At 66.4% G+C, this 57,671-nt stretch carries 44 protein-coding genes, 1 tRNA gene and 1 pseudogene; 19 read left to right on the top strand and 27 right to left on the bottom strand.

Annotated features, from left to right (window positions below):
* Positions 1–99 precede the first annotated feature (99 nt).
* The 5 genes from D107_RS0110795 (at position 100) to D107_RS0110775 (ending at position 4,788) form a co-directional block, all read left to right on the top strand.
* Positions 100–681, top strand: coding sequence for an HNH endonuclease (locus D107_RS0110795; protein WP_018876543.1), 582 nt, complete (start codon positions 100–102; stop codon positions 679–681).
* Between the two features lie 113 nt (positions 682–794).
* The gene (hemH, locus tag D107_RS0110790; RefSeq protein WP_018881447.1) at positions 795–1,889 is read left to right on the top strand and encodes a ferrochelatase; all 1,095 of its coding nucleotides are present in this window, start codon (positions 795–797) and stop codon (positions 1,887–1,889) included.
* A gap of 34 nt (positions 1,890–1,923) precedes the next feature.
* A complete protein-coding gene (locus D107_RS0110785) occupies positions 1,924–2,682 on the top strand; it encodes a molybdopterin-binding protein (protein ID WP_018881446.1) in 759 nt (252 codons plus the stop codon).
* 118 nt (positions 2,683–2,800) lie between these two features.
* The gene (locus D107_RS0110780) at positions 2,801–3,520 is read left to right on the top strand and encodes a 2OG-Fe(II) oxygenase (protein WP_026280802.1); all 720 of its coding nucleotides are present in this window, start codon (positions 2,801–2,803) and stop codon (positions 3,518–3,520) included.
* Between the two features lie 278 nt (positions 3,521–3,798).
* Positions 3,799–4,788, top strand: a complete 990-nt coding sequence (locus D107_RS0110775) for a DUF4382 domain-containing protein (protein ID WP_018881444.1) — start codon at positions 3,799–3,801, stop codon at positions 4,786–4,788.
* A 205-nt stretch (positions 4,789–4,993) separates the two neighbouring features.
* On the opposite strand, the gene D107_RS0110770 is transcribed toward D107_RS0110775, so the two are convergent.
* From D107_RS0110770 to D107_RS14190, 4 genes and pseudogenes are all read right to left on the bottom strand, one after another.
* Positions 4,994–7,309, bottom strand: coding sequence for a S8 family serine peptidase (locus D107_RS0110770; RefSeq protein WP_018881443.1), 2,316 nt, complete (start codon positions 7,307–7,309; stop codon positions 4,994–4,996).
* Between the two features lie 358 nt (positions 7,310–7,667).
* On the bottom strand, positions 7,668–8,126 hold the full coding sequence (gene mrtJ / locus D107_RS0110765; RefSeq protein ID WP_018881442.1) for a JDVT-CTERM system glutamic-type intramembrane protease: 459 nt from the start codon (positions 8,124–8,126) through the stop codon (positions 7,668–7,670).
* A 223-nt stretch (positions 8,127–8,349) separates the two neighbouring features.
* Complete coding sequence (locus D107_RS0110760) at positions 8,350–10,833, bottom strand: choice-of-anchor F family protein (RefSeq protein WP_196799937.1); 2,484 nt, start codon at positions 10,831–10,833, stop codon at positions 8,350–8,352.
* Positions 10,834–11,265: 432 nt separating this feature from the next.
* Positions 11,266–11,511 (bottom strand): annotated as a pseudogene (locus tag D107_RS14190) (hypothetical protein); the annotation flags it as partial.
* Between the two features lie 241 nt (positions 11,512–11,752).
* Between D107_RS14190 and D107_RS13345 the strand changes: the two are divergent.
* The gene (locus tag D107_RS13345; protein WP_155988109.1) at positions 11,753–12,721 is read left to right on the top strand and encodes a hypothetical protein; all 969 of its coding nucleotides are present in this window, start codon (positions 11,753–11,755) and stop codon (positions 12,719–12,721) included.
* A 179-nt stretch (positions 12,722–12,900) separates the two neighbouring features.
* Here the strand turns inward: D107_RS13345 and D107_RS0110750 are convergent, their stop codons facing one another.
* The 13 genes from D107_RS0110750 to gspC form a co-directional block, all read right to left on the bottom strand.
* Positions 12,901–13,608, bottom strand: coding sequence for an outer membrane protein assembly factor BamD (locus tag D107_RS0110750; RefSeq protein ID WP_026280801.1), 708 nt, complete (start codon positions 13,606–13,608; stop codon positions 12,901–12,903).
* Positions 13,584–14,402 carry a type II secretion system protein N gene (gene gspN / locus D107_RS0110745; RefSeq protein ID WP_018881438.1) on the bottom strand — a complete coding sequence of 273 codons (819 nt, stop codon included), beginning with the start codon at positions 14,400–14,402 and terminating at the stop codon, positions 13,584–13,586. Before gspN ends, D107_RS0110750 begins: the two co-directional genes overlap by 25 nt.
* 1 nt (position 14,403) lies before the next feature.
* The gene (gene gspM / locus D107_RS0110740) at positions 14,404–14,904 is read right to left on the bottom strand and encodes a type II secretion system protein GspM (RefSeq protein ID WP_018881437.1); all 501 of its coding nucleotides are present in this window, start codon (positions 14,902–14,904) and stop codon (positions 14,404–14,406) included.
* Positions 14,901–16,196 carry a type II secretion system protein GspL gene (gene gspL, locus D107_RS0110735; RefSeq protein WP_018881436.1) on the bottom strand — a complete coding sequence of 432 codons (1,296 nt, stop codon included), beginning with the start codon at positions 16,194–16,196 and terminating at the stop codon, positions 14,901–14,903. Before gspL ends, gspM begins: the two co-directional genes overlap by 4 nt.
* Positions 16,197–16,244: 48 nt before the next feature.
* Positions 16,245–17,045, bottom strand: coding sequence for a general secretion pathway protein GspK (locus D107_RS0110730; RefSeq protein WP_026280800.1), 801 nt, complete (start codon positions 17,043–17,045; stop codon positions 16,245–16,247).
* Complete coding sequence (gspJ, locus tag D107_RS0110725; protein WP_018881435.1) at positions 17,042–17,728, bottom strand: type II secretion system minor pseudopilin GspJ; 687 nt, start codon at positions 17,726–17,728, stop codon at positions 17,042–17,044. Before gspJ ends, D107_RS0110730 begins: the two co-directional genes overlap by 4 nt.
* A complete protein-coding gene (gspI, locus tag D107_RS0110720; protein WP_018881434.1) occupies positions 17,715–18,107 on the bottom strand; it encodes a type II secretion system minor pseudopilin GspI in 393 nt (130 codons plus the stop codon). Before gspI ends, gspJ begins: the two co-directional genes overlap by 14 nt.
* Entirely contained in the window at positions 18,104–18,682 is a 579-nt protein-coding gene (locus D107_RS0110715; RefSeq protein WP_018881433.1) for a GspH/FimT family pseudopilin, read from the bottom strand. The genes gspI and D107_RS0110715 overlap by 4 nt, the downstream gene beginning before the upstream one ends.
* Positions 18,683–18,690: 8 nt before the next feature.
* A complete protein-coding gene (gene gspG / locus D107_RS0110710; RefSeq protein WP_018881432.1) occupies positions 18,691–19,161 on the bottom strand; it encodes a type II secretion system major pseudopilin GspG in 471 nt (156 codons plus the stop codon).
* 2 nt (positions 19,162–19,163) lie between these two features.
* Positions 19,164–20,390, bottom strand: a complete 1,227-nt coding sequence (gspF, locus tag D107_RS0110705; RefSeq protein ID WP_018881431.1) for a type II secretion system inner membrane protein GspF — start codon at positions 20,388–20,390, stop codon at positions 19,164–19,166.
* A gap of 266 nt (positions 20,391–20,656) precedes the next feature.
* Positions 20,657–22,213 (bottom strand): type II secretion system ATPase GspE, encoded by a 1,557-nt coding sequence (gene gspE / locus D107_RS0110695; protein ID WP_026280799.1) that lies wholly within the window; start codon positions 22,211–22,213, stop codon positions 20,657–20,659.
* On the bottom strand, positions 22,214–24,133 hold the full coding sequence (gspD, locus tag D107_RS0110690; RefSeq protein WP_018881428.1) for a type II secretion system secretin GspD: 1,920 nt from the start codon (positions 24,131–24,133) through the stop codon (positions 22,214–22,216). It abuts the gene before it with no gap.
* Positions 24,130–25,014: a type II secretion system protein GspC gene (gene gspC, locus D107_RS0110685; protein ID WP_018881427.1), complete on the bottom strand. Its 885-nt coding sequence runs from the start codon at positions 25,012–25,014 to the stop codon at positions 24,130–24,132. The genes gspD and gspC overlap by 4 nt, the downstream gene beginning before the upstream one ends.
* Positions 25,015–25,323: 309 nt before the next feature.
* On the opposite strand from gspC, the gene D107_RS0110680 reads away from it, so the two are divergent.
* Positions 25,324–28,584: an LAGLIDADG family homing endonuclease gene (locus D107_RS0110680; protein ID WP_026280798.1), complete on the top strand. Its 3,261-nt coding sequence runs from the start codon at positions 25,324–25,326 to the stop codon at positions 28,582–28,584.
* A 19-nt stretch (positions 28,585–28,603) separates the two neighbouring features.
* The gene (locus D107_RS0110675; protein ID WP_018881425.1) at positions 28,604–29,302 is read left to right on the top strand and encodes a hypothetical protein; all 699 of its coding nucleotides are present in this window, start codon (positions 28,604–28,606) and stop codon (positions 29,300–29,302) included.
* 186 nt (positions 29,303–29,488) lie between these two features.
* Here D107_RS0110675 and D107_RS0110670 read toward each other — a convergent pair whose 3' ends face one another.
* The gene (locus tag D107_RS0110670) at positions 29,489–30,874 is read right to left on the bottom strand and encodes a VWA domain-containing protein (RefSeq protein ID WP_018881424.1); all 1,386 of its coding nucleotides are present in this window, start codon (positions 30,872–30,874) and stop codon (positions 29,489–29,491) included.
* Between the two features lie 541 nt (positions 30,875–31,415).
* Between D107_RS0110670 and D107_RS0110665 the strand changes: the two genes are divergently transcribed.
* Entirely contained in the window at positions 31,416–31,844 is a 429-nt protein-coding gene (locus D107_RS0110665) for a hypothetical protein (protein WP_026280796.1), read from the top strand.
* 272 nt (positions 31,845–32,116) lie between these two features.
* Here the strand turns inward: D107_RS0110665 and D107_RS0110660 are convergent.
* The 7 genes from D107_RS0110660 to aroB form a co-directional block, all read right to left on the bottom strand.
* Positions 32,117–32,193, bottom strand: a tRNA-Ile gene (locus D107_RS0110660).
* 104 nt (positions 32,194–32,297) lie between these two features.
* A complete protein-coding gene (gene rpoD / locus D107_RS0110655) occupies positions 32,298–34,208 on the bottom strand; it encodes an RNA polymerase sigma factor RpoD (RefSeq protein WP_018865574.1) in 1,911 nt (636 codons plus the stop codon).
* A 215-nt stretch (positions 34,209–34,423) separates the two neighbouring features.
* Positions 34,424–36,205 (bottom strand): DNA primase, encoded by a 1,782-nt coding sequence (gene dnaG / locus D107_RS0110650; RefSeq protein WP_018881422.1) that lies wholly within the window; start codon positions 36,203–36,205, stop codon positions 34,424–34,426.
* A gap of 236 nt (positions 36,206–36,441) precedes the next feature.
* A complete protein-coding gene (gene gltB, locus D107_RS0110645) occupies positions 36,442–40,905 on the bottom strand; it encodes a glutamate synthase large subunit (protein ID WP_018881421.1) in 4,464 nt (1,487 codons plus the stop codon).
* A gap of 348 nt (positions 40,906–41,253) precedes the next feature.
* Positions 41,254–43,116: an SPOR domain-containing protein gene (locus D107_RS0110640; RefSeq protein ID WP_026280795.1), complete on the bottom strand. Its 1,863-nt coding sequence runs from the start codon at positions 43,114–43,116 to the stop codon at positions 41,254–41,256.
* A gap of 11 nt (positions 43,117–43,127) precedes the next feature.
* Positions 43,128–44,297 carry a deoxyguanosinetriphosphate triphosphohydrolase gene (locus D107_RS0110635; RefSeq protein ID WP_018876529.1) on the bottom strand — a complete coding sequence of 390 codons (1,170 nt, stop codon included), beginning with the start codon at positions 44,295–44,297 and terminating at the stop codon, positions 43,128–43,130.
* A gap of 4 nt (positions 44,298–44,301) precedes the next feature.
* Positions 44,302–45,411: a 3-dehydroquinate synthase gene (gene aroB / locus D107_RS0110630; RefSeq protein WP_018881420.1), complete on the bottom strand. Its 1,110-nt coding sequence runs from the start codon at positions 45,409–45,411 to the stop codon at positions 44,302–44,304.
* 179 nt (positions 45,412–45,590) lie between these two features.
* Here aroB and rpsU point away from each other — a divergent pair, with 179 nt between their 5' ends.
* From rpsU to hemE, 4 genes are all read left to right on the top strand, one after another.
* The gene (gene rpsU / locus D107_RS0110625) at positions 45,591–45,806 is read left to right on the top strand and encodes a 30S ribosomal protein S21 (protein WP_012981683.1); all 216 of its coding nucleotides are present in this window, start codon (positions 45,591–45,593) and stop codon (positions 45,804–45,806) included.
* Positions 45,807–45,846: 40 nt separating this feature from the next.
* Positions 45,847–46,296 carry a GatB/YqeY domain-containing protein gene (locus tag D107_RS0110620; RefSeq protein ID WP_018881419.1) on the top strand — a complete coding sequence of 150 codons (450 nt, stop codon included), beginning with the start codon at positions 45,847–45,849 and terminating at the stop codon, positions 46,294–46,296.
* A 98-nt stretch (positions 46,297–46,394) separates the two neighbouring features.
* Positions 46,395–47,801 carry an FAD-dependent oxidoreductase gene (locus D107_RS0110615; RefSeq protein WP_018865582.1) on the top strand — a complete coding sequence of 469 codons (1,407 nt, stop codon included), beginning with the start codon at positions 46,395–46,397 and terminating at the stop codon, positions 47,799–47,801.
* A gap of 8 nt (positions 47,802–47,809) precedes the next feature.
* Positions 47,810–48,865, top strand: a complete 1,056-nt coding sequence (gene hemE, locus D107_RS0110610) for a uroporphyrinogen decarboxylase (RefSeq protein WP_018876526.1) — start codon at positions 47,810–47,812, stop codon at positions 48,863–48,865.
* A 90-nt stretch (positions 48,866–48,955) separates the two neighbouring features.
* Here hemE and D107_RS0110605 read toward each other — a convergent pair whose 3' ends face one another.
* Entirely contained in the window at positions 48,956–49,585 is a 630-nt protein-coding gene (locus D107_RS0110605) for a hypothetical protein (RefSeq protein WP_018881418.1), read from the bottom strand.
* Positions 49,585–51,957, bottom strand: a complete 2,373-nt coding sequence (locus tag D107_RS0110600; RefSeq protein WP_026280794.1) for a penicillin-binding protein 1A — start codon at positions 51,955–51,957, stop codon at positions 49,585–49,587. Before D107_RS0110600 ends, D107_RS0110605 begins: the two co-directional genes overlap by 1 nt.
* 143 nt (positions 51,958–52,100) lie before the next feature.
* Here D107_RS0110600 and D107_RS0110595 point away from each other — a divergent pair, with 143 nt between their 5' ends.
* From D107_RS0110595 to D107_RS0110570, 6 genes are all read left to right on the top strand, one after another.
* Positions 52,101–53,168, top strand: coding sequence for a pilus assembly protein PilM (locus tag D107_RS0110595; RefSeq protein ID WP_018876524.1), 1,068 nt, complete (start codon positions 52,101–52,103; stop codon positions 53,166–53,168).
* On the top strand, positions 53,165–53,728 hold the full coding sequence (locus D107_RS0110590) for a PilN domain-containing protein (RefSeq protein WP_018865587.1): 564 nt from the start codon (positions 53,165–53,167) through the stop codon (positions 53,726–53,728). Before D107_RS0110595 ends, D107_RS0110590 begins: the two co-directional genes overlap by 4 nt.
* The gene (locus D107_RS0110585; protein WP_018865588.1) at positions 53,728–54,309 is read left to right on the top strand and encodes a type 4a pilus biogenesis protein PilO; all 582 of its coding nucleotides are present in this window, start codon (positions 53,728–53,730) and stop codon (positions 54,307–54,309) included. The genes D107_RS0110590 and D107_RS0110585 overlap by 1 nt, the downstream gene beginning before the upstream one ends.
* The gene (locus D107_RS0110580) at positions 54,309–54,851 is read left to right on the top strand and encodes a pilus assembly protein PilP (RefSeq protein WP_018865589.1); all 543 of its coding nucleotides are present in this window, start codon (positions 54,309–54,311) and stop codon (positions 54,849–54,851) included. Before D107_RS0110585 ends, D107_RS0110580 begins: the two co-directional genes overlap by 1 nt.
* Positions 54,852–54,869: 18 nt before the next feature.
* The gene (gene pilQ / locus D107_RS0110575; protein ID WP_196799935.1) at positions 54,870–57,002 is read left to right on the top strand and encodes a type IV pilus secretin PilQ; all 2,133 of its coding nucleotides are present in this window, start codon (positions 54,870–54,872) and stop codon (positions 57,000–57,002) included.
* Positions 57,003–57,106: 104 nt separating this feature from the next.
* Entirely contained in the window at positions 57,107–57,658 is a 552-nt protein-coding gene (locus D107_RS0110570; protein WP_026280452.1) for a shikimate kinase, read from the top strand.
* Positions 57,659–57,671: the final 13 nt, after the last annotated feature.

Below are 57,671 nucleotides of genomic sequence, written 5' to 3'. Positions count from 1 at the left end.
GCGGGCGTGCGATTCAATCAGCGTCTCCCAAAGGGGGCATGGATTTGTTCACTCGACCCCGCGTGAGCAAATCCGTGTTTCCTTGAGACGGGACGGGTCATGTTGCCGAACGAGCATCAGGTCCTGCGCACGGACGCCGCGGGCATGCCGCTGGAGTGGATCGGCCTGGAGCAGGCCGTGCGCCTCTACTACACCGAGCAGGTGGCCTACACCTGTGGCAGCCCGCTTTATCGCATGCGCGGCGGCATCAACGCCCGCACCGGGCTCCAGTCGCGGGTCGAGGTCAACTCGATCATCGCGACCCATGGCACCCGCCAGTCCCGTTTCAACAACTACATCCCTCCGCTCAACAACACCACCCTGTTCCGCCGCGATGCCCATCTTTGTCTGTACTGCGGCCAGCATTTCTACGAACGCGACCTGTCGCGCGACCATGTGACCCCCATCAGCCAGAACGGCGAGGACACGTGGACCAACGTGGTCACCGCCTGCAAGCGCTGCAACAACCACAAGGCCGGGTTCACGCCGGAAGAGGCCGGGATGCAGCTGCTGGCCATCCCGTTCACGCCGACCCATGCGGAATACATCTTCCTCAAGGGCAAGCGCGTGCTGGCCGACCAGATGGAATTCCTGCAGGCGCACTTCCCGCGCACCAGCCCCCTGCGCGGCCGTCTGGGCTGAACCGGCGCTGGCTGCCCCCGGGTCGCCGGCGCGCTATCCTTGACCGCTGAACCAAATGGCGCTGCGCCACTCCGACAGGGAGTCAGCGTCCCCTCATGTCGGCAAGGAGCACCATGAAGTACTTCGGAGAAGCGGATTATCGTCACGGCCAGGCGCGCGACGTCGGCGTATTGCTGACCAACCTCGGCACGCCGGACGAACCCACCGCGCCCGCCCTGCGCCGCTACCTGAAGGAGTTTCTCTGGGATCCGCGCGTGGTCGAGGTCCCGCGCCCGATCTGGTGGCTGATCCTTAACGGCGTCATCCTCAACATCCGTCCGAAGCGCTCGGCCGCCAAGTACGCCACCGTCTGGACCGACGAAGGTTCGCCACTGTTGGCGATCTCGAAGCGCCAGGCCGAGGGCGTGCGCCGCCGGCTCGCCGAACAGACAGGGGAGGCGATCCCGGTTGCGCTGGGTATGCGCTATGGCAACCCGTCGATCGCCGCGGGGCTGGACGAGCTGCGCCGCCAAGGTGTGCGCCGCGTGGTCGTGCTGCCGCTGTACCCGCAGTACTCGGCCAGCACCAACGGCTCCACCTTCGATGCCGTCGCCGATGTGCTCAAGGGCTGGCGCTGGGTGCCGGACCTGCAGTTCATCGCCGCCTACGACGCCCATCCCGGCTACATCGAGGCCCTGGCCAGCAGTGTGCGCGAGCACTGGCAGGAACACGGCCAGGCCGACCGCCTGGTGATGTCCTTCCACGGCATCCCCAAGCGCTACCTGCTGCAGGGCGACCCCTACCACTGCCTGTGCCATGCCACCGGGCACAAGCTGGCGCAGGCGCTGGGGCTGAATGACGACCAGTGGCAGGTCACCTTCCAGTCGCGCTTCGGGCGCGAGGAGTGGCTGCAGCCCTACACCGACAAGACCATGGAGGCCTTGCCAGGGCAGGGCGTGCGCTCGGTGGACGTGATCTGCCCCGGCTTCTCCGCCGACTGCCTGGAGACGATCGAGGAGATCGGCGACGAGAATCGCGAGATCTTCCAGGAGGCCGGTGGCGAACGCTTCCACTACATTCCGGCCCTGAACGACCGCGCGGATCACCTCGACTTCCTGGCCGGGCTGCTGCACCAGCATCTGGCGCCGTGGCTCAACGATCCGGACAACGCCCCCGAGGCGCGTGCCGCGGCCCGCGAGCGCGCGCTCGCGCTGGGCGCCAAACAGTAACGTGGCGAAGGCCGGGGCGATGGACGGACCCGTGATGGCTGAACGGGAGCCGGGCGAGATCGAGATCGGCGCCGTGATCATTGGCGACGAACTCCTCAGCGGCAAGCGCCGGGACCGGCACCAGGCGCACCTGACCGAGGCGCTCGCCGAGAAGGGCCTGGAGCTATCGTGGATTCGGATCGTGGGTGACAACGCCCGCCTGTTGGCGCAGACGTTCCGCGAAACCCTGGCAAGCGGAGCCGAGGTGTTCAGCTTCGGCGGTATCGGAGCAACCCCGGATGATCGCACCCGCGCCTGCCTGGCCGAGGCGCTGGGGCGACCGCAGGTGCCGCATCCGGACTTCATGGCCATCCTTGAGGAGCGCTTCGGGGCCGAGGCCTGGCCGCACCGCGTGCGCATGGCCGAGCTCCCGGAGGGCGCGAGCCTGATCCCGAACCCGGTCAACGGCATCCCCGGGTTCAGCTGCGAACGCCACCACTGTGTGCCCGGCTTCCCGGTGATGGCCGAGCCGATGGCGCGTTGGGTCCTGGAGCAGCGCTTCCCCGACCGCGACGCCGCCGCCGGCGCCGTCGAAGAAACCCTGCGCCTGGAGAACGTCACCGAAAGCCGCCTGGTCCCCATCCTCGAGGCGATGGAGGCGGCCTTCCCCGATCTGCGCATCTCCTGCCTGCCGCGCATGGACCGCAACGCCCCGCAGGTCGAACTGGGCCTGCGCGGCCCGCGCGCCCGTGTCACCGAGGGTCAGGCCGCACTGCGCCAGTACCTGATTGCCGGCGGTTTCCTGAGCCACTGACGCGGTTCGAGCAGATCCCGTCGAAAGTGCTTGCGCGCCGAGCCGGGCGCGGTATATTGCTGCCTTGCAGGCACCCGCCTGTGTGCCGCTTCGGCGGCCCGAATGGAAGACCCCGCCCGTGAATCTGTCCGTTCCCGGCCCCGAGTGGTCGGACCTTGCCGACACGCTCCCGTCCCGCGCGCCAGCGGTCATCGGATCCCCAGTTCCCGAGGGCCGTGAGCCGGCAGGCTGGCTGGATGCGCTGATGCGCGATCAGCGGTGTGTCTGGCCCGATTTCCTGCCAGCGGACACGGTCGATGCGCTGCATGACGAGATCTACGCCCTGCGTGATGCCGCGCAGCTGGCGCAGGCGCGGATCGGTCGGGGGGGCGAGCGCCATCGCGACCGGGCCACCCGCGGTGACTGGATCCACTGGCTGGATGGTGCCAGCCCGGCCCAGCAGGCATTTATGGAGCGCCTGGATGCGATACGGCTGGAGGTGGGCCGGTCGCTGATCCCGGGCCTGTTCGAGACCGAATCGCACTTTGCCCTGTACCCGCCCGGCACCCATTACGCCCGGCATGTGGATGCCTTCCAGGCCGGCAACTGTCGCCGGCTGTCGCTGGTGTTCTACCTGAACCGCGAGTGGCACGAGCAGGACGGCGGCCAGCTCGCGATCTATGACGATGCCGGCCGCGAATGCCAGCGTATCCAGCCGACGGCCGGCACCCTGGTGATGTTCCTCAGCCAGAGCGTGCCGCACGCGGTCCTGCCCACCCGCCGCTGGCGCGCCAGCATCGCCTCCTGGATGCGCGTGCGCGAGCTTGCCAACCCGCTGTCCAGTCTCGACCGCTTCTGAAGGCCCCGGGCCTGGGCCGCGCCTCCAGGGGCGCGCTGGCGAACTGACCAGCCTTGCCCAGGCGGGTTGCTGCACCGGGGCAGTCGGCTTGCGGTGATGCACTGCGCCTGGCCTCTTGGTTGGTTGTGCGAGTGGAAAAGGCCCAACCGGTCACGGGAGCGAACCCAGTCCTGTGACCGATTTCAGGTTTTCCCTGTCCGCCATCCGTCTATTCCTCCATCGACTCCGACCAACTGGCTAGACTTGTACCGGACGTTACTGGCTGAAGGGAGGCTGCGATGAACAAGATTGGCAATCTGACGCGTTTGGTGGGTTTGGGGATCGCGACTGCGGGGCTCGTTGCCTGCGGTGGCGGCAGTAGTGACGGGAGCAGCAGCGGTGGCGGCACCGGGCAGATGAGTCTGGCCGTCACGGATGCACCGGTCGATTCGGCCAGCCGGGTGGTGGTCCGTTTTACCCATATCGAACTGCAGCCCTCCGACGGCGAGCGTATTCGCATTGATCTGGGTGAGGACGAATCCGTGCGCGAGATCGATTTGCTCGCGCTGCAAGGCGAAGACTCCGAGTTCCTGTTCGAGGATGAAGAAGTCCCCGCCGGTGATTACGCATGGATCCGCTTTTATCTCGAACCCGAAGAGGGCGCCAGTACGCCCCCGCTTTCCAATTACGCGACCAGCTCGTTCATCGAGTTCGTGGATGGCTACAGCGAGAATCTGATCATCCCCGGCGGGCTGCAAGCAGGATTGCAGCTGTCCAGTGGTTTCAGCGTCGCGGACGGCGAGGAGGTTTCGTTCACCGTCGACTTTGACCTGCGCAAGGCGATCCGCGAAGACAACCGGTTTGAGGGCTACCACCGGATGCGGCGCTCGCTGCGCCTGGTGGACAACCGCGAAGCGGGTGCCATCACGGGAACCGTGGATCCAGACCGCCTCCCCGCGGACTTCACCTGCGAGGAGCGTGAAGAGGGACTGCACGCCTGTCCGGGCGCGGCGGTTTATGTTTTCGAGGGTCCCGATCGCGAGCCGCGCGATCTCCGTGATGACGACGACGATGCGGTCACCACGGCCAACGTCTACTACCGCCATGTCGAGGCGACCGGTGACTGGGAGTACCGCTACACCGCAGGCTTCCTGGAGGCGGGCGACTATACGGTGGCGCTGACCTTTCAGGCGGACGAGGACGATCCGGAGGAAGCCACTCCCATCGACTTTGTCGATCAGGCCAACGCCGAAGTCGAGGCAGGCGAGACCACGGAAGTGAACTTCTAGGCCCGGTTCTCCGTCGTGTGGGACAGGAAAGGGGCCCCTGGCGATCGCCAGGGGCCCCTTTTTTGGGGCGCGAGGCCCGGTCACGGGCGCGATCCAAGATGCGGCTGGTCACGCGGCGCTTCATGTGACTCCGGGTAGATCAGAGACCCACTGGCGAGAGTAAAGCGTGCCGTCAACAGGAAGCAGGACTAAATGATAGGCAGGTCTACAGGGGGAAGCCCCCGTCGGTGAAGGGTCGCCAGGCGATTTCGAAGTCGAGGCCGGTGCGGTCGCGGTCCAGCTGGAATGTCTCGCCGGCTCCATGCCGGGGCCATTCGCCACAGGCGTCTGCGCCGGAACAGATCTGTCCCTCACCCGCGATATTGGTGCCGGCAACGACGCGATAGTCGCCCGCGGGTACCCCCTCGAAACGGTAGTGGTAGGCCCCGTGTGCCGGTTCCAGTGTGGTCTGCGCGACGACGCGGTCGTCCCGGTCAAGCAGCAGTACGTACACCTGTCCCACCGTGTCGCGTTCCGGGTCGCGCTCGGCGACCTGGATGCCGATCGGGATGTCCCGCTGGTCGCCTCCTTCCGCAGTAACGCGAACGCGGGATTCGTAGTTCCCGGGGGGCAGGGTGTCGCGCTGCCCGTGGGCGCGGTACAGGCCCAGGCCGTCTTCGGTGACGTCGTGTAGCTGGAGGGTCGCCCAGGGAGCCTGCGAGCTGATGTCCTCGATCCGCAGCGCGCCATCGCCCCCGTTGCGTAGCCGAAGGTCCAGGCGGGTTCCGGTGAACCCGAAGTCCAGGACGTTCGGGGTCGCCGAGATCCGGGGCGCCAGTTCTCCCGCGCCGGCACGAGCCGCGATCGCCTGGACGGCTCGATATGCGTCGATCTCGCCCCAGCCGGTCTCCGGGTCCCATCCCTCGGGTCTCAGGTCTCGGGTCAGTTCGCCTGCTTCCAGCAACTCCAGGAGTAACCCCGGCGAGAGTTCCGGGTTGATCCCACGGCCCAGTGCCAGGACGCCGGACACGACCGCCGTGGACATTGAGGTGCCCAGGAGGAATTCGTAGTCCGATTCAAGCGTTCCAGACGGGCTCTCCTGCACCCAGGTGCTCAGGATGCCGTCTTCACGTGGACCGGAACCACCCCCGGGGGCCACCAGGTCCAGACGGGGACCGTAGTTGCTGTACCAGGCGCGTTCGGAATTGCGGTTAGTCGCGCCCACCGCAAGCACCGATTCGTAGGCCGCGGGGTAGCCGACCTCTGCGCGGCCATCGTTGCCCGAGGCCGCGACCACCAGGATGCCGAGCTCGCGCACCTCCTGAAAGAGTTCGTCGGCCACCTGGCTGTACCCGCCGCCGCCAAGGCTCAGGTTGATGATGTCTGCCGTCTGTTCGGGCACGGCTCCGGAATCGGTCTCGAGCCCGGCCGCGTAACGAACCCCCTGGAGCGTATCGTTCAGGGTCCCGGTGTTGTTCAGTGTCCATACGGGCAGGATGTCCGCGCCCCAGGAGATACCGGCGACGCCGAGACTGTTGTGGCTGGTCGCCCCGATGATTCCGGTCACGTGCGTACCATGCCAGGAACGCTCTTCGTCGCAGGTGCTGTCGGCCGGGTCGCAGGCAAACCGCTGCGTGGGGAATAGTCGGTCTGCGTCCAGGTCCTCGTGCTCGCGATAGACACCGGTATCGATGACGGCCACGACCACCTCTGCGTCCGGTGCCTGGCCGGTGGTGATGTCCCAGGCCTGCGGCAGGTTGATGGCCTCGTGGAACCATTGCTGGTGCCAGCGGGGATCGTTCGGTGTGAGCAGGGGCTTGAGCCGGTAGTTGGGCGAGGCCGAGGCGATGTCCGGTTGCGCCCGCAGCGCCTTGATGACGCGCAGGGTGTCATGGCGGGCGGCGTGGTCCGGGGTCTTCCAGCCCAAAGCGGGCGAGATGGACGGTGCGGAAAGGCCCAGGGTGCTGATCACCGCTTCCGCGTGGCCCTCCGGGATCCGCCAGAGCTGCTCCCGCCCCGGTGCCCCGGAGACTTGCTGCAGGCCCATGTCGGCGGGAGTTTTTACCAGCGCGGAGGGGCGAATCTCACGGGTTCGGCGCACCAGGACTTCCCCAGGCACGAAGTCATCCGCGACACGCAGGCTTGCCGCATGCAGCGGATCCAGCATGGACGAGGTGTCCAGGCGCAAACGGTACGCCGACTGCCCGGAGAAGGCCTGCACTTGCACAAAGTATCGTCCATCCTCCGGGGCGACCACGCGTTCGAACCCGTCGAGACCGATGGAGGCATCCACCAGCCTCCCGTCTTCATCGATCAAGTACAGGTCCAGATCGGCCCGTGCGGGATCCGGGAACTCCAGCAAGGCCTGGTCACCCGCTTCGAACTCGGCCACGAACACATCAGTCGGGTCGTCCCGTTGGTCCACGAAGCCGCCAATGATGGCGGGCATGCGCACCGGCTGTGCTGTGGTGAGACGGTCATTGCCGGAGCTCGGGCTTTCGGGATCGTTTGTATCCGAATCCACATGATGCAGGGCCTGCACCTCGATGCTGCCGGCGACGACAAATCCCTCGCCCCCTGCGCTGGACGACCCGCCGCCTCCGCAACCGGTCGTCAGCAGCGCTATCCCGAGTACCCAGACAAGCCCGATCTGGCGTATCCGGCTGTTCGCCTTGTGTGGAGGGAGAGAGATGCGGCCGCAAGGCGCCTGGTGTCGAGGATTCACTTGGATGTTTCCTGAACGTATCTTCCGGATACCCGGTGGTTAGGCGGCATGGTTCCGTTGCTGCGAGGCAAGGAGTGTACTTGGGTTACGCGTTGCTCGAACAGGCAAGGTTGGGCTCGCCGACTCCCTGTGCGCCGCATAGGGCTGACCGGACAAGGGGGCGTGTCCTCGCCGATCACCCGGTGGGCGCCAGTCCCGCCAGTATGTATACCCCGTTGAACAGGATATGCAGAGCAATGGGCCAGCGCAGGTTCCCGTAGCGCTCGCGAAAGTGCCCCAGTGCCAGCGACGGCACCAGTATGCTTAATGCCCACAGCGGCGGCTGATGAACGAGATGCAGGGACGCAAAAACCGCGCTGGTCAGCAGGTTCGCCCGTGTCACTCCCAGATGCCTTTCCCGGAAGCGCGGGCGGCGTAGCAGTTCCCCCTGAAGTAGCCCTCGAAACAGCCATTCCTCGACCACCGGATACAGCAGCAGGACCGCCAGTAAATGCCAGTGATCCGCGACGATGGGGCGGGCGTATCCGGGGGGCAGCAGCACCCACAACCCCAGCCCGACCACCGCGGTGGCTGCCAGCAGCAGATGAAGGTGCGGATCGCGCCATCGGGAATCGGGTGCGGCCTGGCGGCTCATCAGCGTCCCCTGGTTCGAGGATACGGGTTTCGCAACAGGCGGCCCCTATGGAAACACCGGGCACTGCAGCACATGGGATCGATGCTGTTCCGCGCCCGCAAGGCGCAACGCGAACACAGAACCCGCCGGCGTCTTCAAGGGGGACAGTAACCTGCCTCCGCGCGTTACTCCAACAAAAAAGCCCGCACCGGCGTACCGGTGCGGGCTTGTGGACGCAGACGCCCTAGCGGTGGGTCTTCAGACCCAGCCGGCGACGCAGGACGAGATAGCCCAGGGCCAGCAACACCAGCCCCGGCAGCAACGGATCAAAGGCGTTGCCGCTACCCACAGTACAGCCGCCACCACCACCGGAACTGGTGACACGCCGGTCGACTGTGACCGTCACCGTCGCCGGTGCCGACACCTGGCCATCCACAATGGCCGAGTAGGTGAAGGTGTCATCGCCGGAAAAGAGCGCGTTGGCGGTATACGTGACGGTCTGATCGTCGTTTACAACGACGCTGCCGTTTCCGGGCGCATTCACGATCTCCACCTTGGTGCGGCCCGGCACTGCGATACCGTCATAGGTATCGTTCGCCAGCACGTCGATGGTGACCGGGTCCGTTCCGACAGTACGGGCCGTATCGTTGGCCGCAACCGGCACGATCGTGTCCAGCACTTCGTCGGGATCCACCCGGACAATCACCAGCGCGGAGTTGGACTCCTTGCCCTCGACCGACACCGTGTAGGTGAAGTAGTCCACGTTGGGCAGCAGCGCCCCGGCATCCGCGGTGTAGGTCACCGTGTTGTCGGGATTGAGGTTCACCGAACCGAAGGACGGTTGCCCACCCAGGGTGACCGTGGCCTCGTTCGGATCAACCGGCTCGCCATCCACGGTGTCGTTGGCCAGGATGTTGATTGTTACCGGGTTGGTGGTGACCGTGGTACCGGAATCATTCCGGGCCACCGGCACACTGGGGTCCGGCGGGGCCACGACCACTACCTTCACGGTTGCCGCGTTGGATGCCGCACCGTCCACCGTGGTGGTGTAAGTGAAGGTGTCCTCCCCGGTAAAGCCCGTACCAGGGGTATAGGTCACCGTCTGATCTGCGTTCACGGTCACACTGCCGCTGGCCGGGTCACTGGCGATCTCCACCGTTGCCACATCAGGATCGACCAGGGCCCCGTCCAGCAGATCGTTGGCCAGTACATTGATCTCGACGGCCTCATTGCGCCCGGTCACCGCCGAGTCATTGATCGCGACCGGAACACCCGTAGCCGCCATGTAGCTGCTGAGGGCCGGCGCTTCCTTGCCTTCCTTGGTCCACTCCGGCTCTTCGGTGCCCGCGGAGCCGTCGAAACCATTCATGGAAATCGCGGTGTAGCGCAGGGTGATCGTGTCAAACCTGGGATCACCGGTATTGAAGGAGGCGGTCTCGCGGTCACCCTCTTCCAGAAGAGCCTCGCCCAGATACAGGTAGGTGTCCATGTTGATGCCGCTGAGGTCGTCGCTTTCCGCCGTCCCGTAGCGGGTCGGATCATCATCATCGATGTTGCGGCCCAGAAGCCTTGCGGCCCACTGCACGAGCTGGTTGTCAGGCACGATCGCGAAGTTGTCGGCCACGCCGTAGCGCCAGTGGTCACCATCCCACCAGGCCATGATGGCATCGCCCTCGGTTTCCGGGTCGCCGTCGTCGTGGCGCTCGATCACGATCGGCACGATGCTGTCGGACATCATGTACCCGAACACGTTACCGGGGATGACGACCTCGGCACCCGCGCCCTGGTTTTCGCTCAGATTAAAGTAGTTCGGCCGGATGGCACCGCGATGCCCAAACTCATTCAGGGCGCTCCCGCTGTCAATGTACCGTGTCTTGGTGCCCGTCTGAACGTCCTGAGGCGGGAAGAGCCCCGAGGCCTGATCGTCCAGGAAACCCGGGTCGAAGCGCGTGCGTTCACCCGTGTCAAACATCTTGGGCGAGAAGTGGGCATAGCGCTCCGGGTTCCAGACGGAACGCGGCCCGGCGCCGGTGTTGCCGACGAAGAACCCTCGCTCGACTGACTCGCTGAGCTCGAAGGCGACCCCGTCGGAGAAGGACAGTTGTGTGAAGTTGCCATCCTCGTCGGTGGTGCCTACCTCGACCCGGATGCCCAGCAACCGCTCGTCGGTATCGTTGATGAACTTCTGGATGACGCGATAGATACGTCCAATGCCGAACTCGTCCCGGAAGGCGTCCAAGGCTTCACCGCCATCGTCTTGCGGGTCTTTCACGCCCTTGTAGCGCTTGTCACCGACCCCCAGATTGAAGACGAGATCAATGGGGACATCTACCTCCTGGACCTCCAGGAACACGCGCTTCGAGCTGCCCGGGGCGTCACTGCAGGTCTTCGGTACGATCACGCCTTCGAACTGATCCGATTCGCGTTCCCCGGATGCCATGATGCAGTTCTGCACGGGAAAGGCAAAATCGTCCGTAACCGCCTGGATGCCGGGCGCGCGGCCGCTGCCGTCGTCCAGATCCCAGCCGATGAAGGCCACGCTCCCGGTGCCATCCCCCTCGCTGTCCGCGTCCCGCGCATCGCGGTCCGGATAGATGAAGGTTCGGCCATCCGGACGCTCCCCGTCGACGATCAACGCATTGACGTCGTTCCAGTCCAGCAGACGAGGCACCGGTACGTCCACGAAGGTCGAGGGGGTCGGCTCCTGCGCCACTACCGGTCCGGACATCAGGCCGGCCGCAAGCGCGCCGACCGACGCCGCCCTGATCAGGGTCGACAAAGGCTGTTTTCGCATAGTCCACATCTCCAATGAAATACGAGCATGATCGGCAACCGATCGCGCGCAGGTCGTGATCCTTCATGGGAGCGAATGAATCGAAGGCCGCCAAACCTTCTCCCCCGTCGCGCGCCGACCCGGTCCAACAGGGCCCGGGTACTCTTAAAGCTAGATGCGATTCTCGTGGTTGTAAATGGCTATTTGACAGGGAGGATCGCTGACCTTTAACGGCCGATAAACCTTATGCGCACCGAAAACTGCAGCACCATCACGATCCACCTCACCCCCTGGTTCCGACCGGCGATACCTTCATCCGCCCCCTCTCCTCCCCCTGAAATGCGAACCGGGGCACACAACCCCGCACCCACGACACGATGATCGGCGGGTGTCGTCGGCCAGGTCGCAGGCAAACCGCTGCGTAGGGAAAAGTCGGTCCGTATCCAGGTCCTCGTGCTCGCGATCGACACCGGTATCGATGACGGCCACGACCACCTTTGCGTCCGGTGCCTGGCCGGTGGTGATGGCCCAGGCGTGCGGCAGGTGGATGACCTCGTGGAACCATTGCTGGTGCCAGCGGGGATCGTTTCGCGTGAGCAGTGGCTTGAGCCGGTAGCTGGACGAGGTGGAAAGTGGGTTCAGGGGGGGGGCAGTCAGCAGTCTTCACGCTAATCCACTCGCACAAGCGTTGCGGGTGAGGTCCGGGCCGCCAACCGTGTGCCCGAGTTCTCTTTTTCGATATCCATCAAGTCGCTTTCCCTTGACTCTTCCGGGGCCGCATGTTCGGCCCAGAGTGGCGATCGGGCTTCGGGATCTTTAGACTTTGCTATGGCCACAAGGCCTTTAAGGGAAAATTCTCAGGGAGAAAGACACGATGTGGAATCCGAAAACGGTCCAGGGACCGGCATGGAAGTTTGGACTGGCAGCGGTGACGGTTGGGCTGATGGCAGGTTGTGGGGGATCCTCCTCCGGCGATGGCGGTAACGGCGGCGGCGAGACTGCAACGCTGTCCGATGAAGAGGCGGCGGCGGTTGCCATCGCCTCGATCGGGGGTGCCGAGAACTACACGAACCTGAGCCTGGCCTTCGCACCTGACGATGTCGACTTTGATGGTGACCAACTGCAGGGGGCCTCGGTTCTCGCGACCCAGGCCGGGCTGAAGGCGAAAGAACTGGAGGCGCAGCAGACGGAACAGTGCGACAGCGGTAGCGTTACCATTAACGAGACCACTGCGGGCTTTGTCGTTGACTGGAATCAGTGCCAGTTTTCCACTGGTGATGGTGGTGCGTTCTACATGGACGGTATTGTGACGTACGCGGAAGGGTCGAGCCCGCTGGCGGATTTCACGGAGCTGCTCGAGGCGAACTTCGATGCGTTCGACATGGACGTGACGTTCTCCAACGACGATCGCTTTGCGATGTCGCTCGATGGTTCTCTGGCGATCCACTGGAACGCAAGTCCTCAGCGCACCCTCGCCGTATTCGACTTCGGGGCCATGTCCTCGATTGAATGTGGCGGTATCAGCGATCAGTTTGATGCCCTGATGGACGTGAGCATCCGCGCCGATGACACCGGTGATGGCACCGATATGGAGGTCAATGGGCGGGTGGAGAACGATGGTGCACGCGTAGACGTTGAAACGACCCGGACCATCTATACTCCGGATGGCACGATCTATCCTGAGGACGGGGTGTTTGTGGCAACCCATGGGGGCAGCACGACTACGGTCGAGTTTGTCCAGGGCGGGCTCAACGTTGATGGCACGTTCTATACCTGGGACGAGTTTGAAGAAGAGTATCTGGCCGAGGAAGAAAACCCGGCTTTCTCGCAGTGCGGCGTGTAGCGCGGCGCTGAGCGGTCTTTGAACAGTGCCCGACAAGGGCCCGGATCCTGTCAGGATTCGGGCCCTTTTTTTGGTTCTCGAGGTAGGGGATGGGACTGGGGCGATGCGCGATGCGCGATGCGGGATGTCTGGTACGCGCGGCTGCGCCTCCCGTACCGGCGGATGTTTCTCCGATCGAGTCAGCCCCCGGCATCCTCCTCCTGGCTTTGGAGCCGGTCCGCGGCGGTTTGCGCGGCGGCGGTGCCGGGGTAGTAGTCACGCACGTATTCGGTGCGTGCATGGGCCTCATCCTGGGTTCCGGCCGCGGCGGACTGGTCGGCGATCTGGAGTTCGATGTCGGCCAGGTTCTCGCGCAGGCGTGCGAGACGCGGGGCGACGGACTCGGTGTATTCCGACATGGGGTAGTCGTTCAGGAAGGCGGCGAGCCGCAGGAAGACCTGGCGGCCCGGCTCGATGCGCTGTTTTGGCGGCACGGAGGAGGCCCGGTTCCAGGTTCCCAGTTGCGCCAGGGCGCCCAGGTAGGCGGCGTAGTCGATGTCCGGATGGTTCGGGTGCTCCTCGAGAATGGCATCGGCGAGGTTGCGGGTGCGCGTAAACTCCCCGCGCTGCAGGCATACGCGGGCAACGGACAGGCGGACGTCGACCGCGCCCGGCGCCTCAGCGGTATCGAGTGCATCGTAGGCGGCGCGGCAGTCCCCGCGGTCCAGCGCATGCCGGACGTCCGCTGGCGGGGAGTCGGCTCCCTGTGGCGGCGTCGTGGCGCAACCGGTCAGGGCCAGGCCGATCAGCACGCAGGCCGCGAGCGAAACGGGCGCAAGGGAGCGACGGTGGCTGTTGGGCGCGAACGTGGATTGTTCAGGTGTCACGGGGCTGATCCTGCGGTCCATAAATACCGTCCCTGCTCATCACGACGGAGGTTGTTTTGGAGTAGGCGCTTGATGCTGTCATCGGCGTGGTCGCGCGGGTCCAGCCGCACTTGCGCGTGCAGGCCCGGCGGGTTCGTTCGCAGGTCCAGGCGGAGGGTGCCGGTGATCCCCAGTTCGGCCTCCGGCGAGGCATCGAGCTCGATCCCCAGAAGCCCATCCCCGTCGCGCAGAGTGGCGCGTTGCTCGCCCAGAGGCAAGGGACGCGGGAGGCCTGCTGCCGCTTGCTGCCAGTTGACCCGCCCCGAGGCCTGCTCCACCGACCCATCCCGCCGGATTCGAAGTTGCAGGTCGCTCGCCAGCAGGTGGCCGTTCAGCACGAGCGGGATGCCGGTATCCCACTGATGCAGGGCAGTTGCGGGCAGGGTGCCTTCGAGTCCCGATAGTTGCAGGCTGCCAGGCCCGACCCGCAGGGCCCCGAGGAGCTCGCCCCCGCCGGGCGGGAGCCAGTGGAGGTTGGCGGCCAGCCCCCCGCGAAGCAATTCGCCAGGCCGGAGTTCCCACTGCAGATGCCCCATGGGCCCCACAGGGGACTGGAGCCCATCGACGCTGCCCCGCCAGACCGACCCGTGCACCTGCTCCCAGGCGATGCTGTCCGGCAAACCGGCCCACCGTTCGGCCGCCGCCAGCGCGACGGAGGCGGGCAGGCGCGCAACCAGCGCGACCAGCAGCGCGAGCACGAAAAAGGCCCCCAGCGAACACCACGGCGCGCGATACGCCTGCCGTTGGGCGGCCGGGTTGTCCTGGTCCGTATTCATGCTAGGGCTCGCGGGTGAGAAAGAGTTCGGCATTGACCCGCCCCGGGTCGACGACGCGTTCCAGCAGGATGCGTCCCGGGACGACGCCGTCTTCCTGCTCCAGTTCGCCGAGCCAGCGCATCAGGGCGCTGTAGGGCACGGCTTCGAGGTGTACGTTCACGCCGGTCTCGCTCGGCCGCGCCCGGGCAAGGTGCTCGCCCAGGCCGGAGGCCCGGGCGGAGGCATCCACGTGGGCGATCAGCGAGCGGCCTTCGAGACGCGGGCGCGGATCGGCCTGGGCCGAGCCACGGTCACGGGAGGCGGCTGCCGCGGCCGCAGAGGCATTGGCATGCATCCAGGCGAGTTCCGCGCGGGCCTCGGCCAGCCGCTCGCGGGCCTGTTCGCGGCTGTCCAGCAGGGGCTCGATCACACCCAGGAACCCGGCCGCGATCAGGAGGATCAGCCCGCCCGCCAGCAGGAGGCGTTGTTCGCGGCTTTGCAGGTTGTTCCAGAAGGCCTTCATGGTTCTTGCTCGATGGTCATGCGTGCTCGGACGCCCCGTTCCCCGGTCTCTGCCGAGACGATCCGGACACGCGCGGTCAGGGCTTCGCGCAGGTCCTCGCGCAGGCGTTCCAGTTCCGCGATTCCGCTGCCCTCCAGCTCGAGTTCCAGGCGGTCCGGCTCGCCTCGCAGCCGCTGCAGCGCGAGATCACGCGGTGCGAGGCCCTCCATGATGCCGGCCATGGATTCGCCGAGCGGGCTCAGCACGGTGGGTGTCGTCGTTGCTGCCCCGTTCTGGCCCAGCAGGGCCTCGAACTGGGCGACCGGGTCCACCATGCGGGACTGTGGCAGGGTCGCCTCGAACAGGGCCGCGATGTCGCGTTCGGTCGCCCGGTACTCGCGCTCCAGCTGCGTGCTTTCCAGCCACAGGGATCCTGTCCAGAGTACGGCCAGTACGAGTGCCAGGGCGGCAGGTACGCGCCAGGGGGCGGGCAGGGCCGCGAACGAGGCCGGCCCCTCGGCGGGAGACGCGAAATCGAAGGCCAGTGCACCGCGCAGGGCCCGCTGCAGCCCCGACGGCGGGATAGCACCTGATTGCATCCCGGCCAGAAGGAGTTCGAGAACACCCCCTGTCCAGTCGGGCGGGGGGTGGAGGGGGGCACGCGGGTCCGGTTCCGTGCCGGGTTCGACCACAAGGGCCGCACCCGTAGCGGGCTGCGCCTCGCCATGGGCGTCATCGGGGGGCGTTGTGAAGGGGCGCTGCTGCAACCACCAAGCGGCGACCTCGCTCGGCATCGCGAGGGGTTCGGCCTCCGGCGAGAGCACGATACTGCGCTGTGCGCCCGAGAACAGAAAGGTCTCGTCACCGGTTTCCAGACCTCGAAGGAGAGAAAGGTCCGGAATCAGGTGCGAGACATGGATGCCTTGCTCGTGCAGCCAGCCTTCCCAGTGTTCCAGGTCGCGGCGGGCGGCCACGCTGGCCGTGGTCTCGGTGCCGCGACGCGGACCGGCGACGATCCGGAGTTGCTCGAGATCCTCGCTGAGGCGCTCCTCGAGGGCGAACGGCAGCGCCCGGCGCCGGACACGGCTCGATTTGCCGGGGACGAAGACTCGATGGAGGGGGGCGCGTTCGCCCGGCAGCAGTGCGACCACCGTCCGGTCGTCCGCGGAAATCAGCGTACACAGTTCGTCCGGCGTGGCCTCGCCCTGTCCCGCCACGGCCCCGTTCCTGTGCAGACGAAGCCAGCGCAGCCGCAGCGGCGCATCCGCGCCGAGCATTTCGGGTTCCGGTAACTGGAACAGGAGCCAGTTCATGCCGATTCCGGTCGCTGAGAGGCGTCTGCAGACATCCGTTCTTCCTGTTCAGGGTTCACAGGGGGTGTGTTCGCGAATGATGGTACGCCCGTTGGGCCCGTCCAGCATCGCGCAGTGAAAATAATCCCGTCCGGCGATGCGGACAACCAGTTGCAGACGGAAGTAGCGAATTTCAGGGGTTTCCTCGGTGGCCTGGTTCAGGCCTGCTGCATGGACCGGGTCCGGGGCACGGTCCATGTCGATCGCGTTGTCCGTGCCCGGTCGGGCCACTACGTAGGGCGCCAGCGCCGACCAGAGCTCCGGGCTGAAACCGTGGACCTGGAGCAGCTCCGATGCGAGTCGCATGGGCCGGTTACCGCTGAGCCGGTGCGGTTCCATCCCCCGGTACACCGGATCATCCGTTTCCGGATTCAGCCAGTCGTGTACGGCGACGGCCAGGCGCCGGGCGTTGCCCGTTGACCCCTCGGTTTGCCCAAGGGCGTGCTCGACCAGGCCGGCGAAGGCTTCGAGGGGCGGGTCGTCGGCCCGCGCGAGACTGTTGATGTTGAAGCGACAGTGGAGATTCTCCAGGCGGGCACGGACGCCGATGCCCTCTACCTCCAGTGGCATCGTGGGCGAGACGCAGCCCTCCCACGGCAGGTCGTCGTAGTTCTCCATCCTTTCCAGCATGTGGAGCGCGACGGTTTCGGCCCCCTGGGTCAGGCGCCGGGCCCGGTCCTGATCCTGGATCGTCGCCGCGCGGAATACCTGCTGATTGTCGCGCATGGTCATGGTGACCGCCGCCACGCTGGCGATCGCGACCACCAGCAGCGCCGTGATCAGGGCGGCACCCGATGCTTTGCGCTTCACTGGACCCCCGTCAGGGCGATGCGGCGCTCGACAAGGCCCAGCCCCGGAACGACCAGGCTCACAATGACCTGGGTCGGACGTCGCTCGCCGGCGTCCAGTGGTGGCCAGCTATCCGTGATCTCCCGGGTGCGGCCGTCGACAAAATCGAAGCGGATTTCCAGCTCTTGATCCGGATCCCGCGACCCCGCGCGGCGCGCCGTGAAGGGTTCTTCATCGCGCGCCTTGCGCGCCAGAAACAGGCGTACCTGCTCGGATTCTGCAAGCGCGCCGTCCAGCACCGGCCAGGTGACGCGTTCCAGCCCGCGCTCCGTGATCCGCCAGGCGACGCGTGCCAGGCGGTCTTGTTCTCCGTTCCCCGCCCGCACCAGTTCCAGCTGCTGCGGTTCCGTGACCGGGCTGTAACGCAGGGGTGGCAGGCGATCACCGTAGCCGTCCCGGGGGCGCAGCGCGATGCTGTGGCGCAGGTCGCGCTCCAGTACGGCCAGCGTTACCTGGAGTTCCGTCAGCCGCTGGCTCTGTTCCTGGGTAGCGTGGTCTGCCACCAGCACCGCGCGCAGCCCGCCAATGGCCAGTACGCCCACGGTGGCGAACACCGCCACCGCGACCAGCAGCTCCAGCAGGGTAAAACCGCGGGGTGCGCGGAGCGCTGGCGAATAACGGCGCGGGCGGTCAGGGCAGCGCATAGCCGGTCGCCTGGGCCAGGGGTTGATCGGGATCGCCGTCCAGCGGCCACACCCGGACCTCGATACGGCGTACCGCCGGCAGCGGCAGCGGGGCGTCGATGACGGTATCGCTGATCTCGACGCGGGCCTCCCATTCCCGATCGGCGAGGGTCGAGCGGATGCGCTCGGTGCCGGGTTCGACCCGACGTACCCCGGCCTCGTAGTCGGCGATCAGGTTGCTCGCCACCCACCCGGCGAGCGTGCGCTCCTGCAGGTATGCGGTATTGCGGGCGTGTTCGCTGCCCGCCTTGATGAGGGCGCCGAGAGCGACCCCCAGTACGACCAGAGCAATCAGCACCTCGAGCAGGGTGAAGCCACGCGTTGGGGCCCGTGCCGTCATCGCGAGTCGGGGCGTCCCGGGCGTTGCGCCAGCAGGCGTCGCGGTTCGCCGCCGGCCGGTGGCGGGTGCTCGAAGGCCTGGAGGGGCTGACCCCGTTCGAGGCGGAGCACGAAGCCGCTTCGTCCGTCGGGGTGCTCCAGGATGAGCTCGAAGGGCTCGATGTGACCGCTGCCGTTAATGGCGATGCGGTTGTGCTCGGGAGACTCGCGAAGACCGCTCCGGCGGCCGTCCACATAGAGCCGGGGTTGCAGCCCGTGCTGCCGGAAGTCGTGCGGCCCCAGTGGTCCCCTATCGATGGGGATCCAGGTGACCCGGGTGTCGTCGATCCACTGGCGTTCCAGAATGACCAGCCCCTCCGTGCCAACGCCAATGGACAGTGCCTGTCCGGTCAGGAGGGTGTGCTCCCGGGCCAGTTCGATCTGGGACGCGAGCTGGCGTGCGGTCTGTTCGAGGTTTCGGCTGCCCAGCTGGCTCATCGACAGCACGCCGATGCTGGCGACGACGCCGATCACGAACATGACGACCAGCAGTTCTATCAGGGTAAAGCCGGAGGGGCGGTTGGGGCGGGTCGCCATGGGCGTTGTCAGAATTCGTCCATGTTCCAGTTGCCGATCTCGCCCTCGATGCCCTCGCCACCACGCCGGCCGTTGGCGCCGAAGCTGAAGACGTCGATATCGCCATGGCGACCGGGGTTCAGGTACTGATAGGGGTTGCCCCAGGGGTCGCTGGGCAGGCGGTCCATGTAGCCTCCCTGGCGATACTGAGGGGCCTCGGGCCCGCTGCGCGGCCGCTCCACCAGTGCATCCAGCCCCTGGTCGGTGGTCGGGTAGCGGAAATTGTCCAGACGGTAGAGGTTCAGGGCGCTTTCAAGGGTGCGTATGTCCTGCTTGACCTTGGTGATGCGGGCGTCGTCCGGGCGGTCCATGACGCGCGGGACCACGATGGCCGCGAGGATGCCGAGGATGACCACCACCACCATGATCTCGATCAGGGTGAAGCCCCGGACGCCGCCGGAGACAGGGCGTACAGGAAAGGCAGAGCGGGAGTCTTGCATGTTCAGTTCACCAGCTGGTTGAGTTCGAAGATCGGAAGCAGGATGGCGAGCACGATGGTCAGGACGATGCCGCCCATGGTCAGGATCAGCAGCGGTTCAAACAAGCCCATGCTGACACTGATGCGCGACTCGACCTCCTGCTCCTGGGTCTCGGCGGCCCGTTCCAGCATCTCGGTGAGCCGCCCGCTGGATTCGCCGCTGCGGATCAAGTGTACGGTGATCGGAGGGAAGTATCCCGTCTCTTCCAGGGCCTGGCCAATGCTGCGGCCCTCGCGGATTCGTAGCGAGGCCTCCTCCACCGCAGCGCGCATCGGGCGGCTGCCGATGACCTCGGCCCCGGTACGCAGCGCCTCCAGCAGCGATACGCCGCTGGCGGCCAGAATGCTCAGGGTGCGTGCAAACCGGGCAGTGTTGAGCCCGCGGACCAGGCGGCCCAGGAGGGGAAGGCGCAGGATCAGCCGATCGAATTGCATACGCGGGCCGGGCTGGCGCAGCCAGCGGGTGAGCAAGGCCAGCAGCACGCCCAGGGCGATCAGTGCGTACAGGCCGTAGGCGCGCAGGAGATCGCTGGTACTGATCAGCACGCGGGTCAGGGTAGGCAACTGCTGGTCCAGCCCCTCGAAGACCTGGACCACTTCGGGCACGACATAGACGACCAGACCCACGGTGACGCCCAGGGCCACCAGGGTCAGGATGACCGGGTAGATCAGGGCGAGCATGACTTTTTGCCGCAGCGCGTGACGATTTTCGAGGTATTCGGCGAGGCGTTCCAGTACCAGGTGCAGATGCCCGGAGGCCTCGCCGGCCGCGACGGTGCTGCGGTAGATATCGGGGAACACGCGGGGGAATGCGCCCAGCGCTTGTGCAAGCGAGTGCCCCTCCATGACCCTCGTGCGCACGGCGCTCAGGATGTTGCGAACCTTCTGCTTTTCCGACTGGCGGGCGACGGTCGCCAGCCATTCCTCGACGGGCAACCCGGCGCGCGCCAGCGTCGCCATCTGGCGCGTCGCCAGCGCGAGATCGAGAGCGCTTACACCGCCTGACACGCGTCCCGAGGGGGTGCGACTGCCCCGGGTGGCGGTCGCGGACTCGCCGATTTCGTGCAAGGCGAGCGGGGTCAGGCCCTCACTGCGCAACTGCGACCGGACACTCCGGGCGGTATCCCCCTCGGTGACGCCCTTGCGGGTCCGGCCGGTGGCGTCCAGCGCCTGGTATTCGAAGGCGGGCACCTAGTGGACCTCCAAGGTGATCACTACGGGTTCAGTTGGTCTGTCAAGGTTCAGGGCAAGGCGCGGCTCGCAGTGAATGGCGTCGCCCTTTACAAGAGCCGGAACGCGGCCATGGACGTTGACAGACCAACCCTTCGGGCGCTCCTGTCGCGCTCCGCTGCGGCGTTGCGGCGCTTGCCAAGGGCTACGGCCATTGCCTGCGCACCGCGCCTTGCAGCGGAGCGCCACAGGAGCGCTGAATCCGTAGTGATCACCTTGGAGGTCCACTAGCCCGCCTCGGTGACGCGCAGCATTTCCTCGAGGCTGGTGGTGCCGTCGAGCACGCGGCGGCAGGCATCGGCCCGCAGGCTGACGCTGTGTTCGCGGGCGGCCCGGACCATGGCCTGCTCACTGGCGTTGTCGTGAATGAGCGTGCGCATCTGTTCGTTCACCTCTACCAGTTCATAGATGCCGGTCCGCCCCCGGTAGCCCAGCTCGTTGCAGGCCGGGCAGCCCTTCGAGCGGTAAAGAGTGGGAGGGTGGCTGGAGGCGACACCCAGGAGTTCGCATTCCCGTTCCGAGGCTGCATGGGGTTCCCGGCAATCCTTGCAGAGGACTCGCACCAGGCGTTGGGCAAGAATGCCGTTCAGGGTAGATGAGAGGAGAAACGGCTCCACGCCCATGTCCCGCAGACGCGTGATGGCGCCAATCGCGGAGTTGGTATGCAGGGTCGAGAAGACCAGGTGCCCCGTCAGGCTCGCCTGTACCGCAATCTGGACGGTATCGACATCGCGGATCTCGCCGACCATTACGACATCCGGGTCCTGGCGCAGGATGGCGCGCAGCCCCCGGGCAAAGGTCATGTCGATCCGGCTGTTGATCTGGGTCTGCCCGATCCCGTCGAGGTAATACTCGATCGGGTCTTCAACCGTGAGGATGTTGCGGCTGCGGTCATTAAGCCGGGTCAGCGCCGCGTACAGCGTGGTGGTCTTGCCCGACCCGGTCGGGCCGGTCACTAGCACGATGCCGTGCGGCCGGGTCACCACGCGTTCCAGTGCGGCATGGGTCTCCGCATCCATGCCGAGATGGGTCAGGTCGAGGCGGCCGGCCTGTTTGTCCAGTAGTCGCATCACCACCCGTTCCCCGTGACCCGAGGGCAGGGTGGAGACGCGCACGTCCACGGCTCGGCCCGCCACCTTGAGGGAGATGCGACCATCCTGCGGCAGCCGCTTTTCCGCGATGTCCAGGCGTGCCATCACCTTGATGCGCGAGACGATGAGGGGAGCCAGGCCTGCCGGCGGGGTGAGGATCTCGCGCAGGACGCCGTCCACGCGCAGGCGCACGGCCAGTCGGCTTTCGAACGGCTCGATGTGGATGTCCGACGCGTTTTCCCGCACCGCCTCGGTCAGCAGCGCGTTGATGAGCCGGATGATCGGGGCGTCGTCCTCGGCTTCCAGAAGGTCCTGCGGCTCGGCGAGCGACTCCGCCACGCTGGACAGGTCGAGGTTGTCATCAATCCCCTCGATCGATTCCATCGCACGCGAGCTGGACGATTCGTAGCGTTCGCGCAGTCGCTGTTCGAAGGTCGTTTCATCGACGGTTTCGAGCGCGAGAGGGTCGGGGCTGCGGCGGCGAAGCTCCAGCAGGCCTTGCGGGTCGGCGTCCCGGCGCAGGAAGATCTGGCGCCTGCCGTCGACAAGGTCGCCCGGTACCGCCCCGACCCGGCGGGCGAACGAGTAACTGACCGCAAACGCCCCGTTCGGCGGAACCCGGGGCACGCCGGGGTCGTCGGGCATGGGTTCCCTGGGGGCTTCCGAATGCATGGCCGGGGTTCCGCGAGTCATTCAGTCACGGTTGCCATAGACATCGTCGAAGCTGGGCGGGAGCTGGGTCAGGCGCTCCCATTCGGGCAGCGTCGGGCTGCTCCGGCGTTGGGTCCGTGCCTGCTCGCGCAATTGTTCGCCACGGATGAAGCTGTACTTCTCGCTGGTCAGCTCGGCCCCGCGCGCGTTGTCCCGGACGATGCGCGGATGCAGGAATACCATCAGGTTGCGTTTTTCGGTCTGGTTGCGATCCGCGCGGAAGAGTCGGCCGATCCCCGGGATGCTCCCCAGCCCGGGGACGCGCGCCTGGCTGTCCGTTTGCTGTTCTTCGATCAGCCCGCCGAGCACCAGCATGTCGCCGTCATCAATCAGTACGTGGGTCTTCAGTGTCCGGGTGTTGGTGATCAGATCGGCGGCGCCAAGCGTGCCCGGGGCCAGCTGCGACACCTCTTGCTCGATTTCCAGGCGAACCGCGTTGCCCTGGTTGATCTGGGGGCGCACGCGGAGCTTGACCCCGACATCTTCGCGACGAATGGTGTCGAAGGCCTGGCCGGAGTCCTCGATCGAACGACCGACGACAAACGGGACGTTCTGGCCCACCACGATCTCGGCTTCCTCGTTGTCCAGGGTCAGGAGGCTGGGGGTCGACAGGATGTTGCTGGAGCTGTCGCGTTGCAGCATGTTGACCAGTGCCGCAATCCGGGTGCTCCCGGTCGATCCCACACCCCCGGCGGTCAGGCCGTCCCCGACGCCCGGCGGTGAAGAAACGCTTCCGTCAAGGAATGCCTCCACGCCGGCGGCGAGTTCGATGATCCCGCCGGAACCGGCCCCGGAAAAGTTGAGGACGCCGGCCCCGCTGTTTCCGATGGCCCCCCACTGGACGCCCAAGTCCTGCACGCGGTCCGAGGAAACCTCGGCGATGACGGCCTCGACCAGGACCTGTGCACGCCGGATATCGAGTTGCTCCACGATGATGTCGAAGTCCCGGATGAAGTCCGAGGGGCCATAGGTCACCACGGCATTTGTGGCCTCGTGCGCCTCGATATGGATTCTGCTTCCGCCCGGGGCATCGGCGTCCACTTCGGGGCTTTTTTCGGCAATGTTACGCAGGAGTTCGGCGACTTCCTCGGCGCGCGCATACTTCAGGTAATGCACCCGCGCGTTGCCCTCTTCCATCTCCTGGTCGAGCTGGGCAACAAGCCCGCGCAGGCGCAAGCGGGACTCCTCGCGCCCGGAAAGGATGATGGCGTTGCTGCGGCGATCGGCAAGGATCTGCGGGGAGCCGAGCTCGCTCCTGCCTTCGCGGGCCAGGATCTGCAGTTGCTCGGCGAGTTCCCCCGCGCGGGCGTGCCGGAGTTCGATCACCTCGTAGTCATCCGCGAACGGCAGGTCCATGCGTTCGACCAGGGCGCGGATGCGGTGCACGTTGCTGCGTGTGTCCGAGATCAGCAGTGTGTTGGGCTCGGTGGCCGCAGCCAGGTGCCCCCCCTGGGGGATGAGCGGGCGCAGGACCGGCACGAGCTGGGCGGCGGCTACATGGCGCAGCGCTATGACGTGGGTGACCATGCTCCCGCCGCGCACATCCGGATCGGTCTCGGCCTCGATGTCGAGGATCGACGGGGCATCCTGTTTGGCCTGAGCATCGGGCACGATGCGCGTGGATGATTCGCCCGGGATGGCGGCGAATCCGTGGATCTTGAGGATGTCATGGAACAGGTCCATCAGCTCATCCCGGGGCACCGGGCGGCTGGAAACCACCGTGATGTTGCCGCGAACCCGCGGGTCGACGATGAAATTGGTCCCGGTTTCCTCGGACACCAGATCGATCAGGTTGCCGATGTCCGTGTCGCGGAGATTGAGGGTCAGCTCGTCTGCCACGACGGGTCCCGCTGCGCAGAGCAGGGAGAGGGCGAGGGCGAGGAGGCGCAGTCGGAGGGTCATTCGGTTAACTCGATGGTCAGTGGCAGGGTTTGCCCGTCACGTTCAATGGTGATGTTGACCCGGTCCACACTGTCGAGTCCAGAGAGGATTTGTTCGGGGTCGCTGATATCGCGGATCTGCTGTCCCTCGACCGAGGTGATGATGTCGCCTTCCTGAAGGCCGGCCCGTTCAAACTCGCGCTGGTTGCGCGTCGGTGTGACCCGTATGCCGACCAGCGTGCCATCGCGCATCACGGGTTGTGCCCGCAACGAGTTCATGGCCTGTTCCGGATCCTCGAGCCAGCGGGAACGGCTCACACTCGCCGTGACCGGTGCCGGAGAGCTGGCGGGCTGGGAGGGTCGCTGGGGCGAGTCGGTCCTGCGATCGCCGACTCGCAGGTCCTCGCCTCGGGGGAGCCGGAGCATCTCCAGCTGACCTTCACGTTCCAGGATGACCCGGTCCGGGTGAACCTGATGCAGCCTCGCCAGCTGATTCCCGATCGTGTCGCCTACATGGTAGAGCGCGACATTCGACCTGCCGCTGGAGATGATCGCGCTGCCGCGGCCCTGGCCAGTCGCCAGCACCCCGATAAGCTCGAGGCTCAGACGTGTGTCCGGGGCGTGTTCAATCGCCTCGGGCTGGGTTTTCTGGAGGCTCCCGAACGGAGCGAAGTCCGCGCTTCTTGCAAAGCCGGATTGTACGGGGTCATCGCTTGCCGTGGACGGGCTGGCCTGCTCGGCAGGGGCGCGACCCATGGACTCCACTGCGCCCGGTGCATAGGTGTGTCCCGGGACGGCGATCGTCCAGACCAGTCCGGCGATGACCCAGGCGCTGGCCGCAAGCAGACCGACACTGAGTATCCAGGGCAGGTGGATGGGCGCGAGTCGGGGTAAAAGGGTCATCTTCAGCTGAGTGTGCGGCTTGTTCGAGTGCCTGGCCCCCGGGCCGGTTGGTCGGTCGAATGTGGCCGAGTCCCGGCGCAGGCTACGGCTCCGATCATGTGAGTTCGCATGGGGGTCCTTCGGGGCCCATCCCTTCGCCGGGCACGGCATGAAGCAGCGCTAATCGGTCCAAAGAGACTTTTTGTATCGGATGACAAGCGAGTTCGCCCAAGGTAGTCCAGAATTTATCACAGGCCGCGCAGCGTCGTTTGTGTGAGGTGGAGAACCACTCGCGGGGCCGGGCTGCGAGCCATCGGCGGGGTTGGATCTATGCGTGACAAGTGCAACCGGAACCATCCAGATTGTGGCGACTGGAATCGCGTGCCGTTGCAGCCCTCGTCGTATTCCATCTGGGCCGAGCGCTACCAGTTGCGCGATTCGGACGGTGAGCCGGTGGACGCCTCGATGGAGGCGATGTTCGATCGTGTCGCCCGGGCGCTGGCGGTCGTCGAGGCGCCGGAGAAGCAAGCGCAGATTGAGCGCGAGTTTCGCTGGGCGCTGGATAACGGCGCCATCCCGGCCGGGCGCATCCTGGCCAATGCCGGGGCCGAGGCCCACAAGCCGCAGACGACCCTGATCAACTGCACCGTCTCGCGCGCGATCCGCGATTCGCTGCAGGCCATCCTCGATGCCAATACCGCCGCCGGGTTGACGCTCAAGGCCGGGGCCGGCATCGGCTATGACTTCAGCACCCTGCGCCCGAAGGGTGCGCTGGTCGCGGGTGCCGGCGCGCCGACCAACGGCCCGGTCGCCTTCATGCAGATCTTCGACCAGACCTGCCGCACCATCGGCGCAGCCGGTGGGCGCCGCGGGGCGCAGATGGCGACGCTGGATATCGGCCACCCGGACATCGAGCGCTTCATCCTCGTCAAGCGCCGCAAGGGGCGGCTGACCCAGTTCAACCTGTCCGTGCTGGTGCGCGATGCCTTCCTGGAGGCGGTCGAGCGCGACGAGGAGTGGGCATTGGCCTTCCCGCTGCTGCCCGTCGAGCGGGACCAGGTGCCCGCCTCCGAGCTTGTCTATCGCGACTGGCCGGTGGTCGAGGGCGGCTACCGCGTCGATGACCAGGGCCGGGTCGCCTGCCGTATCTACCGCCGCGTGCGCGCCCGCGAGCTGTGGGACACGCTGATGCGCAGCACCTACGACGTCGGCGAACCCGGCGTCATCCTGATCGATCAGGTCAATCGGCAGAACAACGCCTGGTTCGACGAGGTGATCCGGGCGACCAATCCCTGCATTACGGCAAACACGTGGATCCACACGTCTATCGGGCCGCGTCAGGTGCGAGATCTGTTGGGACAGCAATTCCGCGTGAGGGTTGGTGGCCGAGACTACACAACGGGCGAACAAGGTTTTGTCGCGACTGGAGTAAAGCCGGTCGTTCGATTGGCTACCGCTGAAGGTTATCAGTTGAGACTGACGGCCGATCACCGGGTGCGTCGCGTTACCCGCTACACACGTTATGTCACGGAAACAGAATGGTGTGCGGCGGGGCGGCTGCGCGAAGGCGATCGGGTGTTGCTCAACGACCATCGCGGCCATGCTGACTGGCCTGGTGAATACACCCATGAGCAAGGGTACTTGCTGGGCATGTTGGTCGGTGACGGCACCCTCAAGAAGGACAAGGCGGTGCTATCGGTTTGGAAGCCGGCCGCTGTTGTTGGCAACAGTCCCGATGCGGTTTCCCCGGGCGGGGTGGAAGGGATTATGGCAGAGGTAATGAGGTGTGCCCGGACCTTGCCACATCGCAGCGATTTCTCAGGATGGCAGAAAGTGGCTGGTCGTAACGAATTCAGGCTTAGCCTTGCTGCCCTAAAGTTTCTGGCAGAAGAAGTCGGCATGGGGCCCGGCGCGAAGTCGGTTACTCCAGCTATGGAGCAAGCTTCAAGCGAGTTTTGTCGAGGATTTCTTCGGGGCATGTTCGACGCTGATGGTTCCGTTCAGGGCGGTCAGCAGAAGGGTGTCAGCGTTCGCCTCTCACAGTCTGATATTTCGAGCCTGGAAGCCGTACAACGGATGCTTCTGAGGCTGGGGATTGCGTCATCAATCTACAGAAACCGACGTCCGGACGGGATGCGCCACCTGCCAGACGGTAACGGCGGCGTTAAGGAGTATGCGATCAAAGCGCAGCACGAACTGATCGTCAGGGGGGAGAACCTCCAAAGCTTTCTCCAGCAAGTCGGCTTCGCGGACACGGACAAGAAACGGCGTCTGGAACAAGCCCTGGCCCGATACAAGCGCGGTCTGAATCGTGAGCGTTTCGTCGCACGGGTCACGAAGATCGAAACCGGGGGGATTGAAGAAGTTTTTGATGTGTCTGTTCCAGATGTGCACGCATTTGATGCTAACGGTTTGCATGCGCACAACTGCGGCGAGCAGCCACTGCCGCCGGACGGGGCCTGCCTGCTGGGGTCGGTGAACCTGACCCGGTTCGTGTCCGCGCCGTTCAGCGCCGACGCCGCCTTCGACTGGGCGCGCTTCGAGGGGGTGGTGCGCGTGTTCACACGCATGCTGGACAACGTTGCGGACATCTCCGGGCTGCCGTTGCCGGAGCAGCGCGCCGAGATGCTGCGCAAGCGCCGCCACGGCATGGGCATCCTCGGGCTCGGGTCGGCCCTGGCGATGCTGGGGGAGACCTACGGCTCGGAGTCGGCCGCCGACTTCACCGCAGAGGTCTGCCGACGCCTGGCGCTGGAGAGCTGGCGGGCCGGGCTGGAGCTCGCGCGCGAGAAGGGCTCGGCGCCGATCATGGACAAGGACTTCACGCTGACCGCGGACATGCTCCGGCGTCAGCCGGCGCTGGCCGAGGCCGGCTATCAGGCGGGCGACGTGCTGAAGGGGCGGGAGCTGCATGCCCGCTTCAGCCCCTACATGCAGCGCATCGCCGAGGAGGACCCGGCGCTGGTCGCGGCGCTGGCCGAGGAGGGCGCGCGCTTTACCCACGCCACCTCCATCGCACCCACCGGCACCATCAGCTTCTCGGTCGCCAACAACGCGAGCAACGGGATCGAGCCGACCTTTCTCCACCACACCACGCGCAACATCCGTCGCCCCGGGCGGCGCACCCGCGAGGCGGTGGACTGCTACTCCTACGAACTGCTGGCCTACCGCGCCCTGGTCGATGCCGAGGCCGGGCAGGGGGATCTGCCCGCCCACGTAATCACCGCGGACCGCGTCAGCGTGGACGCCCACATCCGCATGCAGGCCGCCGCGCAGCCGTGGGTGGACTCGGCCATCTCCAAGACGCTTAACGTCCCGACCGATATGCCGTTCGAGGACTTCCAGCAGGTCTACCTGCAGGCCTGGCGCGCGGGTCTCAAGGGTTGCACCACCTACCGGCCCAACCCGCAGGCGCAGATGGGCGTGCTGGTGGACCCCGAGCGCCTGCGCAGCACCTGGTACACCTTTACCCTGGTGGACGGCCGGGAGCTGACCCTGCGCGGCGACGAAAAGGTCGAATACGAAGGCCAGGTCCACACCGCCGCGAATCTCTTCGCCGCGCTGGACGAGGGCTACTACGACGACGTCTGACGCCGTTGGGGAGGACACGATGCACCGGATCGACCAGCCCATCATCGCCTTTCGCCGCTCGGATGCCCCGCAGGGCGAGGGCGCGTCCGGCAGCGACGATCACCCGCTGGGCAAACGCATTCCGTCGCGCCCCGAGGGGGAGCTGGAGTCGGTCACCGAGAAGGTGCGCTACTGGACCCAGGACGGGCCGCATACCGTCTATCTGGTGGTCAGCTTCGTGGCCGTCTCCGGCACGGTCAGCGGCGAGCGTGTAACCATCGAACGCCCGATCGAATTCTTCCTGCCCACCGGGCAGCACTCCGAGTCCTACCAGTGGATCTCCGCGACCATGCGCAGCCTGTCGCTGGCGGCCCGTGGCGGCTACGCCGCCCGTGCCCTGCGCGACCTGCGCAAGGTCACCTGGGACCGCGGCCCGGTCCGCTGCGGCGAGAACGAATACGGCAAACCGCTGTACCACCCCTCCGAGGTCGCCGCGATCGCCCACGCCCTGCAGCGTATCCTCCAGCGCCGCGGCTTCCTCGACCCCGACGGCCACCCCCGCCCGCTGCGCGAACTGGTCGCCGCCTGTCGCGGCAGGGGAACCCCGAAGGCCTCCGCCACCCTCGAAGCACCGAATTCGGGGGCCACAGACATGGCCCCCTGCCCGCAGTGCGATGGCCACCTCGAGATCATCGACGGCTGCCCCACCTGTCGCGACTGCGGCTTTTCCAGGTGCTAGCATCGCCGATCCACCCGCAGTGTGTTGCGGCCGCGCCGCTGCAGTGGGGCAGGGGGGGTGCGGCAATTCCAGCCATCGCGGCGGAATCTGGCCGCATGTTGCAGGCCAGCGGCTGCATTACCGGGGAATGCAACGGGCGTGGCCACGTTGCCGAAAGCGGACTTCGAATGCGTGTCGCGAGTGCTGTTACGGGCAAGCCTGAATGGTTTTCCCCCCTGTTCCCCTGAAGGCGCTGCCGAGCCTTTCGAACTCTAAGGTGACCTCCAGTGAGGATGCTTCGTCGCTCGTCGGGGGGGTGAAGTAGATCAAATACTGCTCATCAAAGAGAATACGGGCTAGTTGCTTGAACACCTGCTGGAGGTTGGCGTCACCTGCCGGGTTGTAGAACAAGCCACCTGTTTCGCGGGCGAGCTCACCCAGTTCATCTTCGTTCACGTCGCCGAACCCGACGGTGAACACAGGGACATCCGTTGCGAGGGCGGCGACGATCGCATCGGGCAGTTCCTGGCTCGAAGCGTTGTCCTGGCCATCCGTCAGGGCGATGATGGTTTTTCTTTCCCTGCGCTCCTCGCGTGCCTCCATCCTTTCGATGGCCTCTACGGTAGCGTCGTAGAAAGCGGTACCACGGCCGATAGCGGTTGGCTCTTCCTCGATCGCCGCTTTCAGCACGTCCTTGTCGGAAGTGAAACCATCGGGCGTCATGAGCTGGACATCCTGCGCATACTTGATGATGTCGGCTTCATCGCCGTCCTTCATCGCGTCCACCAGAAGCGTGGCGCCCTCCTCCATATTGGCTACGGCACTGGGGAGGTTGGTGATGCTGCCGCTGTAGTCCATGACAATACCGAGCGCGAGATCGGTGAGGCTCGGGCCGACCGGTTCGACAGAGTCGATCGGGAACCCGGCAAGACTGAAATCACTTTGGTGCAGGTCCGGGATCGGGAACCCCGCCTGGTCGGTTACAGATACAAATGCTTGAGCGTCATCTGAACGCGGGCAGGCATTGATCTGATTGACGGTGACGTTTATCGACTCTATCGGACGGTAGGCGCCTTTCAGGGTGCCGCCGACGGAGGGATTTGCGGGGTCATCGCTTTGCACGATCAGCGCGGCTTCGAACTCGCCAAACTGCCGTGGCTGGAATTCAACCGCAACAGAGCACTGGTCACCGGGGGCGAGGGCGAACGGGCGCGCCTGGCATCGGTCGCTGCCGTCGCTATCAATCAGACGAAACGCAGCCTGGCTATCCAGGCGCACACTGATGTCGGCGATATTGTAGGACGTCGTTCCTTCGTTGCCGATGACGACTTTTCGTGGGGGTATTTCGTCCAGGTTGCCTTCCGTAATTAGCCCGAAATCGAAACGGTCTGGAGTCAGCGTGATCCGGGCGTCAGAGGTATCGCCGCCACTGCTGCCGCCACTACTACTGTCGCTGCCGCCACCACCGCAGCCCATCAAGCCGATCGCCGTAGCCAGGAGTGTCACCCCTAAGAGATGAGGCTTTTCGAGTCGAGGCGTCATGATCTGGGTTTCTCCATCGGTGCGTGTGGTGGCTGGCGCGATGTCCGGCATCGGAATGTGAGTTCAATACGGTTATCGCGGCTTGCCCGCGTGGCCCTGGACGCCATTCCAGGGGGTGGTTGTCATCTGCGTGGAGTATAGGGCTGCCCAGGAGCTGCCGAAGCGGTCCCGTTATCGCACAGTTAGTGTGCGGGTATGCGCGGTTGAAGCAGCTGCTTGGCCGGACCATTCAGGCCAGAAAAGGGGATCTGGCCTGACCGCCAATCATCTCCGGCAGATGGGCTGCTTGTCAGCCATTGAGCGCGTGTGAGTACCTCGAATGTGACTCTGGCAAGCAGGTGGCGATGAGGATGTTTTCCCCCGAAGGGGTGCCCGATGGTGTTCATGATGCAGGGGATGGTTCGGTGCATCACCCGCGTCCAAATCGAGCCATCCGACACCGACGTGTGATCGATCATGTTCCGGAGCGCCGCTGGGCCGGATCGCCCACGCCCCAGATGAGAAACCATCCGGTTACCAGTAGGGCCTCATGGAAATCTGGAAGGGGGTCTCGTAGTCTCCCCGGATCGTGCATTCCGCCCTTGGAGAGACCGTGGCCAACATCCTTAACCCGTACGCCGACGATCAGCCTGAACCAAAGCACATCGTGCTGCGCGCCCGCAGTGGACAGGCGGTCTCCGCTGATTTCACCCTGCAGGATCGGCGAGGGCGCCAGAGCGCGGCGGAGTATCTGTTTCATCTCTATTCCACCATCAAGCAGAAGCTGGACGAGCCGGTGCTGGATACCGCCGCGCCCTCGCCGGACGACCAGGCCGCCATGCAGCGACTGATCCTGTACTCGGCCGGCGCCCACGACACCATGTTCGGCACCTTCAATGGTTCCAATACCTCCTCGGAGATGCCGGAGGAGGAGCGCAACGAGTTCGTGGAGATCTTCCTGCTGGCCTGCGCCACGGTCATCGAGGGCCAACGGATCACCGTCGACCTCCAGCGCGGCCTCATCACCGCCGAGACGGCCTGAGCGCGCCGGTTCTGGAAGGACTTCGTCCTGCAAGCACGGTTTGGGTGGACTCCGGCTTCGCAGGGGCTCTAAGCCTGTCTTCGCAAGGCCGTAACGGCGTGCGACTGGGATAGTCGGACCCGCCCAGCAGGAGCGCAAGCGAGTGGTGGGCCCGGTTGGGTGGAGGCCGGCCGCGCAGCGGCGCGAAGCCTGTCTTCGCGAGGCCGGAACGGCGTGCGCCGACAGGCGCGCGACTGGAATAGTCCGACCCGCCCAACAGGAGCGCAAGGGAGTGGTGGGCCCGGTCGGACTCGAACCGACGACCAAGGGATTATGAGTCCCCTGCTCTAACCAACTGAGCTACAGGCCCGTATGCGGGGAGGGTACAAACGACTGCGGCGCCATTCTACCCGGAAAGGGAGAGATGGCGCCGCAGCGGCAGGGCAGGTTCCGGCCGTTCGGCCGGGACGCCGGTTATTCGGCGTCGGTGTAGGTGCGCAGCAGTTCGGCGCGAGTCGGGTGGCGCAGCTTGCGCAGGGCCTTGGCCTCGATCTGGCGGATGCGCTCGCGGGTGACGTCGAACTGCTTGCCGACTTCCTCGAGGGTGTGGTCGGTGTTCATGTCGATGCCGAAGCGCATGCGCAGGACCTTGGCCTCGCGCGGGGTCAGCGTGGAGAGGATCTCGCGGGTGGCCTCGGTGAGGCTTTCCTGCGCGGCGGAATCCGACGGCGAGGCGACCTTTTCGTCCTCGATGAAGTCGCCCAGGTGGGAGTCTTCGTCGTCGCCGATCGGGGTCTCCATGGAGATCGGTTCCTTGGAGATCTTGAGCACCTTGCGGATCTTGTCCTCGGGCATCTCCATGCGCTCGGCCAGCTCTTCCGGCGTGGCCTCCCGGCCCATCTCCTGCAGCATCTGGCGGGAGACGCGGTTGAGCTTGTTGATGGTCTCGATCATGTGCACCGGGATACGGATGGTCCGGGCCTGGTCCGCGATGGAGCGGGTGATGGCCTGGCGAATCCACCAGGTGGCGTAGGTCGAGAACTTGTAGCCGCGGCGGTATTCGAACTTGTCCACCGCCTTCATCAGGCCGATGTTGCCTTCCTGGATGAGGTCGAGGAACTGCAGGCCGCGGTTGGTGTACTTCTTGGCGATGGAGATCACCAGGCGCAGGTTGGCCTCGACCATCTCCTTCTTGGCGCGGCGGGCCTTGGCCTCGCCGATGGACATGCGGCGGTTGATCTCCTTGATCTCGGAGATGTTCAGGCTGGCCTCGTGCTCGATCTCGGCGAGCTTTTTCTGCAGGCGCACGATCTCGTCCTCGTGCTCGGCGAGGGCGGTGGTGTACTTGCCTTTGGCCTTGCAGGCTTCCTTGATCCAGTCGAGGTTGGTCTCGTTCTTGGGGAAGCTGTCGATGAAGGTCTTGCGCGGCATCTGCGCCTGTTCCACGGCCAGCGCCATGATACGGCGCTCGTGGCGGCGGATCTGGTCGATGCTGCCGTGCAGCTGCGTGGTCAGCTGGTCGACCATGCGCGGGACCAGCTTGAACTCCATGAAGTACTTGGCGGTGGCCTCGCGCGCGACGGCGTAGGCCTCGCGGTTGCCCTTCTCGAAGGCCTTGTGGGCCTTGGCGTGCAGCTTGCGCAGCTTCTCGAAACGTTCGCGGGCCTCTTCCGGGTCCGGGCCGGTGTCGACCGGTTCGGCGGCCTCTTCGTCTTCCTCGGCGTCCTCCACCTCGTCGACGATGGCATCCAGCTCGGCGCTGGCCTGCTGTTCGGCAGCCGCCGCGGCCGCGGCCTTCTGCTCGTCCTGGGCCTTCTGCGCCTGTTCCGGCGTCACCAGGCCGCGGGCTACGGCCTCGCCGTTGGCGTGGTCGTTCGGGTCGATGAAGGAGACCACAAGGTCGGTCAGGCGGCCGTTGTTCTCGACAATCTGGTCGTACTCGTGGATCAGTCGTTCGATCGCGCCCGGGTGGTGAGCCAGCGCGAACAGGACCTGCATCAGGCCTTCCTCGATGCGCTTGGCAATGCGGATCTCGCCCTCGCGGGTCAGCAGCTCGACCGTGCCCATCTCGCGCATGTACATGCGCACGGGGTCGGTGGTGCGACCGAAATCGGAATCGGCCGAGGCGAGCGCGGCCACGGCATCCTCGGCGTCCTCGTCGGCGGAGACGGAGCCGTCGGACAGCAGCAGGCTGTCGGCGTCCGGGGCCTGCTCGTGCACCGCGATGCCCATGTCGTTGATCATCGCGATGATGTCCTCGACCTGGTCGGAGTCGATGATCGAGTCGGGCAGGTGGTCGTTCACCTCGGTATACGTGAGGTATCCCTGCTCCTTGCCCTTGGCAATCAGTTCCTTGAGCTGGGATTGCTGCTCTTCACGATTCATTGCGGTCGTACTCCGAGGTGCTTGGTCGAGCCGCTACAGGACGGCTCTAGGAAATTGGGGCGCAGAAAAATCAATCCTGTATTGTAGCAGAAGATTCTTATATTGCCGGTTGCCGGACGCTGATTGCGGTCAAGGCCCTGCGCGGCGCGCCATGTGGCGCCCTCCGGCTGTCTGAACAATGCGGGCAATTGCGTCCGCTTCAAGGCCCGGGCTGGCTATTGCGGCCGGTCGAATCGCTGCAGCTGCCCGGTAAGACGGGCGAGCTCGGCGCGTTGTTCCGTCCCCAGCTCGGTGCCGGGGCGAGTCAGTTCACGAATTCGCGAACGGTAGTGCTGGCGCAGGAGCTGGCGGGCGCAGTCCAGCGCCGTCTGCCGGGTGACGGCCACCTCGCCGTCGTCCAGGGCCTGGTGGGCCAGGGCCATCAGGCGCTGGAAGTGGCGTTCCTCGCGGAAGCGTTCCAGCAGCCCGGCGGTATGCCGTTCGGGGTTTTCGTCCAGGGCGGCGAGGAGCTCGCGCAGGGTGGCCGCGGCCACGCCGGGCAGTTCGACGAGCTGGCGGATCTCCGGTTGCGACCAGTCGAGTTCCGGGTGTTGCAGGACACGCGCCAGCAGGGCGCCCCACAGGGCCGGCGGGCTTTCGCCGCCGGGTGCCCGGCTGGCGGTGGGGTTGGCCGGAAGATCGCCCCCCGAACCCGAGGCCGTCGCGCGGGCGGGTTCGGGAGGCTGCTCGGACAAGACCTGTTCCAGGCGCTCGTGGCTCAGATGGGTCTCCTCGGCGATGCGTTCGACCAACTGGTCGCGGAACAGGGGATCGCGCGTGGTGGCGACCAGCTTCATCGCGGCATGCGCGAAGCGGGTGCGGCCTTCGGCGGTGTCGGTCGGGTGCTCCTCGCGCAGCAGCCGGACCAGCGTCTCGGACAGGGGCAGGGCACCGGCCAGCCGTTCCTCCCAGCCGGCGAGGCCGTCACGCCGCACCAGGCTGTCGGGGTCGTCCCCCTCTGGCAGAAACAACACGCGCACCTCGCGCAGGCCCTGGATCGCGGGCAGGGCCTCGGCCAGTGAGCGCCAGGCCGCGCGGCGCCCGGCGGCGTCGCCGTCGAAGCACAGGGTGATGCGCGAGACCTGGCGGAACAGGCTGTCCAGGTGGGCGCGGGTCAGGGCGGTGCCCATGCAGGCCACCGCTCGGCGAAAACCGGCGCGGGCCAGTCCGACCACGTCCATATAGCCCTCGACCACCACGATGTCATCCAGCCGGGTGCCGGCCTTGCGAGCCTCGAACAGGCCGTAGATGGTCTGTCCCTTGTGGAAGACCTCGCTCTCCGGGCTGTTCAGGTACTTCGGCTCGCCGTCTTCAATCAGGCGCCCGCCGAAGCCGGTAATGCGCCCGCGCCGGTCGCGGATCGGGAACATGATGCGCCCGCGGAAGCGCTCGCGGATGCCGCCGTCGTCGCGGCGCGCGGCCAGCCCGGCATCCACCAGTTGCTGCGGGGTGAAGCGGGGCTTGAGGGCCTCAAGCAGGCCCGAGGGCGGGGCCCAGCCGATCTGGTAGTCGCGGGCCGTGGTGCCGTCGATGCCACGGTTTTTCAGGTATTCGACTGCCTTCGGCGTCTGGCGCAGCTGCTGCACGTAGTAGTCGGCGGCCGCGTTGAGGGCCTCGTACAGCGGGGCGTGGGCCTCGCGTTTGTCGTCCCCTCCGGCCTCGCGCGGGACCTCCAGTCCGGCCTGTTCGGCCAGCTGCTCCACCGCCTCGGGGAAGCTCAGGTTCTCGTACTCCATCAGGAAGCTGATGGCCGTGCCGTGCGCCCCGCAGCCGAAGCAGTGATAGAACTGTTTTTGCGGCGAGACATAGAACGACGGCGTCTTCTCGCCGTGGAACGGACAGCAGGCGGCGAACTCGCGCCCGGCCTTCTTCAGGCTCACGCGGCGCTGGATCACCTCGACGATGTCGCTGCGTTCGAGGAGCTCGTCGATGAATGCCTGTGGGATGAGACCTGCCATGGTGTCGCCGGCTATTCCTCGGGGGTGTGCTCGTCGTCAGGTTCGCATGATAGCCCAGCGTTGGGCCGCAACACGTCATTGCGAGGAGCCTTGGGCGACGAAGCAATCGCTTGGTGCTGTGTCCCGGTGGCAGTTTCTGGAGATTGCTTCGCTGCGCTCGCAATGACGGTTTTTCGGCACTGCAAACAAAACGGGCCCCGTGAGGGGCCCGTTTCAAAGTTCCGCCGGGTGGCGGGTCAGGCGGCCTGGCGCAGGTTGGCCAGCAGGCCCCGGAGTTCGGAGGCCTTGGGCTTCACCAGCCAGAACGAGCCCTGGTAGTCGTCGAAACGTTCCAGGATCTCGCGGCCCCAGGCGCTGTCCGTCTCGTGCACGAACTCGGTGATGAGTTCCTCGAGATAGTTGCGGTGCGCCTCCATGTCCTCGGTGTCGAGGCGGTGCAGGTCGATCAGCTCGTTGTTGATGCGGTCCGGGAAGTCGTTCTCCCGGTCCAGCACGAACGCGAAGCCGCCGGTCATGCCCGCGCCGAAGTTGATGCCGGTGTTGCCCAGCACCACCATCACGCCGCCGGTCATGTACTCGCAGCCGTGGTCGCCGATGCCTTCCACCACGGCGATCGCGCCGGAGTTGCGCACCCCGAAGCGTTCGCCGCACTGGCCGGCGGCGAACAGCTTGCCGCCGGTCGCGCCATACAGGCAGGTGTTGCCCATGATGGTGGTGTCCTGGCTGGCGAAGCCCGAGCCTTCCGGCGGGCGGATCACCAGCTTGCCGCCGGTCATGCCCTTGCCGACGTAGTCGTTGGCATCGCCTTCCAGGTACAGGTGCAGGCCGCCGGCGTTCCAGACGCCGAAGCTCTGCCCGGCCGTGCCCTTCATACGCACGGTGATCGGGGCATCGGACATGCCCTGGTTGCCGTGGCGCTTGGCGATCTCGCCGGACAGGCGCGCGCCGATCGAGCGGTCGGTATTGGCGACGTCGAAACGGTACTCGCCACCGGCCTTGTTCTCGATCGCCTCGAGCATCTCGGCGACCATCTTCTCGGCCAGCTCGCCCTTGTCGAACGGCTCGTTCTTCGGCTCCTTGCAGAAGCGCGGCTTGTCGGCGAGGTCGCCGCTGGCCAGCAGGCCGTTCAGGTCCAGGTGCTGCTGCTTCGGCGTCTCGCCCGGCAGGATCTCCAGCAGATCGGTACGGCCGATCAGATCCGTCAGGCTGCGCACGCCCAGCTTCGCCATCCACTCGCGGGTCTCGCGGGCGACAAACTGGAAGTAGTGCATGACCATCTCGGGCAGGCCGATGAAGTGGTTCATGCGCAGCACCTTGTCCTGCGTGGCGACACCCGTTGCGCAGTTGTTCAGGTGGCAGATCCGCAGGTACTTGCAGCCCAGCGCGACCATTGGGCCGGTGCCGAAGCCGAAGCTCTCCGCACCCAGGATCGCCGCCTTGATCACGTCGAGGCCGGTCTTCAGGCCGCCGTCGGTCTGCAGCCGCACCTTGTCGCGCAGGTCGTTGCCGCGCAGGGTCGCGTGGGTCTCGGTCAGGCCCAGTTCCCACGGGGTGCCGGCGTACTTGACCGAGGTCAGCGGGCTGGCTCCGGTGCCGCCGTCGTAACCGGAGATGGTGATCAGGTCGGCGTAGGCCTTGGCCACGCCGGCGGCGATCGTGCCAACCCCGGCCTCGGAGACCAGCTTCACCGAGACCAGCGCATCCGGATTGACCTGCTTGAGGTCGAAGATCAGCTGCGCCAAGTCCTCGATGGAGTAAATGTCGTGGTGCGGCGGCGGCGAGATCAGGGCCACGCCCGGATTCGAGTAGCGCAGCTCCGCGATCATCTTGTTGACCTTGTGGCCCGGCAGCTGGCCGCCCTCGCCGGGCTTCGCGCCCTGGGCAACCTTGATCTGCAGCACCTCGGCGTTGACCAGGTAGTGCGGGGTCACGCCGAAGCGGCCGGAGGCCACCTGCTTGATCTTGGACATGCGCTCGGTGCCGTAGCGGGAGACGGCCTCGCCGCCCTCGCCGGAGTTGGAGCGCCCGCCGAGGCGGTTCATCGCGGTGGCCAGGGCCTCGTGGGCCTCCGGCGACAGCGCGCCCAGGCTCATGCCAGCGGAGTCGAAGCGCGGCAGGATCTCGGCCTCGGGCTCGACCTCGTCCAGCGCGATCGGCTCGATGTCGTCGCGGACCTTCAGCAGGTCGCGCAGCACGGTCACCGGGCGTTCGTTCACCAGGTCTGCATATTCCTTGTACACGCCGTAGTCGCCGGACTGCACGGCGCGGTGCAGGGTCTGGATCACGTCCGGGTTGTAGGCGTGGTACTCGCCACCGTGGACGTACTTAAGCAGGCCGCCCTGGCCGGCGCTCTTGCGCGGGTTCCAGGCACGCTTCGAAAGCGTTTCCAGGTCCGTCTCGATGTCGGCGAAGCGGGTGCCCTGGATGCGGCTGGTGGTACCCGTGAAACAGGTGTCCACGATCTCGTCGGCCAGGCCGACAATCTCGAACAGCTGCGCCCCGCGGTAGCTGGCGATGGTCGAAATGCCCATCTTGGACAGGATCTTGAACAGGCCCTTGTTGATGCCGCGGCGGTAGTTCTGCGCCAGGGTCAGCGGGTCGGCATTCGGGATCTCGCCGGACTGGCACATGCCGTGCAGTGCGGAGTAGGCCAGGTAGGGGTAGATCGCGGTGGCGCCATAGCCCAGCAGCACGGCGAAGTGGTGCGGGTCGCGCACGGTCGCGGTCTCGGCGACGATGTTGGCGTCGGTGCGCAGCTTGGCGCGGATCAGCGCGTGGTGCACCGCGCCGACGGCCAGCGCGGCCGGGATCGGGCGGCGTTCCGGGTCAATGCCGCGGTCGGACAGCACCAATACGACGGCACCGTTGCGAACGGCCTGTACCGCGTTTTCAGTCAGGGCCTTGACGGCGTCTTCCAGCGAACCGGAGTGGACGTCGTAGTTGAGGTCCATGCGCTCGACGCGGAAGGCGTCTTCGGTCTGGTTGCACAGTTCGCGGAACTTGGCCTCGGACAGCACCGGGGAGTCGGATACCAGGCGATGGGCGTGGTCCGGGGTCTCCTCGAACAGGTTCTGCTCGCGGCCGAAGCAGGTCTCCAGCGACATCACGATGCTCTCGCGCAGCGGGTCGATCGCCGGGTTGGTGACCTGGGCGAACTGCTGGCGGAAGTAGTCGTACAGCGAGCGGGTGTGCTGCGACAGCACCGCGAACGGGGTGTCGTCGCCCATCGAGCCCACGGCCTCCTGGCCGGCCTCGGCCAACACGCGCAGGATCTGGTCACGCTCCTCGAAGGTGACGTCGAACAGCTTCTCGTAGGTCTCGAGGCGTTCGGGGGGCATCGGCTCGCCGGAGAACAGCTGGTTGTCGTCCAGCTGGCTCTTCAGGTGCTTCACGTGCGCGCGCAGCCATTGGCGGTAGGGCTGGCGGGTGCGGTTGATGCGGTCGATGTCCTCGGGCTGCAGCAACTCGCCGGACTCGGTGTCCACCGCGAGCATCTGCCCGGGCTTCAGGCGGCCCTTGGTGACCACGTCCTCGGGGGCGTAGTCGTAGACGCCGATCTCCGAGGCCAGGGTGATGTGGCGGTCCTTGGTGATCACGTAGCGCGCCGGGCGCAGGCCGTTGCGGTCCAGGGTGCAGGCGGCGTAGCGGCCGTCGGTCAGCACGATCCCGGCCGGACCGTCCCAGGGCTCCATGTGCATGGAGTTGTATTCGTAGAAGGCGCGCAGGTCGGAGTCCATGTGCGCGACGTTCTGCCACGCCGGCGGGACCAGCAGGCGCATCGCACGGAACAGGTCCATGCCGCCCGCGAGCAGGACTTCCAGCATGTTGTCCAGGCTCTGCGAGTCGGAGCCTTCCAGATTGACCAACGGCTCCAGTTCGGCCAGCTCCGGCAGCTTTTCGGTGGCGAACTTGTGCTGGCGCGCGACCGCCCAGTTGCGGTTGCCCTGCACGGTGTTGATCTCGCCGTTGTGGGCGAGGAAGCGGAACGGCTGCGCCAGGCCCCACTGCGGGAAGGTGTTGGTGGAGAAGCGCTGGTGGAACACGCAGATCGAGGTCTCCAGCTCCGGGCGCTGCAGGTCGCGGTAGAACACCGGCAGGTTTTCCGGCATCACCAGGCCCTTGTAGGAGACCACGCGCGCGGACAGACTCGGCACGTAGAACACCGGGTCGTCGCCCATCGCGATCTCGGCGCGGCGGCGTACCACAAACAGGGCGCGCTCGAAGTCATCGCCGTCCATGTCGGCCGGGGCGTTGATGAACACCTGCAGGATGTGCGGCTGGCTCTTCAGGGCCTCGGCGCCACAGGCGTCTTCCGGGTTGACCGGGACCTCGCGCCAGCCGGCAAGCGTAAGCGGGCCGCGCTCGATCGCGTTCTCCACGGCGGCACGCGTCTCGGCGATCTTTTCCGGGTTGATGAACACGATACCGGCGGCGAAGCGCTCGGCCAGCTCGATGTTCGACTCCGAGGCCAGGGTGCGCAGGAAGGCCTCGGGGGCCTTCATCAGCAGCCCGCAACCATCGCCGGTCTTGCCGTCCGCGGCGATCGCGCCGCGGTGGGTCATGCGTTCCAGTGCCTTGATTGCCGTGTCCACCACCCAGTGGCTGGCGACGCCGTCCATGTGCGCAATGAGGCCGAAGCCGCAGTTGTCGCGCTCGAATTCGGGGCGGTAGAGGGTGCCGTTCAGTTGGTTCTGTCGCATCGGTGAACTCCGGTCGCAGCGCGCAGGGCCTTGCGCGGGCGCGGTACGTGGGTCAGGGCCGTCCCTGGGAACAAGAACACGAAAAAAGGCGCAGGAATATAGCGAACCGCCATTCTCCCGGCAAACCGGGCCCGGTCAAAAAGACACGACACCCGCGCAGGTTAAAGTCCGGCAGGGTAGTTCACCACGGAGCCACCAATCAGGTCGAAGGCGGTTCACAGGAAGATGGGAAGACTGGAAGGTACTGACTGGAATGTTTTTGGTCGGAATCGTCTTTTCCTTCCCGTCTTCCCATCTTCCTGTTAATGCTTTTCAGGTTCTCTTTGGGCACCTTGTGGTGGGTGCAGCTTAATCCCGGACGGCGTTCTGGACCGAGCCGATGGAGCGGATCCAGGGCTCGTCGTTGCGCACTGCGGCCGGCAGGTCCTCGGCGGCGCGCTGGGCGGCCGCCCGGTCGGAGAAGACTCCGGCCAGGATGACCACGAAGTCGCGGTTGTTGACCCGGGTCGGGATGTAGCGGATGGCACCCAGATCGTGCTGGTCCGCGTATGCGCGTGCGGCCTCCATGTTCGGCGCGGCCAGCAGCTGGATGGTCGTGGCGCTGCCGTCCTGGTTGTTCAGCCAGTCGCGGTCACTGGCCAGACGCGCGGCGTCGGCGTCGTCCACGGCCGGTGCTTCGGCGGCGGGTTCCGGCTCGGGTTCCGGTTCCGGCTCTGGCGCCGGTTCCGGTGCGGGCTCGGGGGTTGGCTCCGGCTCGGGTGCTGGCTCCGGCTCCGGAGCGGGTTCTGCGTCACCGGCTTCTGCGGTGGGTTCAGGTTCGGGTTCGGGTGCTTCTGCGGCCGGTTCCGGGGAGTCGGTCCCGGGCGCGGACGGTTCGGCCGCGGCCGGCGGGGGCAGATCCAGCGGGTCGGCCACGGCGATCTCGTCATCGTGCGCGGGCGCCGGCTCGGGCCTGGGTTCGGGCTCGGCCTCGGTGACGCGCGGTTCGGGCAGGGGTAGCTCGATGATCTCGCTGTCGGCGGGCGCGGGCTCGCCCTCCAGCAGTTGCCAGGCGACCGGTGCGGCGATCCCCAGTGCCACGGTGATGGCGACGGCGGGTACGAACCAGCGCTGGTTCCAGAACGCGGCGTTTTCCGGTGCCGGGGGCTCGGGGATACGGTCGTCGGCCGCAATGCTGCCCGGCTCGCTCGCGGAGCTCTCCGGGGCGGGAGGCTCGGCGGTGGAGGTGGACAGGGCTTCGGCCGCGGGCGTGAAGTCCTCGTCGTCGCGGCCCGCCCGGAGGCTCGGTTCCGGGTCCGGGGCGGGCTCGGGGGTCGGCTCGGGCTCCCTGCGAGCGGCGTGAAAGGCCGGTTCTTCTGTGTCCGGTTCCGGGTCGGGGGTATCGACCTCGGCGGCGTCCCCTGCGGCCACGCCGGGCGCGGCGCTGCCGGTGGTCGCCGCGGCGCTGGCCCGGCGCTCGCTGCGGCACTGGCGTTCGAGGAAGCTGTTGGCCTCGCGGTTGAGGTTGCCCGGCAGGCCCTGGCTGGTGGTCTGCAGGTGGGCAATGGCGTCCGCGTCCAGCAGGCGGTCGGGGTCGGTCAGGCCCGCCGCCTGCAGGCGGTGGCGCAGGTAGGCCGCGGTCTGTTCCAGGTTGAAGGCGCGCAGGCTGACCCGGGTGACCTGATCCTCGTCGGAGGGGTCGGGCAGGTACAGGCGGCGGCGCAGCAGGCCGCCGGACCCCACCAGGATGATGCGCGGGGCGCGGCCGTGCTTGGCGAGGACCTCGCTGCGCATGCGCATCAGATTGTTGACGATGTCGGTGCCCACCAGGTGGGCGTCGTCCATGGCAATGACCGGGTCGACGCCGTCGTCGACGCGGTCGGCCAGCAGTTCGGTCAGGGGGCGGTCGGGGTCGTCCGCGTTCTGCGAGCGCAGGTAGTTGCGAATGGTGTTGTCCACCGATTCGAACTGGGTATTGATCCGCGCGCGGAAGGCAATCAGCTCGAACGGGTCGGGCAGCATGGCCAGCAGCCGCATCAGCTGCAGGCTGCGTCCGGAGCCGTTCTCCCCGGTCATCAGGACGACCGCCCCGGGGCCGTTCAGGGCAGCCCGTGCCGATTCCAGCTGGCCGTCCAGCAGCGGATCGCTGTAGATGAAGGTCTCGTCGGGGGCGTCGTCAAACGGCGGCGCGTGCAGGCCGAGTTGTTCCAGGCATTGTTCGGAAAGCGCCATCGGATTCGGTCTCAGGTCAGCGTGCCCAGGTCGAACAGGCGGTGGTGTTCGCGGATGGCGTGGCGGTCGGTCATGCCGGCGATGTAGTCGGCGATGGCGCGTTGCAGGGCGTGCGGATCATGCGCGGCGATTGCGTCCGCGTGGCGCTGGTAGTTCTCGGGCATCAGGCGGGGCTCGGACTCGAACGCGGCGAACAGATCGTGGATCAGTTGACGTGCCTTGTGCATGACCCCGTGGACCTGATGGTGATGGTAGAGGTTCTCGCGCAGGAAGCCCTTGAGTTCACGCGCCTGCTCGGCCACCTCCGGGCTGAAGCGGATCAGGGCCTCCCCGGCGCGGCGGACGTCATCGGCGGACTGCGGGCGGTGGCGGTCGATGGCCGCCTGGCTGCTCCCGATCAGGTCGCTGACCAGGGTGTCGATCATGCGGCGCACGGTCTCGTGCTGGGTTCGCCGTGGATCCAGATCCGGATAGCGGGCCTGGACCTTCTCGCGGCAGTCGCGGAACAGGGTGACCTCGGCGAGGCGGTCCATGGTGAGCAGACCCGAGCGAAGGCCGTCGTCGACGTCGTGATTGTTGTAGGCGATCTCGTCGGCCACGTTGGCGAGCTGGGCCTCCAGGCTCGGCTGTTCCTTCTGCAGGAAGCGCACCCCGACCTCGCCCAGCTGGCGGGCCTTTTCGGGCGAGCAGTGCTTGAGGATGCCCTCGCGCGTCTCGAAGGTCAGGTTGAGGCCGTCGAACTCGGCGTAGTGGCGCTCCAGCAGATCGACGATGCGCAGGGACTGCAGGTTGTGCTCGAAGCCGCCGTGCTCGCGCATGCAGGCATTCAGGGCGTGCTGCCCGGCGTGCCCGAACGGCGTGTGGCCGAGGTCATGCGCCAGGGCGATGGCTTCGACCAGGTCCTCGTTGAGTTGCAGGGCGCGCGCGATCGAGCGCCCGATCTGCGCGACCTCCAGCGAGTGGGTCAGACGGTTGCGGAACAGGTCGCCCTCGTGGCTGATGAAGACCTGGGTCTTGTACTCCAGGCGGCGAAAGGCGCTGGAGTGCACGATGCGATCGCGATCGCGCTGGAAGTCGCTGCGGTGGCGGGGGGCGGGCTCCGCCTGGGCGCGCCCGCGCGAGTGCGCGGGATCGCAGGCCCAGGGTGCCAGTCCCAGTGTGAGGCTGCCGGGCGTGGTCATGGCCTCAGGCGACACGGGCATGCTCGCGCAGGGTATGGTCCAGGGCCGCCGGATCGAATGCGTCGGTCAGCACGGCCTCGCCAATGCCGCGCAGCAGGACCAGCCGCAGGCGGCCACTGGCGACCTTCTTGTCGATGGCCATCAATTCGCGGAAGCGCTCCGGGGTGACCTCGGCCGGGGGCTCCAGGGCCAGGCCGGCGCGTCGGATCAGGGCCTCCGCGCGTTCGCGGCCGGCGCGGTCCAGCCAGCCCATGCGCTCCGACATGCGTGCGGCCATGGCCATGCCGGTGCCGACGGCCTCCCCGTGCAGCCAGGCGCCATAGCCCATGCCGGCCTCGATCGCGTGGCCGAAGGTATGGCCCAGGTTCAGCAGGGCGCGGATGCCGCCCTCGCGCTCGTCGGCGGCGACGATCTCGGCCTTGCAGGCGCAGGAACGGCGAATGGCGTGGGCCAGCGCCTCCGGATCCAGCGCGCCGAGGGCGTCGATGTGCTCCTCCAGCCAGGCGAAGAAGTCGGCGTCGCGGATCAGGCCGTACTTGATGACCTCGGCCAGGCCGGCCTGCAGCTCGCGCCGGGGCAGGGTCTTCAGGGTGTCGGTGTCGATCACGACCGCGCGCGGCTGGTGGAAGGCGCCGATCATGTTCTTGCCCAGCGGGTGGTTGACCCCGGTCTTGCCGCCCACGGAGGAATCGACCTGGGCGAGCAGGGTGGTCGGCACCTGCACAAAGTCGATGCCGCGCTGATAGATGGCGGCGGCAAACCCGGCGATGTCGCCGACCACGCCGCCGCCGAGGGCGACAATCCGGCTGCCCCGGTCCAGGCGAGCCTCCAGCAGCCGGGTCAGGATGCTTTCCACCGTGGCCAGCGTCTTGTGCTGTTCGCCGTCGGGCAGTTCGATCCACAACGGCTCGCCGTCAAGGTCGCAGGCCGCGAGGCTGCGTCGCAGGGCGTCGCCGTACAGGGGGGCCACGGTGGTGTTGGTCACCACCGCGACGCGCCGGCCCGCCAGCGCCGGGCGCAGGTGTTCCGGGGCGGCCAGCATGCCCGGCCCGATGTGGATCGGGTAGGCGCGCTCGCCCAGTTCGACATTGAGGCTTTCCATGTGCGCCATCATAGCGTGCGGGCCGATGATGGCGTAAGCCGGGCATGTGCCGTGCTGCGGATCGCTTCACGGACTTTTGCAATTGGTGCGGGTTGGATTACCATAGGGAGTTCTGCATGGTCGCCCGGAGTGTTGGCGGCCGGTTTTGTTGTTTTTGATCGAAAAGATCCAGCATCCGTTTCGGAGATTGTATGCCGCACGTACGAGTTCGTGAGAATGAGCCCTTCGAGGTCGCCCTGCGCCGTTTCAAGCGCACCTGCGAGAAGGCCGGCGTGGTCGCGGAAGTCCGCCGCCGCGAGTACTACGAAAAGCCGACCACCGAACGCAAGCGCAAGGCCGCGGCCGCGGTGAAGCGCCAGTTGAAGAAGAACTCCCGCGACATGACCCGCCGGGTGCGCCTGTACTGAACCCCTGTCCGGGTAGCTGCCCGGACCCGAGGACCCGACCATGTCGCTCAAGGCCCGGTTGCAGGATGACGTGAAGCAGGCCATGCGGGCCCGGGAGAAGGACCGCCTGGCGGCATTGCGCATGATTCAGGCCGAGGTGTCGCAGTTCGAGGTCGACGAGCGGCGCGAGGCCGACGACGACACCGTTCTGGCAATCCTCAATCGCATGCTCAAGCAGCGGCGCGACTCCATCGATCAGTACCAGAAGGGTGGTCGCGAGGATCTCGCCGCGCGCGAGGCCGCCGAGATCGCCATCATCGAGGAATACATGCCGGAGCCGCTGGATGCGGCGGCCCTCGATCAGCTGGTGCAGGAGGCGATCGCCGAGACCGGCGCCGCGGCCCCCGGCGACATGGGCAAGGTGATGGGCGTACTCAAGCCCCGGGTCTTCGGTCGTGCCGACATGGGTCAGGTGAGCCAGAAGGTCCGGTCCGCACTGGGGCATTCTTGACCGTTACGCTCGTTTGAGCGAAACGAACCATTCCTGAACGCATGAACGGTTGAACCCCGTGGCGTCATGCCGCCGGTTCCCGTCGGAGCGAGTGATCCATGGCTTCCAATCCGATGCAGTTCCTGGACCTGCCGCGCCAGGACCCTCAGAAGACCCCTGCCGAGATTCGTATCCACGAGTTCGGCGAGATCATTGGTCAGTTCGACCCGGCGACCGCGGGGCAGCAGGCGGGCCGCTGTCTGGCTTGCGGCAATCCCTATTGCGAATGGAAATGCCCGGTCCACAACTTCATCCCGAACTGGCTGAAACTGGTGGAAGAGGGCAACCTGTTTGCCGCGGCCGAGCTCTCGCACAAGACCAACTCCCTGCCCGAGGTCTGCGGCCGCGTGTGCCCGCAGGACCGTCTTTGCGAGGGCGCCTGCACCCTGAATGACGGCTTCGGCGCGGTCACTATCGGCTCGGTCGAGAAGTACATCACAGACGAGGCATTGAAGGCCGGCTGGCGCCCGGATCTCTCCGACGTCACCGCGACCGGCAAGCGGGTCGCGGTGATTGGCGCCGGCCCCGCGGGGCTGGGCTGCGCCGATATCCTGGCCCGTAACGGCGTGCAGGCGGTGGTGTTCGATCGCTATCCGGAAATCGGTGGCCTGCTGACCTTCGGCATCCCGCCGTTCAAGCTGGAAAAGCACGTCATCCGCACCCGCCGTGAGATCCTCGAGGGCATGGGGGTCGAGTTCCGGCTGAATACCGAGATCGGCCGCGACATCGCGATGGACGCCCTGCTGGAGGAATACGATGCCGTGTTCCTCGGCATGGGCACCTACACGGCGATGCAGGGCGGCTTTCCTGGCGAGGACCTGCCGGGCGTGTATCCGGCCCTGCCGTTCCTGATCTCCAACATCCGCCAGGTGATGAACTGGCCGCAGGAAGAGGGCGGCGAGTTCATCGACATGGCCGGGCAGCGCGTGGTCGTGCTGGGCGGCGGCGATACCGCGATGGACTGCAACCGCACCTCGATTCGCCAGGGCGCCGCCTCGGTGACCTGCGCCTACCGGCGCGACGAAGAGAACATGCCCGGCTCGCGCAAGGAAGTGGTGCATGCGCGCGAAGAGGGTGTGCACTTCGAATTCAACGTGCAGCCGGTGGAGATCGTCGGCGACGGCAAGGTAGAGGGCGTGAAGGTCGTGCGCACCCAGATGGGTGCCCCGGACGAACGCGGCCGCCGCCGTCCCGAACCGGTCCCCGGCTCGGAGCACGTGATCCCGGCCGACCGGGTGCTGATCGCCTTCGGCTTTCGTCCGTCGCCCTCGGACTGGTTTGCCGACTACAAGATCGGTATCGACGAGGGCGGGCGCGTGCAGACCGCGGGCGAGCATGCCTTCCAGACCGGCAACCCGAAGGTGTTTGCCGGCGGCGACATGGTGCGCGGCTCCGACCTGGTGGTCACCGCCGTCTTCGAGGGCCGCGAGGCCGCCGAAGGCATCCTCGAATACCTCGGCGTCTGAGCCTTTCGATGTCCAATAGCCTGAAAAACGATCGTCTCCTGCGGGCCCAGTTGCGCGAGCCGGTGGACCGTCCGCCGATCTGGATCATGCGCCAGGCCGGGCGCTATCTGCCGGAATACCGCGAGACCCGCGCGCAGGCCGGCAGCTTCATGAGCCTTTGCCAGAACCCGGAGCTGGCCTGCGAAGTCACCATGCAGCCGCTGCGCCGGTTCCCGCTGGACGCCGCGATCCTGTTTTCCGACATCCTGACCATTCCGGATGCGATGGGGCTGGGGCTGTACTTCGAGACCGGCGAGGGCCCGCGATTCCGCGAGCCGGTCCGCACGCTGGAGGCGATCGAGAACCTCCCGGTGCCCGACCCGGAGCAGGAACTGCGCTACGTGATGGATGCGGTGCGCCTGATCCGCCGCGAACTGGACGGCCAGGTGCCGCTGATCGGCTTCGCCGGCAGCCCGTGGACCCTGGCGACCTATATGGTCGAGGGCCAGGGCTCGCGCGACTTCGCCGAGACCAAGCGTCTGATGTACGGCGAGCCGCAGGCGATGCACGCCCTGCTGCAGAAGGTGGCCACCGCGGTCACCGACTACCTCAACGCCCAGATCCGCGCCGGCGCCCAGTCGGTGATGATCTTCGACACCTGGGGCGGTTCCCTGACCCCGCGCGCTTATCGCGAGTTTTCGCTGGCCTACATGCAGCGCATCGTCGATGGCCTGATCCGCGAGAACGACGGTCGCCGTGTGCCGGTGACGCTGTTCACCAAGGGCGGCGGGGCCTGGCTGGAGACGATGGCCGATACCGGGGCGGATGCCCTGGGCCTGGACTGGACCATCGAGATCGGCGAGGCCAGCCGGCGGGTCGGTGACCGTGTCGCGTTGCAGGGCAATCTGGACCCGTCGGTGCTCTACGCGCCGGAGGCCGTGGTGCGCGAGGAGACGCGGCGGGTGCTGGACGGCTTCGATCGCGATACCGGCCACGTCTTCAACCTGGGTCATGGCGTCCACCCGGGGATCGACCCCGAGCGCGTTGCCGCGATGGTGGATACGGTCACGAACTACCGCCGATAGCGGCATCCGGCTCGCCGCGGCCCGGACGGGCCGCCGGGACATTCCACGAACCGCGCTTTGCGCTGGCGGCGCCTGCTCTTGAGGCCCCGCTCAGTCCGCCGGTGCCGGCGCTTCTTCGGCGTCGGCCTCTGCCAGCAGCCTTTCTACCTCCGCGCGCGTGGCCCGGGGCATCGGTCGCCCGTCCACCGGGGAGGGGGGCGACTGGCGCAACCCGTCCAGCGGGAAGACCGTCAGTTCCACGTCGGTGTCGTCGGGGCCGTGAAAGGCGAGGAAGGGAATGCGCTGCTCGCGGCCCTGACGGCTGCGATAGCGGCGTTCCCCGGTCTCGCACTGGATACCCCGTTCACCCAGTTCCAGGATCACCTCCTCCACGGTCTCGGCAAAACCATGCAGATTGAGCAGGGGCTGGGATTCGACCAGGCCCTGGAGCAGGGGGCCGACCAGGCGCGGCTCGAGATGGCGCAGGCGCTCCATCACGATCAGGGCCGCCGCCAGTCGTTCCCGATAGGCAGCGCGGCTGGCCGGGCTGGCGAACAGCCGGCTGCGCTCGATGGCGGCATCCTGGATCTCCAGATTGCCGGGCATCTCGTGACGGTTGTCCACTCCCAGGTGCTCGGCGGCCTTGCGCTTGGCGAGCGCAAAGTCGCGGATGCCGTCGTCCAGCATGATGCGCGCGGCCTCCTGCGCCAGTTCCTGGCGGATACGCGAAGGGGTGCCCATCAAAACACCAGTTCGGGTTGCTGACTGCCGCTGTCGCCGTTGCTCCCCGGGATCACGTGGCCGCGCTCCGGGATCTGATGGGGCAGTAGCCACTGGTTGCGCGCGCCCGGCGTGTCGTCACTGGGCGCGCGCTGGCCATTCGGCAGGATGGCGACGCGCACGAGGTCGTCGGGGCGCTCCAGCGGGCGTTCCGGCTCATCCGCCAGAACGCTCCCCATGAAGCGCGTCCAGATCGGCAGTGCCGCACGTCCGCCGCTCTCGCGCCGGCCCAGTTCGCGATTGTCGTCAAACCCGATCCAGGCGGTCGCGACCAGGTCCGCGTTGAACCCGGCGAACCATGCGTCGCGGTAATCGTTGGTGGTGCCGGTCTTGCCGGCCAGGTCGGAGCGCCCGAGCTCCAGGGCGCGCCGGCCCGTGCCCGAGGTGATGACGCCGCGCAGCATCTCGCCCATCTGCCAGGCGACCCCGGGCTGCAGGACCGGAGTGGGGTCGGTGTACTGCAGGGGCCCGCTGCTCGCGACCAGCGGCAGGTCCTGCCCCTTGGGGCTGGAGCAGGGGGCCGGGCAGGCGCGTTCGGTGGGGGCCTCGTAGAGCACCTCGCCATCCACGGTCTCGATGCGGGTGATGATCCAGGGGCTGTTCAGGCGGCCGCCGCTGGCGAATACCCCATAGGCGTTGTTGAGCTGCAGCGGGGTCAGAGTTCCCGTGCCCAGGACCATGGACAGGTTGTTTGGCTGGGTTTCCAGGTCCAGGCCGAAGCGGGTCAGTTCCTGATGGACGTTCCCGGTACCCAGGCGGTCCAGCAGCCGGATAGACGCGAGGTTGCGGGAGTTGGCCAGTGCCTCGCGCAGGGTGGTTTCGCCATGGAAGCGCCGGGTGTAGTTCTGGGGTCGCCATTCCGCCCCGAGCGCTGGGTCGTTGAAGACCATCGGGGCGTCGATGACGGTCCCTTCGGGGCGGTAGCCCTCGCGCAGGGCGAGGGCGTACACCAGTGGCTTGAAGGCCGAGCCGGGCTGGCGCTGGGCCTGGGTCGTCCGGTCGTAGCGGTTTTCGAAGAAATCGAACCCGCCGGCCAGGGCTGTGATGGCACCGTCCTCCGGGGCCTGCGCGATCACGGCCCCGGTAACCTCCGGCTTCTGCGCCAGGCGCCAGCGCCCGTCGGTGTAGGGGCGGATGCGGATGACGTCGCCGCGGGCGAAATCGGGCGATCCGGCCCATTCGCGGTCCTCCGGCAGGATTGTCTGCTCGCCGATGCGGCCACCGTCGACCCGCAGGGTCCCGTCCTCGTCCAGGCCCAGCACCACGGCGGGAAAAAGCAGGCGTCCGTGGATGCCGATGGCCTTCAGTGCCCGTTCGCGGGCATCGGAATCGTCCAGGGTGGCCTCCGGAATGCGCATCTCCGGACCGCGAAAACCGTGACGCTCGTCATATTCCAGCAATCCTTCCCGGAGGGCCTGATTGGCCGCTTCCTGCTGGCGGGAATCAATCGTGGTGTGCACCTGGAGCCCGCGGCGATAGGCCTCGTCACCCCACAGGTTCACAACCATCTGGCGTGCCATCTCCGCGACCCAGTGGGCGTCGATTTCGGTCGCGGCGGTGTGGCGTTCCGACAGGACCGGGCGCGACACCGCCGTTTCGAAGGCGGCCTCGTCGATTGCGCCGGTCTCCAACATCCGTCGCAGCACATAGTTGCGGCGGATCTCGGCGCGTTCGGGGCTGGCGACCGGGTTGGTCGTGGAGGGGGCCTTGGGCAGGGCCGCGAGGGTGGCGATCTCGTCCAGTTCCAGATCCTCCAGCGACCGGCCGAAGTAGACCCGCGAGGCAGCCTCGATACCGTAGGCCCGCTGGCCCAGATAGATCTTGTTCAGATACAGCTCGAGGATCTCGTCCTTGGACATTTCCTGTTCCAGACGGATGGCCAGGAAGATCTCGCGGAGCTTGCGTTCATACGTACGGTCGCGCGTAAGAAAGATGTTGCGCGCCAGCTGCATGGTGATCGTGCTGCCGCCCTGGGTGCGCTGGCCGCCGGTGGAGACGAGGTTCAGCGCGGCCCGGGCCAGGCCCATCACGTCCACGCCGGGATGATCGTAGAAGCGCTCGTCCTCGGCTGCGATAAAGGCGTCGCGAACCTGCTGCGGGATGGCGTCGATCGGCACCGGGATGCGCCGTTCTTCCGCGAACTCGCCCATCAGGCGTCCATCCGCACTGCGTACCTGCAGGGGTGTCTGCAGGCGTACGTCCCGCACGGCGTCCGCCTCGGGGAGGGTGGGCGCATAGTAGATGTACAGGGCCGCCAGGGCGACGGACAGGCCGATACCGGCTGCCAGAATCAGGGCCAGCAGCGCCGAAATAATCTTCAAGACCGGATTCATGACAGCAAAAAAAGTGAGGCCAAGGTGAGAAGTCGCATTCAATGCGACTTGCAACCTCGAAGTCGCGGTGTATATTGTGAACGAGCTAGCATACGTGATTGTAACGCTACCAGTTACTTTCGTTGGGGTATACAGGGGGATGTGTGCTGAGTCTCGGAAAATCCAAACATGGGGTCCTGGGCGTGGACATCAGCTCGGCAGCCGTCAAGGTGCTGGAGCTGGCGCGACAGGGTAAGGGGTACCGGGTCGAGGCCTTCGCGGTCGAGCCGTTGCCGGACGGGGTGATGGTCGACAAGGTCTGTCAGGACACCGAGGCCGTGGGCAATGCCCTGGCCCGGGCGGTCAAGCGGTCCGGGACTCGACTCAAGCATTGTGCGATGGCCGTCCCCTCTTCCGCTGTCATCACCAAGACCATTCAAATGTCGGCCGCGCTGGGCGATGCGGAACTCGAAGGCCAGGTCTTCGTGGAGGCCGATCAGTACATCCCCTACACCCTCGAAGAGGTCAACCTGGACTTCCAGGTCCTGGGCAAGAACGAGAAGAACCCGCAGATGGTGGATGTCCTCGTGGTGGCCTCGCGCCGCGAGAACGTCGATTCGCGCGTGGCCATTGCCGAGGCCGCCAAGCTGACCCCCGAGCTGGTGGACGTCGAGGCCTACGCGATCGAGCACACCGCCGAGCGCCTGATGGAGCAGATCCCCGATCGCGAAAGCAAGCCTATCGTGGCGGTGGTGGACGTCGGCTCCTCGGTCACCGCGGTGTACGTCGTCAGCCAGGACGAGGGCGTGGTCTACACCCGCGAGCAGAATTTCGGCGGTCGCATGCTTACCGAGGAGATTATGCGCCGCTACAGCATGAACTATCAGGAAGCCGGGTCCGCCAAGATGAGCGGTGACCTGCCGGCCGACTACGGCAGCTCCATCCTCGAGCCCTTCAAGCAGACCATGGTCGACCAGATCCAGCGGCTGCTGCAGTACTTCTACGTCACGCGCCCGCAGGACACCATCGACCACATCCTCCTGGGCGGCGGGTGTGCGGCCATCCCGGGTGTGGACGAACTGCTGGAGGAGGCTGCCGGCACGCCGGTCTCCATCGCCAATCCGTTCCGCGGCATGGCGCTGGCCAAGCGGGTCAACCAGGAACGCTTCGCCAATGATGCCCCGGCGCTGATGACCGCCTGTGGCCTGGCCATGCGGGGGTATGCGTCATGATCTACATCAACCTCCTTCCCTGGCGCGAGAAGGCCCGCGAGCAACGGCGCAAGCAGTTCTTCGGTGCGGCCGGCGGCGCCGCCGTGGTCGGCGTCCTGCTGGCCTTCGCCGGCTACAGCTTCATGGGCGCGCTGATTGACCATCAGCAGTCGCGCAACCAGATGCTGGAGAGCGAGATCCGCGAGCTGGACCGCCAGATTGCCCGGATCCGAGATCTGGACGAGCAGCGCGAGGCGCTTATCGCCCGCATGGAAGTGATCCAGACCCTGCAGGCCCGCCGTCCCGAGGCGGTCCACCTGTTTGACCAGCTGGTCGAGACGCTGCCCGATGGCACATTCCTCAGCGAGGTTCGTCAGGAGGGCGAGAATGTCCGGCTGGTCGGGCGTTCCGAGTCCAACACGCGGATCTCCGCGCTGATGCGCCGGATCGACGCGTCGCCCTGGCTGGGCAGTTCCAACCTGCAGATCATCGAGACCCGGGAAGAGGGCCGTCTCCAGGTGCGTGACTTCCGTCTGGATGCCACGCAGACCCGGCCGGATGCCGAAGAGGGGGATTCCTGATGGATCTCAAGGAACTCAACCAGATCGACTTCAACAACATCGGGGAGGCCTCCTGGGGCGTCAAGGGCCTGATCCTGGTCGTGATTGTCCTGGCCATCCTCGGTCTGTCCTACTACCTGTTCATCGGTGATCAGCGCACGGATCTCGAGCGCGCGGAGAGCCGTGAGCTGCAGCTGCGCGACGAGTTCGAGGACAAACAGCAGCGCGCTGCCAACCTTCAGGCCTACGAGGACCAGCTCGAGGAGATGGAGCGCATGTTCGCCTCCCTGCTCGAGCTGCTGCCCAGCAGCGCGGAGATCCCCAGTCTGCTGGTGGACATCTCGCAGACCGGATTGCAGGCGGGGCTGGAAATCGAGCTGTTCGAGCCCCGCGGCGAGAACCGCCGTGACTTCTACGCCGAGGTCCCGATCCGGCTGCGGGTCCGCGGTGGATACGAGGACCTTGCCGAGTTCGTCAGCGGGGTGTCGGCCCTGCCTCGGGTGGTGACCATGCACAACATGCATATCCGTCCCGGTGATTCCGACAATGACCTGCTGATGGATGCGGTCGCCCGTACCTACCGCTACCTGGAGGAGAACTGATGAAGCATTCTTCCATGCAGGTGGTGTGGCCCGGGTTGGCCCTGGTGCTGGCGGGTGGCTTCCTGCTTTCCGGCTGCACCCAGGATAACCGCGACCTCGAGCGCTATATCGCCGAGGTAAAGGAGCGCCCTGGGAGCGGGATCGAGCCGATCCCGACCCTGGACCCGCACGAACCGTACCTCTATCCCGGACATACGCGGTCGCCGTTTGACTCGTCGGTAATCGCGCAGCCGGAGCTGGCGGCGGCCGAGGGGCAGCCGGGTGATGCCGAGGTCGATCCCGATCGCCCGCGCGAGTTCCTCGAGGGCTTCCCGCTGGATTCCCTGCGTATGGTCGGGTCGCTGGAGCAGCATGGCGTTCGCTATGCCCTGGTCCGAACCCCGGACCGCGGGGTCCAGCGGGTAACGGAAGGCAACTACATGGGACAGAACCACGGCGAAATCGTCGAAATCACGCCCACCCAGATCCGGTTGATCGAGGTGGTGCCGGATGCCTTCGGGGGACATGTGGAACGCGAGAATTCGGTAGCGCTGACCGAATAGCGGTTGGGGGAGAAGAACATGATGACGAGCATTCGCCGCAAGGTCGGCATAACCAACAGGGGATTCAACATGGGTTCTTCCATGCGCGCTTTCGCAGGGACGGTCGTGGCCGGCCTGCTGTTCATGGTGTCCCAGGGGGTGGCTGCCACCGAACTGGAAGAGATCCGGGCCGGCAGCCTGAGCGGGGACCGGGTGCAGGTGAACCTGCGCTTCTCCGAAGCGCCGCCTTCCGACATCCGTGCCTTCGCGATTGATTCGCCGCCGCGTATTGCGCTGGATCTGCCCAACGTGGGCAACTCGTTGCCACAGCGCGAGACCGACCTGAACGTGGGGCCCATCCTGCGCGCAAGCTCCGTAGAGGCGGGCAACCGCACGCGCGTGGTCCTCAATCTGACCCAGGCCTCCGAGTACCAGACCGGGGTGGAGGGCAATAACCTGATCCTGACCCTGGGTCGCGGGGTCTCCGAGGCGGATGCCCGAACCCAGCAGGTCGTGGACCGCGCGGGTGAACCGACCCCGGTCACCCGCAGTGCGCGCCCGGTCGAGATTACCGGAATCGACTTCCGTCGCGGCAGCGAGGGCGAGGGTCGCGTCGAGGTCGATCTCTCGCGCTCCGGCGCCGAGATCAACGTCCGTGAGCAGGCGGGGCGCATCGAGATGACCTTCCCCCGCGCGATGATCGACGAAGCCCTCGAGCGCCGCCTCGACGTCGTCGACTTTGCCACCCCGGTGCATATGATCGACACCGTCGCGGAACGTGACCGCGTGCGTATGGAGGTCGAGGCGCGCGGGGAATACGAGATCCTGTCCTACCAGAGCGACCGCCAGTTTGTCCTCGAGGTCGCCCCGATCTCCGAGGCGGAGCGCCAGGCCCGTGCGCGTGAGGAAGAGGAATTCGAGGGTGAACGCCTGTCGCTGAATTTCCAGGACATCGAGGTGCGCTCCGTCCTGCAGCTGCTGGCGGACTTCACCGATCTGAACATCGTGGTCAGCGATACCGTGGGGGGCAACATCACGCTGCGGTTGAACAACGTCCCCTGGGACCAGGCGCTGGACATCATTCTGCGCGCCCGCGGCCTCGACAAGCGCATGGACGGCAACGTCCTGTACGTCGCCCCCAGCCAGGAGATCGCCGCGCGCGAGCGCCAGGAGATGGAGACACAGCGTGACCGCCAGGAGCTGGAGCCCCTGCGCACCGAGTTCGTGCAGATCAACTTCGCCCAGGCGGAACAGATTGCCTCGCTGATCCGGGGTGGTGATGGCGGCCAGTTCCTGTCCGAGCGTGGCAGCATCACCATCGATACGCGTACCAATACCCTGCTGGTGCAGGACACTCAGAGCCGGATCGAGGACGTGCGTCGTCTGGTCTCGACGCTGGACGTCCCGGTCCAGCAGGTCCTGATCGAGACCCGCATTGTGATTGCGGAAGACACCTTCAACCGCGAACTGGGCGCTCGATTTGGCATTAGCGCGACTCGGGGGAGCGAACGACGTACGCCTGCGGGCCTGTCCGGATCGCTGGAAGGCTCCGACAGTGCCCTTGGCACCAGCCCCGGGAATATGGGCGGCCTTGCAATTGGTGATCGCCTGAACAGTTCGTTGCCTGCAGGCGGGAATGCCGGGAGTGCCGGGCTCAGCATCCTGCGCAGCGGCATTTTGCTGGATCTCGAACTGTCGGCCCTGCAAGTCGAGGGTCGCGGCGAGATCATCTCCAGCCCGCGTGTCATCACCGCCAACGGCCAGACCGCCACGATCAAGCAGGGTGAGGAGATCCCCTATCAGGAGGCGACCGCCTCCGGGGCGACGTCCACCCAGTTCATCGAGGCGGTGCTTTCCACCGAGGTGACGCCGCAGATCACACCGAACGGAAACGTGATCCTCGACATCAACGTCAAGAAGGATGAGCCCAGCCAGCGCGTTATCCTCGGCGTGCCGGGGATCAACAAGCGCGAGGTGGAGACCCAGGTCTTTGTCGGCAATGGCGAGACCGTGGTGCTGGGCGGCGTGTACGAGATCGACAGCCGCACCAACCTGGAGAAAGTGCCGTTCTTCGGGGACATCCCGTTCCTCGGCAACCTGTTCCGCAACCGCTCCACGGAGAACACCAAGGCCGAATTGCTGATCTTCGTGACCCCGCGCGTGCTCGACTGAGTCCGCGTGATACCCCGGCTGCCGAAGGCACCGGGAGTTGATCCGAAAAGCCGGGGCCAGTCCCCGGCTTTTCTTTGTCGGACCCAGCCAGTAGCCTTGCCCCCATGCAGAACATCGTACTGGTAGGCCCTATGGGGGCCGGCAAGAGCACAATCGGGCGCGGCCTGGCCGGGCTGCTGCGGCGTCCCTTCTTCGACACCGATCAGGAGATCCAGCGGCGTACCGGTGTGGATATCCCGACCATCTTCGAGTTCGAGGGCGAGGCGGGGTTTCGCAAGCGCGAGACGGCGATGCTGGAGTCCCTGCTGGAACAGGAGGGGGCCGTGATCGCCACGGGTGGCGGGATCGTGGAACGCCCGGAGAATCGCGAGCTGCTGCGCGACCAGTTCGTGATCTACCTGCGCGTCCCGGTGGAGGAGCAGTTCCGCCGCACTCGGCGCAACCGCAAGCGCCCGCTGATCGCGGAGGCGGCGGATCCGAAGGCGCGGCTGCAGGAGCTGTTCGAGGCGCGAGACCCGCTCTATCAGGAGATCGCCAGCCTGACGCTGGAGGGCAAAGGTCGCCGTGTGCGCGACGCCGTCAAAGGCGTGTGCTCGGCCCTCCAGGTCCAGCGCCCCGACCTCTGCCAACCCCGCTCCGACGCTGGATCGAATTGACCACGAAGCTCAC

Origin of the sequence: Thioalkalivibrio sp. ALE30 (assembly GCF_000377465.1) — a bacterium.
GTDB lineage: Bacteria > Pseudomonadota > Gammaproteobacteria > Ectothiorhodospirales > Ectothiorhodospiraceae > Thioalkalivibrio.
This window is presented reverse-complemented; position numbering and strand designations above follow the sequence as displayed.

Bases quoted from the DNA above. Each gene is read 5' to 3' on its own strand.
- D107_RS0110795 (WP_018876543.1), top strand. From the start codon at position 100: ATGTTGCCGAACGAGCATCAGGTCCTGCGCACGGACGCCGCGGGCATG.
- hemH (WP_018881447.1), top strand. From the start codon at position 795: ATGAAGTACTTCGGAGAAGCGGATTATCGTCACGGCCAGGCGCGCGAC.
- D107_RS0110785 (WP_018881446.1), top strand. From the start codon at position 1,924: ATGGCTGAACGGGAGCCGGGCGAGATCGAGATCGGCGCCGTGATCATT.
- D107_RS0110775 (WP_018881444.1), top strand. From the start codon at position 3,799: ATGAACAAGATTGGCAATCTGACGCGTTTGGTGGGTTTGGGGATCGCG.
- mrtJ (WP_018881442.1), bottom strand. From the start codon at position 8,126: ATGAGCCGCCAGGCCGCACCCGATTCCCGATGGCGCGATCCGCACCTT.
- D107_RS0110760 (WP_196799937.1), bottom strand. From the start codon at position 10,833: ATGTCCGGACCGGTAGTGGCGCAGGAGCCGACCCCCTCGACCTTCGTG.
- D107_RS13345 (WP_155988109.1), top strand. From the start codon at position 11,753: ATGTGGAATCCGAAAACGGTCCAGGGACCGGCATGGAAGTTTGGACTG.
- D107_RS0110750 (WP_026280801.1), bottom strand. From the start codon at position 13,608: ATGGACCGCAGGATCAGCCCCGTGACACCTGAACAATCCACGTTCGCG.
- gspN (WP_018881438.1), bottom strand. From the start codon at position 14,402: ATGAATACGGACCAGGACAACCCGGCCGCCCAACGGCAGGCGTATCGC.
- gspM (WP_018881437.1), bottom strand. From the start codon at position 14,904: ATGAAGGCCTTCTGGAACAACCTGCAAAGCCGCGAACAACGCCTCCTG.
- gspL (WP_018881436.1), bottom strand. From the start codon at position 16,196: ATGAACTGGCTCCTGTTCCAGTTACCGGAACCCGAAATGCTCGGCGCG.
- gspJ (WP_018881435.1), bottom strand. From the start codon at position 17,728: ATGCGCTGCCCTGACCGCCCGCGCCGTTATTCGCCAGCGCTCCGCGCA.
- gspI (WP_018881434.1), bottom strand. From the start codon at position 18,107: ATGACGGCACGGGCCCCAACGCGTGGCTTCACCCTGCTCGAGGTGCTG.
- D107_RS0110715 (WP_018881433.1), bottom strand. From the start codon at position 18,682: ATGGCGACCCGCCCCAACCGCCCCTCCGGCTTTACCCTGATAGAACTG.
- gspG (WP_018881432.1), bottom strand. From the start codon at position 19,161: ATGCAAGACTCCCGCTCTGCCTTTCCTGTACGCCCTGTCTCCGGCGGC.
- gspE (WP_026280799.1), bottom strand. From the start codon at position 22,213: ATGACTCGCGGAACCCCGGCCATGCATTCGGAAGCCCCCAGGGAACCC.
- gspD (WP_018881428.1), bottom strand. From the start codon at position 24,133: ATGACCCTCCGACTGCGCCTCCTCGCCCTCGCCCTCTCCCTGCTCTGC.
- gspC (WP_018881427.1), bottom strand. From the start codon at position 25,014: ATGACCCTTTTACCCCGACTCGCGCCCATCCACCTGCCCTGGATACTC.
- D107_RS0110680 (WP_026280798.1), top strand. From the start codon at position 25,324: ATGCGTGACAAGTGCAACCGGAACCATCCAGATTGTGGCGACTGGAAT.
- D107_RS0110675 (WP_018881425.1), top strand. From the start codon at position 28,604: ATGCACCGGATCGACCAGCCCATCATCGCCTTTCGCCGCTCGGATGCC.
- D107_RS0110670 (WP_018881424.1), bottom strand. From the start codon at position 30,874: ATGCCGGACATCGCGCCAGCCACCACACGCACCGATGGAGAAACCCAG.
- rpoD (WP_018865574.1), bottom strand. From the start codon at position 34,208: ATGAATCGTGAAGAGCAGCAATCCCAGCTCAAGGAACTGATTGCCAAG.
- dnaG (WP_018881422.1), bottom strand. From the start codon at position 36,205: ATGGCAGGTCTCATCCCACAGGCATTCATCGACGAGCTCCTCGAACGC.
- gltB (WP_018881421.1), bottom strand. From the start codon at position 40,905: ATGCGACAGAACCAACTGAACGGCACCCTCTACCGCCCCGAATTCGAG.
- D107_RS0110640 (WP_026280795.1), bottom strand. From the start codon at position 43,116: ATGGCGCTTTCCGAACAATGCCTGGAACAACTCGGCCTGCACGCGCCG.
- D107_RS0110635 (WP_018876529.1), bottom strand. From the start codon at position 44,297: ATGACCACGCCCGGCAGCCTCACACTGGGACTGGCACCCTGGGCCTGC.
- aroB (WP_018881420.1), bottom strand. From the start codon at position 45,411: ATGATGGCGCACATGGAAAGCCTCAATGTCGAACTGGGCGAGCGCGCC.
- rpsU (WP_012981683.1), top strand. From the start codon at position 45,591: ATGCCGCACGTACGAGTTCGTGAGAATGAGCCCTTCGAGGTCGCCCTG.
- D107_RS0110620 (WP_018881419.1), top strand. From the start codon at position 45,847: ATGTCGCTCAAGGCCCGGTTGCAGGATGACGTGAAGCAGGCCATGCGG.
- D107_RS0110615 (WP_018865582.1), top strand. From the start codon at position 46,395: ATGGCTTCCAATCCGATGCAGTTCCTGGACCTGCCGCGCCAGGACCCT.
- hemE (WP_018876526.1), top strand. From the start codon at position 47,810: ATGTCCAATAGCCTGAAAAACGATCGTCTCCTGCGGGCCCAGTTGCGC.
- D107_RS0110605 (WP_018881418.1), bottom strand. From the start codon at position 49,585: ATGGGCACCCCTTCGCGTATCCGCCAGGAACTGGCGCAGGAGGCCGCG.
- D107_RS0110600 (WP_026280794.1), bottom strand. From the start codon at position 51,957: ATGAATCCGGTCTTGAAGATTATTTCGGCGCTGCTGGCCCTGATTCTG.
- D107_RS0110590 (WP_018865587.1), top strand. From the start codon at position 53,165: ATGATCTACATCAACCTCCTTCCCTGGCGCGAGAAGGCCCGCGAGCAA.
- D107_RS0110585 (WP_018865588.1), top strand. From the start codon at position 53,728: ATGGATCTCAAGGAACTCAACCAGATCGACTTCAACAACATCGGGGAG.
- D107_RS0110580 (WP_018865589.1), top strand. From the start codon at position 54,309: ATGAAGCATTCTTCCATGCAGGTGGTGTGGCCCGGGTTGGCCCTGGTG.
- pilQ (WP_196799935.1), top strand. From the start codon at position 54,870: ATGATGACGAGCATTCGCCGCAAGGTCGGCATAACCAACAGGGGATTC.
- D107_RS0110570 (WP_026280452.1), top strand. From the start codon at position 57,107: ATGCAGAACATCGTACTGGTAGGCCCTATGGGGGCCGGCAAGAGCACA.